A 55181-nucleotide genomic window follows, 5' to 3' on the forward strand; every position below is an offset into this window, starting at 1 on the left:
AAAATATTAGAGTACCCGCCAATAGAATACACATCCCCAATAATGAATACTTTTTTAATCTCATGTCAACCTCCAACTATATGTTTAATTTCTCCATAAAATATTGATATATAAATATATCAATACTAAATACTATAATCTATAGTATTTATCCTTACAAATGAGAACTATTTATAGAATCATAGCTAACTTGAATCGTTAAGTTTTCAAGATACTTATTAAATAAAGTATTAAAGGTACAAAAAGGGCTATTACATAATATATAGCTTTACTGCTCTTTATGTAATAGCCCCAATAGTAGCATAAGTACTAGTTAATTAAATTCTATTATTTACGTTTCAAATCTTTTGTAATGATGTAGTATTCAGATGGTGTCATCTTAATGCCATCAATATGGTTATTACCTACAATATTGATTTTAGGGTAACCTAAGAATAGAGCTACAGCGTTGTCCAACATAAGTTGTTGTGCATTGATAACCGCATTACGACGCACCACTGGATCGCCACTGCTTTCACCTAAAGCCAACAATTCATCGAAACGAGGATTGGAGAAGCCAGAGCCATTAATTTCAACGCCTGTACCCCAATATTGTTTCAAGAACCATACTGGTTGACCTGTATTAGCAGTTACAACACTGGAGATAATCATATCGTAATCACCAGATTGAGATAATGTGTCGATAACCGCATAATCTACGATTTTAATTTGTAAATCCACACCGATTTTTTTGTAATCTGCTTGCAATGCTTCCGCATATAATGGCAATTCAGGACGAGTTGTATAGGCGTAAAAGTCAAGCACGAGGTTTTCACCGTCTTTATCTACAATGCCATCGCCATTTGTATCTTCATAACCTTCACGTTTCAGTAATTCTTTAGCACGTTCCACATTATATTTATTAGGATCACGCAATTGGTTAAAGCCATAGTCTATGGATGGTGGCAATGGAGCTTTACCGGCTACGAAGGTATCTTTCATGAGGTTCTTCACATAAGACTCACGGTCTGCTGCTGCAATGAGGGCTGCACGAAGATTAGGATTCTGTAGTTTCCCTTTTTGCCCCATACGAACAAATACATCTCGCAAGGAAGCCACTTCATAGATAGTGAAATTTTTATCATTTTGGAAGATACTATATTCACCAGGTCCAATGCTAACGGCCATATCTACATCGCCCGCTTGTAACGCCATAGCACGAGTATTCGCATCATTAATAGATGGGATTTCAACCTTAGCAAAACCTGCCTTGCCATCCCAGTAATTATCATTGCGCTTTAGTTCAGCACGCTCTTTTGTGAAAGAGGATACTATATATGGACCAGTCCCAATAGGCCCTTCCTTCGCAATATCGCGGCCATTCGCTTCCGCCGTTACATCCATAATCAAGAATAATGGATCGCCTAGCAAGTTTGGCAAGTTGTAGTATTCCTTATCGGTCTTAATAGTCAACTCTTGACCTTTAGCGGTGATTTCCGTATAGTTAAAGAACGTTTTTGCTCGTTTACTTTTCGCAAATGTTCTTTCTAAAGATGCTTTCACCGCCTCAGCTGTCAAACTATTACCATTTGAGAACTTTACTTTATCGTTGATGGTGAAAGTCCATGTCAATTTGTCGTCACCTTGTTTCCAAGATGTTGCAAGCCAAGGCGTTGCTTTCATTTGATCATCAAACTTGATAAGCGTTTCACCTACGCCAAACCGCACAACGGCCCAGCTAAAATAATTTTCTGTTGGTTCTAATGTACCAGCAAAGCTAATGGCCCCTACCTTTAATACATCAGTAGAAGGAGCGGCCTCTTGGTTAATGCAACCGACAGTACCGAGAACTGTCATACCAAGAGTCATACCAATGAGTAAAGCCTTACGCAATCCTTTCATTTACACACCTAACCTTTCTACACTCATTAACTATTATTTTATGCCCAGATACTCACTAAGTTTTACATTAACATAATCTAGTAAACCTAATCCACTTTTTACAATAGTTACTATATAGAGAGAATCCATGTACATCACTTCATATGAGCATACTTTGTTATACCCATAGGGGTATATTTCATATAGTCAACTATACTATATATTACGTGTTAACACAATGTATATTTACTAAATATTTCGATATATCTATTAAAAAAATTTCATATATGTATTGCACATACAAAAATAGCAGTTAGTATGCAAACTAACTGCTATTTTGATTTACCTATAAGATTTAAAACTCAACATTTTAAATCTATATGCTCGAAGTCTAACATTCAAAATCTATATATTTGAATGAGTTTCTTACATTATGCTTCTAATGCAGCCTCATCTAAGGTAAGTGGCTTATGATCTTGGCCAATTTCAAAGATGGAGCTCAATAGAACTTTTGTGTAAGGATGTTTCGCATCTGCTAAGTGGAACGCATCTAATTCTTCAACGATAGCCCCTTTATACATTACGACCACCTTATGGCACATCGTACGAATGAAGGCAATATCATGAGCAATAAATAGGTATGTTAAATTTTTCTTTTTTTGTAAACGCGCCAATAGGTACGCAATGGAGTCTTGTACAGATACGTCTAAAGCACTAGTAGCCTCGTCTAGAACGAGAATTTCTGGCTCTAATACGATAGCACGAGCAATGGCAACACGTTGACGTTGCCCCCCGGACATTTCATGAGGATAGCGATGCATAAACTCACGAGGTAAGTCTACCATCTCAAGGTAATCACCTGCAATTTGTTCTTCTGTTCCCTTTTCAAGAAGATCAAAATTGTATAGTGGCTCAAGAATGATATCCTTTACCTTCATTCGCGGATTAAAGGCTGCAGATGGATCTTGGAATACCATTTGAATTTTTTTACGGTATTCTTTCGTTTGTTCGGAGTTCATATGTTGAATCTCTACACCATCCACATAAATCTCACCTTCCGTAATAGGAAGCATCTTCATAATCATACGAACCAATGTTGTTTTCCCAGAGCCAGATTCCCCTACAATCCCAAGGGACTGACCTTTTTCGAGAGTTATATTAATATCCTTACATGCTTCGAGTTCACCACCAGTGGGAAGTGGGAATCGCTTATATACATTTTTTAATTCTACAGCGTAGTTAGTCAATGTAACGACCTCCTCCCAATGTTGGTACAGCCTCTTTTAATTGTTTCGTATATTCATTAGATGGATTTTCCAAAATGTCTTTAGGAGTACCTGCATCTACGACACGGCCCTTTTTCATAACGATAATGTAGTCCGACATATACGCCGCTACACCAAGATTATGGGTTACCATTACGATTGCGGAGTTATGCTCTTTAGCTAGGTCAAGCATTTGCATAACCACTTGAGATTGTGTCGTTACGTCTAGCGCAGATGTCGGTTCATCTCCGATGAGTAATTTAGGGTCTAAAGCTAACGCCATGGCAATACCCACACGTTGACGTTGCCCACCAGATAACTCATGAGGATAACGACGTAATATATCTGCCCCATTAGGTAGTGATACAGCTTCTAAAAGCTCAATAGCACGACGATCACATTCGTCATTATCGATTTCAATATGAGACTTAAATAGTTCTCTAAATTGTTTACCGATACGAACGATTGGATCTAATGCACTACCACTATCTTGGAAAATCATGGCCATATCTTTACCGCGCAAAAATCTCCATTCTGCTTTAGACAGATTACGAAGATCATGACCATTAAAGATCATAGACCCATCCGTAACTTCACCACCTACAGGCAATAAGCCCATGAGGGCACGAATCACGGTAGTTTTACCGGATCCAGACTCACCTACGATGGTTAATACCTTGCCGCGTTCCAAGGTAAAATTCACATCCATAACAGCAGGCACACCTTGGTACGCGATGTTAAGGTTTTCTACAGTTAGTATGTTTTCTGCCATTATAGCTCCTTACTATTTTGTAATTTTGTTAGTAATCCAGTAGTAGTCACTTGGGTACATTACAGCACCTTTCAAGTAAGAACCAAATACGATGTTAGTTTTAGGGTACCCTAAGAACAATGCTGCGCCATCATTCATCAACATTTGTTGAATTTGAATTGCATATGCACGACGTTTCACAGGATCAAATTCAGTTGCTGCTGCATCAAGCAATTCGTCTACAGAAGGATTGGAGTAGCCAGAGCCATTTTGTGCCCAGTCACCACCATTATTAGTATGCCAATAGTTAGCCAAGAAGTAGATAGGATCGCCTGTATTAGCTGTTACGATATTGGAAATAAGCATATCGTAATCACCATCTATACCCATTTTGTCAATTAAGTTATAGTCAACTGTTTTAATTTTCATGTCGATACCCACTTTTTTGAGATCAGCTTGTACAGCTTCCGCATAAAGTGGCAATTCAGCACGAGAGTTATAAACAACAAAATTAAATGTCAATGGTTTACCATCTTTATCAAGGATGCCGTCACCATCAGTATCTTTCCAGCCAGCTTCAGATAATAATTGTTTAGATCTTTCAGGATTATACGCATTAGGATCTTTCAAATCATTGAAGCCATAATCCATGGATGGTGGAATTGGAGCGGAGCCAGGGATGAATGTACCTTTTAACAATACATCAGCATAGCTCTTACGGTCTGTTGCAGAGATGACAGCAGCGCGAACCTTGTCGTCACCAAGAACGCCTTTTTGGTTGATACGTGCTAATACAACACGAAGAGATGCAATTTCATCTACTTTAAACTTATCGTTACCTTGGAACAATCCAATTTCGCCAGGGCCAATGTTTACAGCCATGTCGACATCCCCTGATTGCAAGCTCAACGCACGCGTATTAGGGTCATCGATGGAAGGAATTTCAACAGTTTTGAATGGTACTGCACCATCCCAATATTTTTCATTCGCTACCATTTCAGCACGTTCTTTTGTAAAAGATTTCACTACATATGGGCCTGTGCCGATAGGACCTTCTTTAGCAAAGTTACGACCATCTTTTTCAGATTGTACGTCAACGATTAGGAACAATGGATCCGCCAAAAGACCTGGCATATTAGGATATTCTTTTTTCGTATGAATGACTAACTGTTGTCCATTAGCTTCAATGGATTCATATTCAAAGAATGTTTTAGCCCGATTTTGCTTAGCAAAAGAGCGCTCGATAGACTCTTTAACTGCTTGAGCATCAACTTTTTTGCCATTGGAGAATGTTACTTTATCGTTGATGGTGAAAGTCCAAGTTTTCTTGTCTTCAGATACTTCCCATTTGGATGCAATCCAAGGTTGTGGTTTCATTTGCTCGTCAAATTTAGCCAATGTTTCACCTACACCATAACGCATTACAACCCATGCGAAGAAGTTTTCCGTAGGTTCTAAGGTAGATGCGAAATTAGTTACGCCTACTTTCAATACATCTTTATTTGCAGAACCATTGTTATCGGAGCCACAACCAGCAATGAAAGAACCCATCATTACAATGCTAAGACCTGCTAAAAGGGCCTTTTTCCAAGATTTTTTCATGTAAAATCTCCTTGTACAATTACATACAAAACATAAAAAATTTAAACATCAAGACTATGATAATCCAAAATAGTCAGTGATGGAAAAACCATTATTTATACCTATTCACATAGAAGCTTTCACAAGAGAAAATACCACCAAAAGCTTTCAAAATATGAATAGATATATATTACCCTTGGTTTTTAGGATCCACTACATCACGTAAGGAATCGGACCAAAGATTAAAAATAGCAACCACGATAAGGATGGACATACCAGGGAATGCCATGAGCCATGGGCTCGTTTGCAAGTACTGGCGACCCTCGTTAAGCATGAGGCCCCATTCTGGAGTCGGTGGCTGAGCACCAAAGCCAAGAAAGGATAAACCTGCTACCTCAATCATGATAGCCCCGATATCTAATGCACCTGTTGTAATAACGAGAGGCATAATATTAGGAATGATATGACGTCTGATGATGGTCGTCGTAGATGCCCCCATCATAACAGCAGCTGTTACATATTCCTCACCGCGTACCTTGAGCGTCATAGAACGTACAATACGAGCATATTTTGCCCAACCTACAACAGATAAGGCTAAAATCGTATTTACAATGCTACCACCTAAAATACCAGCAATAGCAATAGCCAATACGATACCAGGGAATGATAACATGATGTCTGCTAAACGCATAAGAACCATTTCAACTTTACCGCCAAAATAGCCTGCTGCAGCACCGATAATCGTACCAATACTAACCATGATTACAACAATAGTTACGCCCATGAACAAAGATAATTGAGTACCATAAATAACACGAGATAATACATCACGACCCAATTTATCAGTACCAAACCAATGTTGACTGCTTGGCGCTTGCAATGCTTGAGTCATATTAGATGTGAAAGCATCACCTGGTGCAAGCCAAGGCGCAAAGATAGCAACGATAACTACAAGAATCATCAAACTACTATAGAAAGAGAACAATTTATGTTTTTGGATAAATTCTGCCATTATGCTCTCTCCCGTTTCAATCTAGGGTCTAGTAGGATATATGACGCATCAACTAATGCATTAATGCACATATATGCTAAGGACACCCACAATACAAAGCCTTCGATCAATGGATAGTCGCGCATGGTAATAGCATAAATCGCCATATTCCCAAGGCCTGGCCAAGAGAATACCATTTCTACGACTGCTACCCCGCCTAATAACCAGCCCATAAGAACACCAAGAATAGTAATGAGCGGTAATACAGCGTTTGGTAAAATATGACCAAATAAAATTTTCATTTCACTCACACCACGAGCGCGAGCACCGATAACGTAATCCTTTTTCATTTCTTCAAGAATAACGAGACGAACTTGGCGCATGTACTTAGAGCCAACTACAACCGCTAGTGTAATAGCCGGTAAGATAACACCAATTGGAGTTACACGAGATGTGGCAATCGGTACAAGACCTAATTTAAGTCCAAAGATATAAATAAGTACAAGGCCTAACCAGAATGTAGGCATAGAAACACCTACAAAAGATGCAGCTCTTAACAGATAATCAACCCATTTATTACGATTTAAGGCGCTTATTATCCCTGCTGGCAACGCATAAAGTAGAGTAAATACTAAAGCAGTACCAGCTAACATCAAGGTTCCTGGTAAAGCCTCCAACATACGATCTACTACTGGCTTTTTAGCAGAATAACTCATCCCTAAATCACCTTGTGCCGCATTCACAACCCAGTTTGCATACTGCACTAAAAACGGTTTATCTAAACCGAGCTGAGCTCTAGTTTCATCGATAAGCTCCTGAGATACGATAGTATCCGCCGTTTCTAGTAGCATCGTTACTGGATCGCCTGGTGCTAAATAGGTGAGACAAAATGTCAAAAATGTAATGCCAAACAAGGTGACAATAAATTGCCCCAATTGTTTGACAAAGCGTTTGCCCATAGGCGCCTCCTAAACTCTCTAAACACTAACAACAAAATAAATGACAAACTAATGATACGAGTCCCTACCTACATAGCTGTGAGACTAAATGATAAGGAAACGAAAAAAGGCTAGTCGCCCGACTAACCTAAATTAAGCACGGTAATGCATACCATGCATTTTAGAGCAGGCTTTCTGACTCTGATTCATCGCAACATCTCGGCCTTCCCAGTTTCCCAGTGACCCCATAATGAAACCTTGCTCCTCATTACAGCTATTTGCATAGTATGGGGTTTTCACCCATTTTCCTCTTTTACGCTCGGTAAACACCGACACTCACTAGTTCATACATTTTTATCGATTATAAATATACTATATTAATACTCTATTTACAATACATATACCCCTTAAGGGTATATGTATATCGTGTATTTTCAATATAATTTTTATACTAATAAAAAATATCAATTAATGATTAAGTTCACAATCGTGTATAAAGTTTCACAAATTATTTTATATATATGATATTTTTCTGTATTAACTGCATACAACTGTATATATATTTAATTTTATGATAATAAAAATATTATCATAAAATCTTTTTATACATAGCCAAAAATATATCAATAAACAAAATACTCTTTAAGATATTCCCCATTATACCCTCATCAATTATAAGTTTAGTTTATTATTAGTATAAAAAAAGGCTGTTACAAGGTAACAGCCTCTAAAAGACGAGAGATATTCAGTTAATCGATACTTTGTTGTAAACGGTGCGCTCTGCGTGTATCCCACGCTTTACGCAAAACATAGATCACCAAGCCAATGCTTACTGCTACTGCACTACCTAACATAGCATCAAAGCCACATGCGTAGATAGCATATAGACAGTAGAGAACGCCAATACTGAACAAGTAGTTAGAGCGTTTAATACGGCTTTCAGCTACGCCAGCCATACGCATCATTGTAGGTACTGCCAAAATGCACAATACATACGGTACTACGTTAGTTACAACCGCTAAGTTTACTAAGATTTCAAATTGCTCACGCAAGGAATCGCTAGCAGTGAATAAAGTAAGCAATGTTTCAACAGCTAGTAAAATCAATACGCCACGAACAGGAGCGTCTTTGCTATTTACACGAGCGAATATTTTAGGGAAGTAACCATGTTCCGCTGCGCTTTTGAATACGCGGGACAATGTGAATTGCCAGCAGAGCAAAGCGCCAAAGCAAGAAATAACCATAGCAGCCATAACGATGTTTGCAATAGTATCATTGAACATGTATACGAATGTCAAACCGAATGGTGCGTTAGAATTTAATAAGTCAACGTTAGGCACAATACCTGCCATAACGTTTGTGGACAAGATATAAACCACTGCCACTGCTAATGTACCTGCCACAGTTGCGATAGGTACGTTTTTCTTTGGATTCTCAACAGCATCAGCATTAGCCGCTGCGGACTCAAATCCTAGGAAGCCCCATAAAGTTAGGGAAATAGATTGTTTTACCGCATCATAAAGCGGAAGATCATTTGGGTTCCATGCCGCCCAATAAATAGACGGATCAAACCAATACCAGCCGATTGTACCGATTAATAAAACCGGAACAATAGAACCCCAAATAGTCATGTTGCTGAGTCGACCTGTGAAGCGATTACCTCTGAAGTTCAGAATCGCTGCAAACCACAAGAGCACAATTGTTACTTGGCTTGTTTGTGTAGCATTAAGGTCAGCACCAAAGAAAGCTGCGCCATAACCTACGGCAGATACCGCGATGGCGATATTAGCAATGATGAGAGATATGCTGTAAGCATAGCTCGCCATAAAATGTCCAGTTTTACCGAAGCGATGTTCTGCATAACCGCCCATGCCCCCTTGTTTTTGGGAGAACATACCCGCTTGAGCAAAAATATACGCCAATAAAAGCGCACCCACAGCTGTCACGAGCCAAGATAAAACTGAAATAGTACCAACTTGAGCCAAATTAGTTGGTAACATAATGATCCCAGCTCCTAGCATATTGGCTGCTACCATTGTGGTTAGCTGGAATACAGACATTTTTTTAGCGGTCGTTTTCATGTATCAATCCCCTTTCACTAAGGTGAATTTTTTCTCGTCCATAATTCACTTAATAATATATATACCGCTAAGTAAATCCAGTTCGTGCTGTGATGGGCTTGAATGTGGATTTACCGTTTTTATTCTTATTACGAATTAAATAATAACACCTATGAAACTAAAATAAAAGTACTTTATTGGCGGACAAGGCATATTACACGAATTGAATAAATTATAGGCAATTTATCAACTAAAACGAATAGAACTTATTTTAAGAACGAAAAGGTATAATTTTACCCTAATTTATTCTTTGTATATATGTAATTTTTCCTATCTATCACGGTTATAGTGTCGTAGTACAAGACTATTATTTTTTCACAGTCCACTCTATACGCACACGCCAATCCATTATTTTAATAATGGATTATCAATTAGAATCCTCAAGTTTATAGATATCATCTAACTTTCAAATAAAAAATCGATATACATATAAGTATAATGGGCAATACTAGTCCATTAATGAAGTCCTTATATGTATATCGATCTTATTTTTTTCAGATTTTATTGATAACTATTCTTTAATTTTATCCAATGATTATTCCACACTAGAATCTATTCTTGTACAGATTCAACGATTGCTTTCCATTCAGCAATTTGCTTTTCCTCAGCAGCGATAATAATTTTACCATTATTACGTTGTCGTTCCACACATTCTGGAGCTGTACCAGAGTAGTTATTACGACCTGCAACACAAGCTTCGATGGAGATGGCGTCAAGAATATCTGCATCAAAATAGTTGGAAATAGCTTTGAAGTCCTCTACGGATAGATCAAGGAGTACACAACCTTTTTCTATACAATGATGCACCGCATTACCTACGATTTCATGGGCTTCACGGAATGGGACACCTTTTTTTGCAAGGTAATCTGCCATATCCGTGGCATTAGAGAAGTCGTCATCAAGGACTGCTTTCATATGCGCCCCATTGACCTTCATACCGCGAATCATAGCCGTATTAATGGACAATGCGAAATGTACCGTATCAATAGCATCGAAGATACCTTCTTTATCCTCTTGCATATCCTTGTTGTATGTAAGAGGCAATCCTTTTAACGTAGTTAAAAGGCCTAACAAGTGACCATAGGTACGTCCTGTTTTGCCACGAACCAGTTCGCATACGTCAGGATTTTTCTTTTGCGGCATGATGCTAGAACCTGTGCAGTGAGCATCATCAAGTTCAATAAAGTTGAACTCATTGGTAGACCACAAAATCAACTCTTCGCTAAGACGACTCAAGTGCATCATCACTAAAGATGCAAAGGACAAGAATTCAACTACGTAATCGCGGTCAGATACGGCATCCATGCTATTTTCGTAAATTCGAGAGAATCCCAATAGTTTTTGTGTGTACGTTTGATCAATGCCATACGTAGAACCAGCTAAAGCGCCTGCCCCAAGTGGCATGATGTCAGCATGTTTGAAGACCATCAACAAACGATCAAAGTCACGTTCCAACATAGAGAAATAGGCCATCATATGATGCCCAAACAATACAGGTTGAGCCCGTTGTAAGTGCGTATAGCCAGGCATGATAACATCACTATATTTTTCAGCTGTTTCGAGGAGGGCCTTTTGCATATCTACGATGAGTTCACCCATTTCTACAACAGCTTTACGCACATACATGTGCAAGTCTACTGCGCATTGGTCATTACGGCTGCGGCCGGTATGCAAACGACCACCGGCTTCACCGATATCATCTGTTAAACGCTTTTCAATATTCATGTGAATATCTTCAAGAGCTACGGAAAATGGAAACTCCCCTTTATCAATTTGGCCTTTAATCTTAGTTAAGCCCTCTAAGATGGCATCTCGATCTGCTTCGGAAATAATATTTTGTTTTGCCAGCATTGTCGCATGTGCCTTGCTGCCTGCAATATCTTCGGCGTACATCCGCGCATCAAAAGCGATAGAGGATGTAAAATCCTCTACCGCTTTATCAGTGCCTTTTGTGAAACGCCCGCCCCACAATTTAGCCATTATTTACCTGCTTTCTCTTTCATCAATGCATTAATTTTGAGAGGTAAACCGAACAAGTTGATGAAACCTTCTGCATCAGATTGATCGTATACATCATCTTCTTCAAATGTTACGAAATCTTCGCTGTACAAGGAATATGGGGAAGTGCTGCCCGCAGAAATGATATTTCCTTTGTACAATTTAAGTTTTACTTCACCGGTTACAGTTTTTTGAGTTTCATCAACAAACGCTTGTAATGCGTTCATCAATGGCGCAAACCACATGCCATCATATACGAGTTCGGCGTATTTGTTAGCAATGAGTTCTTTGTAGTGATATGTAGCTCTATCTAAGCAAAGGTATTCAAGTTCTCTATGAGCATACATGATGATGGAGCCACCTGGGTTTTCATAAACACCACGGGATTTCATACCTACCAATCTATTTTCAACGATATCTACAACGCCCACACCATAATGTGCGCCGATTTCATTGAGTTTTTCTAATATTTGTAATGGGGTGCCTTCTTGACCGTCTACGGCTACAGGTACACCTTCTTTAAAGGATACAGTTACATAACCAGCTTCATCTGGAGCTTGTTCAGGTGTATGTGTTACCAAGTACACATCATCTTTAGGCGCATTTGCTGGATTTTCAAGATCGCCGCCTTCATGGGACAAATGCCATACGTTTTGGTCCATAGAATATGGATGAGATTTTGTAGCTACAACTGGAATATCGTGTTTAGCAGCATATTCCATACAGTCTGTTCTAGATTTCAAATCCCATTCTCTCCAAGGAGCGATGATTTTCATATTAGGAGCTAATGCTTTGATAGTCAACTCAAAACGAACTTGGTCATTACCTTTACCAGTCGCACCATGAGCGATTGCATCAGCACCTTCTTTTTTTGCAATATCTACAAGGATTTTACCGATTAAAGGTCTCGCAAAGGATGTACCTAATAAATATTTACCTTCGTAGATTGCACCAGCTTTTACAGTAGGCCATACATAATCTTTTACAAATTCTTCCTTAGCGTCAACGATGTACGCTTTAGATGCGCCAGATTTAATTGCTTTTTTCTCAACTGCATCATAATCCTCAGGTTGGCCCAAATCTACACACACAGCAATAACTTCAGCGCCATAATTTTCTTTCAACCAAGGAATGATAACAGAAGTATCTAAGCCACCAGAATATGCGAGTACTACTTTATTTGCTTTACCCATGATAACACCTCATAAACCACTATCTATTTAGACTCATATAATCAATACAATATCAGATAATTGTGAAAGCACCGTGGTATCTTCTATCACCAACAGGCATTTTCTCCTTCTGACAAAAAATAGTATACACCTGTATAATTATAAATGCAAGCATTATTTTTATTCATTTTAATGATATTTTTCGTTTACGAACTAATAAACAAGCTATATCTAGTAATCGAACACCAGATATAGCTTATTAAATATATTAAGTTATTCTTCCACAAGCTCCAAGTCCTGTTGGTACGCATAGTCTGCCTCGGCTTGTGTAATCATGCCTTGGTCTACCATTTGTTCGAGCACCAGCTTTTGTCGAGCCTTAGCTCCTTCATAGTTCGTATAGGGATCTAAATAGGACGGTGCATTGGGTAATGCAGCGAGCAAAGCACTTTGCCCCAATGTTAATCGGCTTGGGCTTGTCCCAAAGTATCCGTGAGCTGCTTCATAGATACCGTAATAATTATGACCATAATATACGGTATTCAAGTACATGATAAGGATTTCTTCCTTAGAGTAGTAATGTTCCATTTCACTAGCGAGGATGGCCTCTTCCACCTTACGACTCATGATACGCTTCGAGGAAAGGAACAGATTTTTTACAAGTTGTTGTGTAATAGTACTACCGCCTTCCAAGGTTTCACCTGCTATAGTGTTTGTGTACAAGGCGCGAATAATACCGAGTACATCAATAGCTCCATGTTTATAATACCGCTTATCTTCAATAGCGATTAGTGCATTTTTTGTATACTCAGGAATAACATCCCCTTTCACCCAATGTTCTTTTGAAACACGTTGATTAAGAGCTATCTGTACTTTATCTCTAAATGTAAACAGTCGTATAATTCGATCCGTACGACTGAGCGTGTCTTCACTTTGTTCTATTTGTTTTTCAACAATTGTATGAGCTTTACTTTCACGATTTGTCCCTTGAAAGCTATGGTATCCGTCATATATAAACATAGCCAAAATCATAACCACTACGAACACAACTAGATTTCGAAGGTAGCGAAATACTTTCATTTCTTTCACCTATTTCTTAAAGGTCTGTAATATAAACACATGTAACTATAGGTTTATAGTCTAGCCATATATACAATACCTTATATACATATACAAATATAAGGTATATTAAATGTATTGTATCACATCAATCAATAAGAAGATATGTAAAACACTAGTTTTACGTCCACTCATACTACAAATATATTTAATATAGCTTATAATAGCATGATATCATATATCTATATATACCGATTAATGCATATTAGTTATACTTATTAAGTTGTATTAAAAACTTTAAATAGAGTATAATGTATGAGATGATAAAAACATGCCTATGGAGGAGTAAAATGAAACAGTGTATGGATTCAGAAAATCTGCATCGTCGATTGCGTAAAATCTTAGGTCAAGTGCAAGCTATTGATCGAATGATTGAAGAAGACATTCCCTGCGAAGATGTGTTGAGCCAAATTAATGCAGCTAAGTCTGCACTACATAAAGTAGGACAAGTAGTTCTTGAAGGACATATCAACCACTGCGTACGAGATGGTATCGAACATGGTGACGTGGAAAAAACCATTAGCGACTTTACAAAAGCTGTAGAGCGCTTTGCAAATATGGGTAAATAAAAAAGGACTCTACAAATGAATTGCACCCAAAAAATTAGACATAATTTTGGGAGGTGCAGTTCAAAATGTAGGGTCCTTTTTATTACCCTCATATTAATCGTGGTTAGTTGTTAAGAATTCGCTCAATGCAGCGAGTGCCTCGTCTTCGTCAGCACCGTCAGCAGTCAAGGTAACGGATGTGCCTTTTGTAGCACCCAAGGTCAATACAGTTAAAATAGATTTAGCATCTGCTGTTTTGCCATTAGCAGCGATAGTCACTTTGGAAGCGAACTTAGCAGCCAATTGTGTGAAAGCTGTAGCAGGACGAGCATGTAAACCGGATTCGTTAGTAATTTCTACTGTTAATTCTTTCATGATAACCTCTTTCTATCTCGATAGGCGGTGCCTATCCATACGTTCTAATAGATATATTGTATCAATATCAAGCATTTCAATTCAAGTATATTACATCGTATTTGCTATGTAATGATCCTATTTAACCAAAATAGAATTATAATAAACCTTTTTCAGCTAATACAGATTTAGCGTATTCTGTAATTTCTTCTGCTGTGTCCATAGTAAGTGCTTTATTTGCCACCTCTTCACATTCTGTTTTGGAAACAGAACGCAAAATATTTTTAATAAGAGGAATCGAAGACGCCGTCATGGAGAATTCGTCGAGACCAAGGCCCAACAGAATCATGGTCGCCACAGGGTCGCTAGCAAGCTCGCCACACATACCGGTAAATTTACCTTGTTCATGACTGGCATCAATGACGTGTTTAATAAGACGTAACACCCCTGGATGCAATGGTTGATACAAGCTACCAATTGCTTCGTTCATACGGTCTACTGCCAATGTGTATTGGCAAAGATCATTCGTACCGATACTGAAGAAGTCAACATATTTAGCAAGGATTGGAGATATAACAGCTGCCGCTGGTACTTCGATCATGATGCCAACCTTGATATCCTTGTTAAAATCTTTACTCTCAGCCGCCAGCTCCTCTTTACATTCATCAAGCATAGCATTCGCTTGTTTCACTTCCTCAACGGAAGCAATCATAGGATACATGATGTGAATATCACCAAACGCACTAGCACGTAACAAAGCCCGCAATTGTACCTTAAAGATATCTGGACGATTTAAGGATATTCGAATAGCACGGTATCCTAGGAATGGGTTCATTTCACTTGGTAAATCAAGGCATTTCAATTCCTTGTCTCCACCGATGTCCATGGTACGGATGATAACAGGCTGTCCCTTCATATCTTGGGCTACCTTTTTATACTCTTCGAATTGTATTTCTTCTGCAGGCAATTCGTCATTTTCCATGTAAAGGAATTCTGTACGGTACAAACCAATACCTTGCGCCCCCATAGTGAGCGCATGTTTAGCATCCTTCGCCTTACCAATGTTGCCGAATAGCTCTACATGATGACCATCAGTAGTAGTAGCTTCAAGATTAGCGGATTCGCGCAACCGTTTTAACTCCTCTTGAAACGCCAACGCTTGATTTGTATACTCCGTCCAATCCGCATCAGATGGATTGATTTCCACGATACCATCCGTACCAAGAACGACTGCCTTATCGCCATCTGCAAAGCTTTCAATATCACCAACGCCCATAACTGCAGGAATCTCTAAGGTGCGAGCCATGATAGCCGCATGAGATGTAGGGCCACCTGCTGCCGTAACGATACCTTTTACTACCGCTTTATCAAGGGATGCCGTATCAGATGGTGCCAAATCATGAGCCACCAAGATAACCTCGCCAGAAATATGTGATAAACCGCGAGGGTTCATGCCTAACATATTACGCATCAAACGATCGCCGATATCCTTAATATCTGCACCTCGTTCACGCATGTAAGCGTCTTCCATACCAAGGAAGATATTTGCAAAGGTTTCAATTGTTTGAGCCGTAGCCGCTACCACATTCATATGGCTAGACTCAACAAGGGATTTAATTCCGTCAGATAAGGATGGGTCTTGAGCAATTTGCATATGCGCTTCAAAAATAGCCGCCTCTTCTGGCCCCATTTCATCCAACGCTTTTTTGCGAATAGTATCCAATTGTTTTAAGGTAGATGCCATAGCAGTTGCAAACTTGCCTATTTCTTCTTCTACCTTGTCTTCCGTTACATTGTAATCAGGAATGACAATTTCCTCTTGAATATATCTATATACATTGCCTACTGCAATGCCACGAGATCCAGAAATCCCTTGAATTCGCATATGTGTTCCTCTTTCTATTACGATTAACTACATTACTCTTTATTTTATCATTTCTCTGTTAAACAATAAAGTAATCCAAATACCTATATTCCCTTAAATAATCGTCCCATATGGGGCATTTTTTGTTTCACTATAACTCTTAATAAACGCTGTAAGCTTTCCTTATTTTCCCTTTATTTTGCTATAAATTTATACGATTCCATACAATGCTTAAGGCCTATTTATGATATAATATTATAATATAGAATATATAATAATAAACATATGAGACTTTCACGGGCTTCATGGTGAAAGTCTTACTTATTGATAGGAGACTTTATGAAATTAACGAAAATGCATGGTCTCGGCAATGACTTCATCCTCTTTGCCGACCCACAAGGGACGTCTAAAGACTACACAGACCTCGCCATCCGCCTTTGCGATCGTCGCACGGGTATTGGTGCCGATGGTCTTGCCGTCCTAGTTCCTTCCGAAACCTGTGATGTGCGCATGCGCATCATCAACTCCGATGGTAGTGAAGCAGAAATGTGCGGTAATGCCATCCGTTGCTTTGCCAAATACGCTTATGAACACGGTGAAACAACGAAGGAGACTTTCACCATCGAAACCTTAGCTGGCGTAATGAAGCCTACCTTGACTATCGAAAACGGAATCGTCACACAAGTTACTGTAAATATGGGCAAACCATTCTTCAAAGCCCAAGACATTCCTATGGATGTAAACATGGAAAAGGTTATCGACGTAGACCTCGATGTAAACGGTGAGACTGTAACGGTAAACTCCGTATTGCTCGGCGTACCTCATACAGAGGTATTCATCGACGACATTACAAAGGCCCCTGTTACAACACAGGGCCCAATCCTTGAAAAGCACGATATTTTCCCTGCTAACACAAATGTAAACTACATTGAAGTAGTAAATGACAAACACATCAAGGTGCGCACATGGGAGCGTGGCGCAGGCGCTACCTTAGCTTGTGGAACAGGATCTTGTGCCTCTGCCGTTATGTCCTTTGAAAAGGGCTTAACAGGCCGCGAAGTAGATGTAGAACTCTATTTAGGAACATTGCATATTTCATACTTGGAGGATGGCACGGTACTCATGACAGGCCCTGCTGAGGAAGTCTTCGAAACAGAACTTCCTATCGATTAAAATGAAGTGGTTACAACTTATATTAAATGCATTCTTAAAGCATCAACAAGGGCGCACACTCATGCCACGTAATATAGAGCCCCTCTTGGGACTACTTGCATCCATTCTCGTCATTCTCATCGCCGTAGCCAATAGCATCGCTATTGGTTATGCCTTGATTGTCGTATGGTGCATCATGGCCTACGTGTTTTATCGCAAAGGGTATGCACCGAAAGAATTATTAAACCTATCGTGGACTGGTGCAAAAACATCCATCGTAGTGATGCAAATCTTCCTTCTCATCGGTTGGCTCATCGCCATGTGGCAAGCAGCAGGCGTTATTCCTATGATTATTGCCACAGGTATCGATTTAATTGATCCATCCCTCTTTATCGTCTGTGCCTTTTTATTAACAGCTATAGTGAGCATGTTATTGGGTACTGCACTAGGCACTGTAGGAACGATAGGCATCGTACTTATCACAATGGCAAGAGCTGGTAATATCCCAGAAAACATTGTAGCTGGTGCTATTATTGCAGGCGCTTACTTTGGTGATCGAAACGGGCCACTATCCTCTAGTGCATCTCTCGTAGCGGCCTTGACCCATACAAAGGTATCGACGAATATTCCCATCATGTTTAAAGATGGTATTCCAGCACTCATTATCTCTACAGTGCTGTATCTATTACTATCTCAGTGGTACCCACTCAATTACGAAAATAGTTTACTATCCGATACAATTCACTTTATTTTCAACATCGATTGGACATTATGGATTCCAGTCATCATCGTCATTGGTCTATTGCCTTTAAAAGTATCTATCCGTTGGCCTATCGGACTCAGTGCATTAGCAGCAGCTATTCTAGCCTATACCAATCAGGATGCGAGCCTCTCAGAGTTGGGATGGTATACCTTAACGGGCTTCGAATTACCGCACTATAATCCACTAGCTAATATCATTCATGGCGGCGGTCTACAAACGATGTTTATCCCTACCCTTTCAATTTTTATGGCTACTGCCATTTCAGGCATGCTCGAAGGGGTTGGCTTCTGGAACGATATACGACAACTGTTAGAGCGAGCTAAAACACGGAGCGATGTATTTGCTGCCAATGTAGGTCTTGCCTTCTTAACAGGTGCGGTTGGATGCAGCCAAGCTATTGCGGTAGTTATGACGCACTCTATTATGCGCATTACCTACGCACAGCGAGGTATTCAAGACGAAGATGTAATGCTAGACTTTGAAAATAGTGGCATTCTCATCGCTCCATTACAACCATGGAATATCGCTGCCTACGTGCCCATTGTCATGATGGGTACAAGTTCAACAGGTTATGTACCATTTGCCTTCTTCCTATATCTAGTACCACTCATCTATTGGTTACGATTACGGAAGCAAGATCAACCAATCATACGCTAATTAGTATTATCTCAAAAGGGGAAATTGTATGATTTATACCATTACCTTTAATCCAGCTCTCGATTATATCGTGCGCCTTGATCACCTCAAGACGGGTACTATTAATCGCACCATCCAAGAATACGTTCTCGGTGGCGGCAAAGGTATCAACGTATCTATCGTGCTCAACAATCTTGGCATGGATACGACAGCACTCGGCTTCATCGCAGGGTTTACAGGCGAAGAAATCGTAACACAACTCAAGAAATTCGGCGTGAAAGAAGATTTCATCCGGCTTCGCGAAGGATTAACCCGCATCAATGTTAAGGTAAAGGCCTGTGATGAGGAAACAGAGATTAATGGCCGCGGCCCAATCATTGCTACCGACGAATTAGAAGCTCTATACAAACAGCTTGATGCGTTGACTGAAAAGGACACCTTAATCCTTGCTGGCAGCATTCCTTCTAGCCTACCAAGCGATATGTACGAACTCATTATGGATCGCTTACAACATAAAAATATTCGCATCGTAGTCGATGCTACAAAGGATCTACTCACAAAAGTCTTGCCTTATAAACCATTTTTAATTAAGCCAAATAATCACGAGCTCAGTGAAATTTTTGGTCGTACCTTATCTACAAAAGATCAGCTTGTAGAAGCAGCAAAAGCATTGCAAGAGAAAGGCGCACAACACGTGCTCATCTCCATGGCTGGTGATGGTGCTATTTTGGTGTCCGCTGACGGTACGGTATATACCAGTCCTGCTCCTAAAGGAACACTTGTGAATTCCGTAGGTGCTGGCGACTCAATGGTAGCCGGCTTTATTACGGGCTATGAAAAGACAGGTGCCTTACAAGAAGCACTCTACTGGGGTATCTCTAGTGGCTCTGCCTCCGCTTACTCTGAAAACCTCGCTACCCTTGAAGAAGTAGAAGCACTGCTTTCACAAGTACGAGTTAAATAGTTTTATATTTTATGTGCATCAAGGAGTACACATATGAAAATCACTGATCTATTAAAACCTCAATCTATCCTGCTGAATGCAGATCCTGTCACAAAAGCTGACGCCATTTACACCTTAGGTGAATTGATGGACAAAGGCGGCCACTTGACAGACAAGGCAGAATATTTAAAAGCAGTGTTCGCTCGTGAAGAGTCTGGTTCTACAGGCCTTGGCGACGGTATTGCCACACCACACGCTAAATCTGTAGGCGTAAAAGAAGCAGGCCTAGCTGCTATGGTCGTGCCTAACGGTGTAGATTTTGAAGCGCTTGATGGTCAACCTTCCCGCCTATTCTTCATGATTGCAGCTCCAGAAGGTGCGGCTGACACTCACGTAGAGGTATTGAGCCAATTAGCAACGATGGTGATTGACCCAGACTTCAAAGAAGCCCTAATTCAAGCGGCTACTGTTGATCGATTCTTAGAGCTCATTACAGCTAAAGAAGAAGGAAACTTTGACCCATCTGTAGACGGATATATCAAACCAGCAGAGGGTCAAAAAGCAACCAGCATTACCGATGCTATCGAAGCAAAGGCTACAGAAGCGATTGAAAAGGTAGCACCTAAGATTTCTGTAGATAACCCGCATTATGATGTACTTGCTGTTACTGGTTGCCCTACAGGCATTGCACATACCTATATGGCTGCTGAATCTTTAGAGCGCAAAGCTAAAGAAATGGGCATTGCTTTAAAGGTTGAGAAAAATGGTGCATCTGGAGTTAAAGACGCTCTTACAGCAGAAGAAATCGATCACGCTAAATGCATTATCGTAGCTTCTGACCGTCAAGTAGAGATGGCACGCTTTGATGGCAAACCTATGATTCAAACTAAGGTTGCGAACGGCATCAATAAAGCGGAAGAGTTATTGCGTGAAGCTATGGCTGGTACAGCACCTGTATACCATGCTTCCCCATCTGACAAAAATGGTGCAGTGGCTGCATTCGATGCGGCAGATAACTTTGGCCGTCAAATCTACAAACATTTGATGAATGGTGTCTCTCACATGTTGCCATTCGTTATCGGTGGCGGTATCTTAATTGCCCTTGCCTTTTTATTCGATGTATTCGACCCAGCAAATCCTAAAAACTTTGGTTCCGGTACGCCTCTTGCGGCCTTCCTAATGCAAATCGGTGGCGCTTCCTTTGGTTTCATGTTACCCGTATTAGCGGGTTACATCGCTATGAGTATTGCGGACCGTCCAGGTCTTGTAGCTGGTTTTGTTGGAGGCTTATTAGCTAATCAAGGTGGCTCTGGTTTCCTAGGTGCATTGATTGCCGGTTTCGCAGCAGGTTATTTGGTATTATTAGTTAAGAAATTAGTATCTGGTTTACCTCAAGCCTTAGAAGGTACAAAACCGGTTCTCTTCTACCCTGTGCTTGGCGTATTATTCATTGGTATCGCCATTACCTTTATCATCAACCCTCCTGTATCCGCACTTAACCACTGGTTGATGGACTCCTTGCAATCCATGGGCACAACGAGCCGCGTATTGTTAGGACTTATCTTTGGTGCTATGATGTCCGTTGACATGGGCGGCCCTGTAAACAAAGCGGCTTATGTTATCGGTACTGGTGCTCTTGCAACTGGCGAATACGGTATTATGGCGGCTGTCATGGCAGGCGGTATGGTTCCTCCATTGGCAATTGCTCTTTGTACTACATTCTTCCCTAGCCGCTTCACAGAGGCTGAACGTAAATCTGGTATCACAAACTACATCATGGGGCTTTCCTTCATCACAGAAGGTGCCATCCCATTTGCAGCAGCCGATCCAGTTCGCGTATTACCAGCTTGTATTATCGGTGCTGGTACAGCCGGTGCGTTATCTATGTTCTTCGAATGCACACTACGCGCTCCACACGGCGGCATCTTTGTAGTACCAACAATTGGTAATCCACTTCTATACCTTGCATCCATCGCAATCGGTTCCGTTGTGGCTTGCTTCATCTTAGCACTTGTAAAGCCAAGCTTAAAAAATAGTATCACTAAATAAATCATTAAAATTAATCTTCAATTATAACTTATATATGATTGATAGCTGATGATTGATTAATGACTCTTATCGATGGTGAAAGCTGGTGTCACACCAGTAGATATAGTAAAAGGACTAGAATATACGTATTCTGAACTGACCTAAAATTGGACACAATTTTGGAACAACAATTCAGAAGTATACGTGATCTAGTCCTTTTCTTATATTCAAAAATAATTAATATTATTTTATATTTTATAATCTAGACTACTTTCAAAAGTAGAAGCAAGTCCTCAAAATTGTACAATTACATCGATTTATGTTAAACTATATAAATATTAATAAACTTTAAAATTATAAACTATTATTAGAAATCTAGTTCGGAGAGCTAATTCATGAAATCATCCAAAAATTGTAAGGTCACTGCTGCATTTCTTGCCGCAGCTGCATTGGGTAGTGTTGCCCATGCAGAGCCTACACTTAACATGAATGATTTAGTAGGTACGAGTACCAGTGCTGAATCAACGACACAGAGTCCTACAAGTGTAGTAACTCCAGTCGTGAAACCAATGGCAACTCAGCCAATCTTACCAACTACACCACAACCGGCCACCGTTGTACAACAACAAACACCACCGATGGCACAACCTCAACCATCCTACGTGATGCAACCAGCAACGGTTAGCCCTGTACAAACTCAACAAGTTACACCATTGCAATCAGTACCGCAACAAGTAGTACCAATGCAATCTCAACAACAGGTTCAAACTCAACCTCAGTATGTTGTCAATAAAGATACAAAAACTGTCATGGAACCTACATTAGCAATGCACAGTTTGATAAATGTACAACGAAAAACTGAACCTGTTACTGTAGAGAAACCAGTGGATGGTAAGCAACAAGTACAAACTACACAAGTACAGCGTACGCCTGTTGTTATTCAACAAGAATCCATAGCTCCATTAACTGTATCAAATACTACAGTAACCAAAGCCGTAGTAGCAAAACAGAGGCTTACGATTCGAGATATTCAACGAGCTGAGCGTGAGCGTCTAGCTCAACTAGCCGCTGAAGAAGCATCCCAACAAGAAAATTTATCACAAGCTGATCAACAACAACTTGCTCAAAAACAAGCTGAAGCACAACGCCAAGCGGCTATTAGAGCGGAACAAGAACGTATTGCCGCTCAGCAAGCTGAGGCTCAACGGCAAGCCGCTATTAAAGCTGAACAAGAACGTATCGCCGCTCAGCAAGCCGAAGCGCAACGCCAAGCAGCTATTAAAGCAGAACAAGAACGTATAGCAGCCCAACAAGCGGAAGCTCAACGTCAAGCTGCTTTAAAAGCTGAACGTGAACGTATCCTTGCTCAACAAGCTGAAGAAGAACGCTTAGCAGCTGAAGAAGCAGCTCGCCAACGTGCCGAAGCTGCCGCTAAAGCCGAAGTCGAACGACAAGCAGCTATTAGAGCAGAACAAGAACGTATGGCAGCTCAACAGGCTGAAGCTCAACGTCAAGCTACTTTAAAAGCTGAACAAGAACGTGTAGCGGCTGAAAAAGCTAGAACTGAACGCGAAGCTGCTATTAAGGCTGAACAAGAACGTATTGAGGCTATACAAGCCGAAGCTCAACGCCAAGCAGCTTTAAAAGCTGAACAAGAGCGTATCACGGCCGAGAAAGCTAAAGCTGAACGCGAAGCTGCTATAAAAGCGGAACAAGAACGTATTGCTGCTAAGCAAGCGGAACTTGCAAGACAAGCTGCGATCCAAGAAGAACAAGAACGTTTAGCTGCTGAACAACTAGCAAAAGAAGAAGCGGCAGCTGTAGCTAAAGCTCAGGCTGAAGCAGAGGCAAAAGCTAAAGCAGAAGCAGACGCTGCTGCTAAAGCTCAGGCTGAAGCCGAGGCTAAGGCTAAAGCTCAATCTGAAGCCGAAGCAAAAGCTAAATCTGAGGCAGAGACTAAACAGGTTCAAGAAAGTAAATTACCACAATCTTATGTAAATGCTCGTAATGAAGCTTCCACAAAAGGCTCTCCTGTTACAGAAGAGAAAAATATTCTCTCCCAACCAATTGAACCCCCATTGCAAGCTGATGCGTCTGCAAAGATTAGTCTTGCTTTCGACGCGAAAAATTATGAATCCATGTCTACCACAGTAGATAATAAGGAAATTAAATATCGCGCCTTCGAGTATATCCCTTACGTGGCTAATCCAATCGACATAGATCAGCAATACATGAACATTTATGTACCAGAGGAATATTTCAACAACGGCACAATCAACGGTTACAACACCCAAACAGCCCCTATCTTCATGCCAAATGCAGTAGGTGGTTACATGCCGAGCCAGGCTATGAAGCCTAAGATGGAAAATGGAAAACCTAACAGTGTTCTTTATGCATTATCCCGTGGTTATGTAGTAGCTTCCCCATCTACTCGTGGTCGTACCAATAAAGCTTCCGATGGCAACTTTATCGGTAAGGCCCCTGCAGTAATCGTTGACTTACAAGCGGCTACAGCTTACTTACACGCTAACGATTCCGCTATGCCAGGTAATGCAAACCGCATTATCACAAATGGTACAAGTGCAGGCGGTGGTGTATCCTTATTACAAGGTGCAACTGGTAACAGCTCCGACTTCCAACCATATTTACAAGCATTAGGTGCAGCTACAGCGGCAACTAATGTATACGCAGCATCCGCATATGCCCCTATCACTAACCTTGATGCGGCAGATATGGCTTACGAATGGAGCTATAACGGTATCACATCTTTTAACAAAGTAACTATGGGCCAAGGCGAATTACCACAAGCTAATGTAGGTGGTAACTCTGCTCCACCACAACGTACGATGCAACGTGTAAACTTGAATACAGACGATTTATCATACTCTAAAATGCTCAGCGAACACTTCCCTGATTACGTAAATAACTTACAATTACGTGACTCTCTAGGTCGTATACTAAAACTCGACAAGAATGGTAACGGGACTTTCAAAAACTATGTAAAAGAGTTTATCGTTGCTGCCGCTAATAAAGCAGCAGCTCAAGGTACTGATTTATCCAAGCATACATACTTTGTACGAGATAATAAAACAGGGGCCATCAAAGACATTAACTGGGAAGCATATAACCACTTTGTAAGTCGCTCAAAAGCGCCTGGTGCCTTTGACTCTCGTGCTAATGATACAGGTGAAAACAATCTATTTGGTACAAGTACTACAGATAATAATCACTTTACCATTACTGCTGCATTACACGATTCAACAGCTAACCAAGATGTATACGTAGAAAATGCTAAGATCGTTACTATGATGAACCCAATGAACTATCTCGGTTCTCCTGCTGCGACAAATGCACGATTCTATCGTATTCGTTATGGCACAGCCGATAGTAATACATCTGTTGCAATTCCTTTAATCGTAGGTACACGTGCTCAAAACCTTGGGTACAGAGTAGATATGGCAACACCATTTGATGTAGATCACTCTGGTGACTACGATTTAGAAGAATTATTTAACTGGATGGATAATATCGTTAAAAATAGTAGATAATTACAATTAAAAACATACAAAAATACTAAAGGAGCTACCTAGTAGCTCCTTTTTCATATACAATTATAAATTTTCTTACGTGTTCAATTATAAATGTTATTGTGAAAGTCCCGCTCCGACTATGAATAATCTGCACCATTATTTAATCAGTACATCACCCTATTATATTATAAAAGAATTCAAACAAAAAAGGATGCCCCCTGTAAAATAAAGGGGGCATCTATATGTTTGAGCCAGTTAAAAGCAATTATTATGCTTTCACCATGATAGGCGATTAAACTTCAGGGAACAATGCTGTAGATAAGTAGCGTTCGCCTGTATCAGGGAGAATTACTACAATATTTTTGCCTTTATTTTCAGGGCGTTTTGCCAATTCTTGAGCCGCCCAAAGCGCAGCACCAGAGGAAATACCTACCAATACACCTTCTGTGTGACCGAAAGCTTGAGATGTAGCAAAAGCATCCTCGTTAGAAACTTGGATTACTTCATCGTAAATGTTAGTATCCAATGTATCTGGAATGAAGCCAGCACCTAAGCCTTGGATTTTATGAGGGCCTGGTTTACCATTAGACAATACAGGAGAATCTGCTGGTTCTACGGCAACCACATGTACATCAGGGTTTTGTTCTTTCAAGTAGCGACCTGCACCTGTCAACGTACCGCCTGTACCAACACCAGACACGTAGATATCTACGGTACCATCAGTATCTTGCCAGATTTCAGGACCAGTTGTTCTGTAGTGAATTGCAGGATTAGCTTGATTTACAAACTGACCTGCTTCAATAGCGCCGGCTGTAGCCGTTACGATTTCCTTAGCTTTTGCAATAGCGCCTTTCATGCCAAGAGAACCGTCAGTCAATACGAGCTGCGCACCATAACCAAGCATTAATTTACGGCGTTCAATGGACATTGTTTCAGGCATTACGATTACAACTTTATAGCCAAGCGCAGCACCTACAGCAGACAAGCCAATACCAGTATTACCAGATGTAGCTTCTACAATTGTGCCGCCTGGTTGTAATTCACCAGATTCAACTGCAGCTTGAATGATTGCTGCTGCGATACGGTCTTTTACGGAACCGCCTGGGTTGAAGTATTCCAATTTTGCGAAAATATTAGCGTTTGCACCATATTTTTTACCAAAACGTGTAGCAGCTAATAATGGTGTTTTACCGATTAATTCAACAAAAGATTTTGCAATTTTAGACATAGTGGTCACTCCTTATTAAATAGAACCATCCCAATTATCATATTTTGTATCAAGTTTAGCATAGGTCCCATCGATTACATCTTGAAGGGTTACGTTTTCTAAATAATCATGAATATAGTTTTGTAATCCTGCCCAGAAACCAACGGTCCGTTCGTTGATCACTGTATCAGTACTCACCCCTTCATCAAGGGTAGAGATGATAGCCATAGATTCCTCTGTAGCAAGTAGAATTTCAATAATTGTATATTCTTTAGGGCTTTTAGATAAGCGATAGCCGCCATACTTACCGCGGATACTATCCACTAGTTTTGCAGCGCCTAAACGAGCTACGATACCTTCTAGGTATTTTTCAGATATGCCTTGTCGTTCTGCTACAGATCGCAAGGAGACAGGTTTATCTTGACCTTGCTCTGCCAAATCGATGAGGACCATCAATGCATACCGACCTTTTGTGGAAATCCTCATATATTTTGCCTTTCTTTGTAAACGTTAGTGTTAAACACACCCCATATTATAAAGTACTTATATTATATTTATAAAACTATTTATAAAACCTTTCATATTAATAGGAATTAATTTCATTATAGACCACTCACTATAAAAATGCAAGAACTTATTTCCTACTTTTATAAAGGGATATCTGCCCGCCCTTATATTTATTGAGTTTATCCTATATTTTAACTTAATAACTTGCCTTGTAGAAAGCTCAAGTTATTATACTTTTGTTAACTCGTAACACAACGAAGTAAGAATAATCTTATAACACAAAAGGACCAGCCCGAAGGCCAGTCCTTTTGCGTATAGTTTGTAGTTTGTTATATGAGGTTTACCATGATGAATTGGAGAGGGTTCATCTGGTATTGGGACTTACCGTATCGTCAGGAAAACGATGCGCGCCCGTGTTTATGTCATTTGAGGAGTTGTCTAGATTACTCTAGCATTTAAGTATAAGTTTCTTAATTAGATTTTACCTACAAGGTCAAGACCTGGTTTCAAAGTATCTTTACCTGGTTTCCAACGTGCAGGGCACACTTGATCACCATGTTTAGCTACGAATTGAGCAGCTTGTACTTTGCGAACTAATTCTTCAGCGGAACGGCCGATACCCATATCATGAATTTCTGCTGTACGCACGAAGCCTTCTGGATCTACTACGAATGTACCACGGTAAGCCATAGCAGATTCTTCTTGGAATACATCGAAGAAATCAGCCAATTCATGTTTTTTGTCAGCTAACATGTAGTACTCGATTTTATTAATGCTTGGAGAAGCATCAGACCATGCTTTGTGAACGAATTCGGAGTCACAAGATACGGAATAAACTTCGCAACCCAATTCTTTCAACTCTGCATAGGAGTTTTGTACGTCTTCCAACTCAGTAGGGCATACGAATGTGAAGTCTGCTGGATAGAATACGAATACAGACCATTTACCCAACACGTCTGCAGTGCTAACTTTTACCAATTCAGGTTTTTTGAAAGCATCAAGTGTAAATTCAGGAAGTTGTTTACCAATAATAGACATGTTATGTCCTCCTTATTTGAGTTCCATATGTAACGAATATATTTATATTGGTGTACTTAACACCGCATCTATATCTATCTTTGTCTATATAATAACAAATATCATTCAATATTGCAAGCGTTATTTTTAAATTTATCGATATATTTTTCCAACATTTTCGATGTAGGCAAAAAAAAGAAGAAAAATGCTCATTTCTGAGCATCTTTCTTCTTTTTACGTACTACAACAGACTTACTGTTCACAGTAGCGTGATCAAAAGCTATTAAACCCGCTATATTAGCAAGCCCTCTCCGTGCTATGTGACCAGTTGTAGATTGTTCTTTTCCCGATTTACCATATACAAACTGCTCTAGTTTGAGTGCAGCTAATATAAATAAACCTATAATAGATAAAATAGATTCCATCGCTTTAATCTATTTTTTTAGTTCTAAGATTGCATCTACGAAACCACGGAATAATGGATGTGCATTATTTGGGCGAGATTTAAGTTCTGGATGTGCTTGTGTGCCAATGAAGAATGGATGATTCTTCACTTCAATACTTTCAACGAGACGGCCATCTGGAGATGTACCAGAAATTACGAGGCCTGCATCAGTCAATTGTTGACGATATTCATTGTTGAACTCATAGCGATGGCGATGACGTTCATAAATCAAATCTTCTCCATAAGCCTCGTGAGTTTTCGTACCGGCTTCCACTTTGCATGGATAGATACCTAAACGCATTGTACCGCCTTTTTTATCTACATCAACTTGATCACTCATCAAGTCAATTACTTTGTACTTAGCATTTTCGTCGAATTCGCTAGAGGTTGCTCCTTCCATGCCACATACGTTACGAGCAAATTCCATAACTGCAGATTGCATGCCAAGGCATAGGCCGAGATATGGAATATTGTTTTCACGAGCATATTGGATTGTACGAATTTTACCTTCTACACCACGGGAACCAAATCCACCAGGTACGATGATACCTTCAACACCTTCAAATACCTCTTTAGGATCTACAGATGTATCATCAAGTTCTTCAGAGTCAATCCAACGAATATTCACTTTAGTACCCGTAGCAATACCAGCATGATCTAGAGCTTCAACTACGGATAAATACGCATCATGCAACGCTACATATTTACCAACGATAGCAACTGTAATATCTTTATTAGGATTCAAGATCTTATGAACCATTTCTTTCCATGCAGTCATATCGCAAGGACGATCTTCAAGGCCTAATTTTTTGATAACAATATCGTCAAGGCCTTGATCTTGCATCATCAATGGCACTTCATAGATGGAACTACAAGTTTGGTTTTCAATAACTGCTTCTGGTTCTACGTCGCAGAACAACGCAAGTTTTTCTTTCATTTCATCAGAAATGTGTTTTTCGCTACGGCATACCAAAATATCTGGTTGAATACCAATGCTGCGCAATTCTTTTACACTATGTTGTGTAGGTTTTGTTTTCAACTCGCCTGCGGCATTGATGTAAGGCACTAATGTAACGTGAATGTAAAGTACGTCGTTACGACCTACTTCTTTTTTCACTTGGCGAATGGCTTCCATAAATGGCAAGCTTTCAATATCACCTACGGTACCACCAATTTCTGTAATAACTACATCAGCATTATCCTCTTTACCTACACGGTAAACATTTTGTTTAATTTCATTTGTAATATGTGGAATTACTTGTACAGTGCTACCTAGGTAATCACCTTTGCGCTCTTTATTAATTACAGACCAATATACTTTACCAGCTGTAATATTGGAACGTTTACTAAGGTTAATATCGATAAAGCGTTCATAATGGCCCAAATCAAGATCAGTTTCAGCGCCATCATCTGTTACAAATACTTCACCATGTTGGTAAGGGCTCATCGTACCCGGATCGATATTAATGTATGGGTCAAATTTTTGAATCGTTACATTGAAACCACGGTTTTTTAGTAAACGACCCAAAGATGCTGCTGTAATTCCCTTCCCAAGAGAAGAAACAACGCCGCCAGTTACGAAAATATACTTAGTTGCCATGATGCCTCCCACCTATTACATTTTTTCCGGAGCGGAAATACCTAAAATACCCAAGCCTTGACGAAGAACGAGGACAATCGCTGTAATTAATCCAAGACGAGCTTGTTGTAATGCTGGATCTACGCCAATGATACGACCTTGACGGTAGAACGAATGGAACATGCTTGCCAAATCGTATAAGTACCGAGCAATACGATGAGGTGCACGATATTCAGCAGCTTGAACGACCTCTTCCGGATATTCAGCTAATTTCTTAATTAATTCTAATTCCATTTCACTTGTAAGCGTTGTGAAATCAGTTTCACTATAATTGCCAAATGCAATGCTAGCTTCACGCACTTGGTTGTAAATGCTGTGAATACGAGCATGAGCATATTGGATATAATACACTGGGTTGTCATTACTGCGAGATTTTGCCAAGTTAATATCGAAATCAAGTTGGCTATCCAAGGAACGCATCAAGAAGAAATAGCGAGACGCATCTACGCCAACCTCTTCAATCAATTCATCTAATGTAACACTATCGCCACTACGTTTAGACAATTTAACAAGTTGTCCGTCACGGAACAATGCTACCATTTGTAATAACAATACTGTTAATTTATCAGGGTCATAACCAAACGCCGCCATAGCCGCTTTTACACGACATACATAGCCATGATGGTCAGCGCCCCAGATATCAATCATTTCTTTGAAACCACGATCATATTTATTGCGATGATATGCAATATCTGCCGCTAAATACGTAGGAACCCCATTATCACGAATAACTACACGGTCTTTATCATCACCGTAGTCAGTGGATTTTAACCACAATGCACCGTCTTTTTCATAGACTTTACCAAGAGTCTTCAGAGCCTCTACAGAATGATGAATTTCATCCGATTCATGAACTGTACGTTCAGAGAACCAATTATCAAAAGTAACGCGGAAGTTTCTTAATGTTTCCTCTAAGCGAGCTAATTTTTCTTTTAAGCCCTCTTCCTTAAACAAGGCTATACGATCTGCTTCGTTCATGGCATTTAATTTATCAAAGCCTTCACGTTCAGCAATCGCTTTTGCTGTTTCAATAATATCTGGGCCACGATAGCCATTTTCAGGGAACACTAACGCCCCTTCTGGAATATCGAACTCAGGCATAGAGCCATCTTCATTGCGTTTAGGTGGGAATACTAATGTAGCACCTTGCAATTCTTGAAAGCGGTACTCAATGGAAATAGCCATGTTGTCGATTTGATTACCTGCATCATTGATATAGTATTCAGATTGTACATTGTAACCCGCTGCACGCAATAAGTTAACAAGAGCACTGCCATACGCAGCACCACGGCCATGACCAACATGCAATGGACCTGTTGGGTTTGCACTTACGTACTCTACTTGAATCGTATCGCGCGCACGCAATGGTTGAACACCATACTCAGTACCAGCATTCAAAATGGCTTTTAACGTATCATACACCATATCAGACTTCAAAAAGAAATTAATAAAACCTGCGCCAGCAACCTCAGCACGTTCAAGCCAATCAAAATTCATATGACTAATCAAAGCTTCAGCAATAGCTCGAGGATTTTGACGAGCCACACGAGCGGATTGCATAGCGATGTTTGTAGAAAAATCACCGAATTCCTTTTGAGGTGGCACTTCGAGAACGATTTCTGGATATTCCCCAGCCGGCAAATCACCGCTGTTAATCGTATCTTGTAATGCCTGTTCAATCCCCGATTTCAGGATTTCCTTCATGTCCATGCTCTATATCCTCCCGCACGTCTATATCTAACTGATTATAAAATTGCCATTCACCTTCGACGGAAATATCATATCCTAAATGAACATGACCTACGCCATCGTGAAAGTCTACTGTTAATTCATGAGTATTTACGGCCATATGTAAATCACCATATGGTGTTTCATATACGGCTTCGCGTTCTTCACCACGGACGTATTGATGACGCATATTGACCGCCCCTGTTCGGAGCAATACGATAGAATCATCATGGATTTTAATGGTCGTCTTAACCCCATCCAATCCAGTCACACTAGATTCTTCATAACGCACATATTGAGCATTACCTTTTTCATGTGACGTACCTGGAGAAATCAGTTCCACTACGGTATCCTTGCCATCCATATCTCGTTGTACACTCTTTACGGACACTAGAACCCGCTTCATTTTCAACCTCCGTGGTAGTAATTAATCATCATATTATACCATAATCAAGGACTATTTTGCACCCTTAATGAGTCTCAATTTCTTAGTCTTCGTCATCCGTTTAATAGCATATTCCCTGCGTTGTGCTTCTTGTTTTTGGTGAAAGCTTTCAGCATATACCAAGGTCACAGGGCGACGTCCTCGCGTATACTTTGCACCGCCTAAGATATGTCCATTGTGAGCATCTATTCGACGTTTAAGATCTGTAGTCCATCCACAATACAAAGAGTCATCAGAACAACGCACTAAATAAATATAGTGCATTTCTTTTGATTCATCACCTTGAACACTAGCGTCATTCAAGATTGTATCACAATCTACAATTATACCGTGTACATCTTGTGTAGATGCACATTCACCAGAAAGAGACTCTTGAGAAGTACTTTTCTTATTTCCCATTTTTCGCATCATCAGTGATTGGTTCCAATGTAATGGTATTAATAATTACTGGTTCTACTGGCTTATCATTGCGGCCGGTTTTAACTTTGCCGATTTTTTCAACTACATCCATACCTTGTACTACAGTACCAAAGATGGTGTGTTTATTATCTAACCAATCCGTAGGTCCCAAGGTAATGAAAAATTGAGAACCTCCTGTATTAGGGCCACGGTTAGCCATGGCTAGAACGCCCATTTTATTGAAGTGTAAATCATTGGAGAATTCATCAGGAATTGTATAGCCTGGGCCACCAGCACCTGTGCCATCAGGATCTCCACCTTGAATCATAAAGCCTTCGATAACACGGTGAAATGTCACACCATTATAGAAGCCTTTTTTCACGAGATAATCAAAATTTTTGACCGTAATCGGTGCTTTAGACCCTAACAAACGAACCTTAAATTGACCATAGTTTGTATCAAAGATAGCATATTCATCAGCAATTGGTGCGTTTGTAAAATTGGGCATAGCTACAGTTTCTGCTTTCACGGTATTACCTTGTGGTTGTTCACCACTGTTTGTACCGCATGCAGTTGTACCAAGCACTGTAATCCCCAACATTGCGCATAAAGCCAAGCGTTTCCAGTTCATATGTCCCCCAAAATACTAATATTATATTTAACTAAAATGTAGATTTAAAATTTACATAGAAAAACCGCTCAACCCATGAGCGGCTCTTTTTTAGTATATCATATTATGACACTATTGAGATTAAAAATATAAGAAAATAATATAACAATATATAACAACAAAAAACAGAGCTTCAAAGGAGCTCTGTTTTTGTAATCCTCAAATAATCACGTAGTTAATTCGATTATTTAGAGTCAAATTGATCTGGAGTTGTATTGTTATAAGACTCAATATAATTATTGAAATTCTCAATCATGTCGTTAAGGTTGTTTTCATTTGCATCGTTAAGTACTTGACGAACAGAACCAACTACAGAGTTATAAGAGTTAACAAGCACTTCTCCACGATCATTATTTATGCTCTTAAGCAATGTTTGAATTTCATTAAGTTCTTTTTCTACAGCTTGTTTGTCTGCATTTTTAGGAGCTTTTTCTACATTTTCTACAAGATTAGTCAAGCGAAGCGTAGATTCCATTGCTGCTGCATAACCTTTTTTACCGTCTTTTTTCAATTTTTCGATTTGTTTCTTAGTTTGTTCAGTGTTAGCTTTGTTAAGAGCATCATTGAACTTCGCATAAGCAGCATCAAATTTTTCTACTTGTGCTACGTATTTAGCTGCTAGTTCTTTACCTTTAGCACCACCATCGTTCATGTAAGCTTTAGAATCATCATAAGCTTTCAAATCTTTGAATGTTGGTACTAATTCATTAAGAATATTTAATACATTATCGCATTCTGTATCAACTTCTTTGAACGTAGAGCCTTCTTTTTTAGATTTTTCCAAAGCATCTTTTAAAGTATCATAATGAGGTTGACGACCAATAGCACCTTCTTGGAAACCACCTTTTAATTTAGCCAAACTATCCGCATAGTTTTGACCCCAAGTTGCATTGTCACCATTGAAGTTGTTTGTTGCATCAATAAGTGTATTAAGCTTAGCAGCTGCTTTCTCATCGCTACCGCCATCAACTACGGAGGATACTACGGAGCCAATGCCACCCGCTTTATCACTGCCGCAACCAGAAACAAATAAACCTGCTGTCAATGCTGCTACACAAAGTAAAGTTGAAAATAATCTGCGTTTATTGTTCATATATTCTCTTCTCCTTTTAACACATGAATATTGAACTAAGCGCATTATACTAACTATACTACACCAACTCTGTAGCCACAGCTACAAAAATAAATCTTCATATAAACTTCACCTAACTTAGAGGAATTATCAATAATTAATCGATCCATTTAAAATGCTTACACGCATTATAAATACCATCTTTATCACAGTCTGTAGTAATATAATCAGCCTTTGCCTTTAATTCAGGGCGCGCATTACCCATAGCAATATTTAGCCACTCAGGCCTAAACATAGACAAATCATTATACCCATCACCAAATACAACAGCTTGATTTGGCTTCATTCCAAAGTGTTCAAGCATATTACGAATACCCAACGCCTTTTCCATAGGCTCATATAGAACACAGCCATCACCATAACGAATGAGCTTATGTGTCATATGCTCGATATCCTTCTCCTCTTCCTCTCCTTCCTTGAAAAACACATAAATCTTATAAAATTCTTCAACACTATGAAAATCAAAATTAGGGTCTACAGTTGTTTTAAACACATCCCAATTGGGATGCCACTCTAAAATTTCCTTATACGGCGTAATACGACCGAGTTTATTGCGGTCAGTTACGGCCCAAGGAATATTATGTGATTCTAAATACTCTAAATATTTAATACATGCATCACGATCCATACCTATCATAGATACCAATTCATTATTAACAGTGATACTGTGACCACCATCTGCTACAAAATCAGTAAGGCCCGCTTGCTCTGCAAAACGCTTAGCATCCACTTGAATACGACCAGTTGCTAAGGCTACACGGTGACCACGACGCTTTAACTCATCTAAACTGTATTGAGCACTTTCAGGGATTTTACCTTCAGGCCATACAGCTAAAGTATTATCAATATCGAAAAAGAAAAACTTCTGCTCCACGGCCCCTCCTAATCACGTCCACTCATTAACTTAAACCGTTCTTTTTGCGCTACATCTGGATATTTTTCACGATCTACATCGCTTACAAACATCTCTAAGGGACGTATATACATATCGCGCTCATCATACAGTTTTTGATATACTACAAACTTTTCACCCGTCTCAGAGTGAGTCGCTACATCTAGCACGTAATAATACATTCCTTTAAAATGACGATACAAGCCACCTTTTACAATATTACTCATCTATAACCTCATATAACATTTAATTGATTAACAAACATTTTCTTATCTCTTATTATATTACTATTATAAGATAAACTCACTCTAATCTAGCAAATTAATATTCTATAGTTTCCATATAACGAATCGCATCTGCTAATATTTCTGCTGTAATCTCATATGGCGATACAACAACATCACGAACAGATACGGCCTTTTCTACGATTTGTGGTATATGGGATTCATCGAGTCCCATTTGTGAAAGTTTCGTAGGCCATCCAATTTCACGATATACAGGCAACCAACGTTTCAACTCATCTAACTGTTTATCTACAACAAAGAGAATTAACAATCCATATGCCACCATTTCACCATGTAAATGGTTCTTCTCTGTCTGTTCATTCGTAGCACAGCCATAGCAAATGGCATGGGCAATGATACTATTGTAATCGCCAGGCATACAACCTGATACAATACCAGTCGTAAAGATGACGGTCATAACCATCAAATCAAATGCTTCACTCCGCTGCTTCGCCTCATTATCATTATAAGCGTCTAAACCATGTTCAAAAATAGGCTCACTACACATCGAGGACAACACAAGACCTAATTGAGTATTGTACACTTGTTCACGGTTGCGAGCAGACATTAATGTTTCGTAGTGCTTGGCTATCGTATCGCCCATACCCGCCCATAAATAACGACTAGGAGCCTCTACAAGAATATCTGCATCAATAAAGCAGTGTACCGGCGGATGATTTACAAAGGCAATACCATCAAAGTTATGATCTGCTGTATATACAGCGGCCGCTTCTGATGTAGCTGCGCAAGTAGATGCGATAGTAGGAATCGTAAAGAACGGCTTATCATCGAGCTCTACAGCCACTACTTTTACCGTATCAATAGCCTTACCACCACCTACGGCAAAAAGAAAATCCGCCCTTTTCACAGATTCCATACGAGCAATTTCCTTACCTCGATCAAAGGTACATTCACCACCAAAATGAATGATATCTAACACCTTAATGCCAGCCCTATCGAGAACGGGTTGGATATATGGCAGAGCTTTAGATAATGCGGTTTCACCACCTATGATGGCCACAGATTTCCCATATAATTTCGTAAATTGTGGAATGGCGTCAAATACATCGTGACCGCCAAAGCTATAACTTGGTAAACAATGAGTGCTACGCATAAAAATCTCCTTTAAATACTATATATGTATTATAAAAACTCCCACCCATAAAAGCAATTTGAATTCATAAAAAGGCTCTATACTTTCACCAAGAATGAAAGCATAGAGCCTTTATTTTTACTACTTATTATCGGAAGCAAGACCTTTATAGATAAGGCCCACAACAAAGCCTAATACCGCAAAGCTTACCCAACCCATACCAGCACTTTGGAATGGAATATATTGAGCAAAGAGCTGTTCCAAAGCTGCAGGTGCGATACCTGCAGTCTCAAGGCCAGTCATGAGGGCAGAGATCATTGTGAATGCCACAGTCCATGCATATACGCAGCGACGGCCACCGAACACATTATGGAGAAGCGCCAACAAAATGATTACGATAGTCAACGGATACAAGAGCATCAACACAGGAATTGCTGCACTGATGATTGTTTTCAAACCAAACATACTAAGGCCAAATGCCGCTACAGAGAAAATTACTACATACAATTTGTAGCTAATCTTTGGAGTCAGCTTGTGGAAATAAGTACCGCAAGAAGTGATAAGACCAATACTTGTAGACAAGCAAGCCAAGAGAACGATGATAGCCAAAATGATTTGACCGAACTCACCGAACAAATAGTTAGCACTTACAGACAATACAGGAGCCCCTGTCTCGAACAAACCAAAGCGTTCAACACTTGTAGCACCAATATTAGCGATAAATACATAAACAATACCAAGAAGGCCTACCGCAATTGCACCTACCTCCATTACCGTTTTTGTAATCACAGCACGAGAGGTAGCCCCACTAAGGCGTACAAAATCGATCACAAGAATAGCAAATACTACGGAAGCTAAGGCATCCATTGTATTGTAGCCATCTAGGAAACCTTGTAATACAGCCGTTGGCGCATCACCATATGCCGGTTGTGGCACCGCATAACCACCAAGTGGAGTAATAAAGGATTTAACAATTAACAACAGAATTACAAGTAGTAAAGCTGGTGTCAAAATATTGCCGATACGGTTAACAAGTTTTTGCGGACTAATAGATAACCACAAAGAAATACCAAAGAATAATGCCAAGAAAATTGGTTCCATATTCATGCTTAAACCTTCAGTGAAAGGTTTAATTGCGATTTCATAAGCTACAGTACCAGTACGTGGCGTAGCAAACATAGGTCCAATGCTCAAGTAAAGAGAAATCGTATACAACAAGCCATAAATTGGATGAACTCGGCTTGCTAGTTCTTCAACATCTTTACAGGAAGAATAGCCCATTGCTACAACACCTAAGAGTGGAAGTCCTACACCAGTTAACACAAAGCCAAGCAAAGCCCAGCCTACATTATCACCAGCATGTTGCCCTAAAGCCGCTGGAAAAATCAAATTCCCTGCTCCAAAGAATAGAGCAAATAACATCATACCTATAGCCAGATAGGCACGGGTCGACAGATTGTCGTTACCATTCATAAATGTAACCCCCTTTAGGTCATATAAAATAATATTACTATTATAATCTAAAGGAACTCGGGTATACAAGAAAAATATCCTCACTATTCTATATCCGTATAGAGTTATTCCCATAAGTAACAGACTTTAACTTTTACCTATAGGAATAAGTAGATAGTTCCCTATTTTACAGTAATCATTACAGACTATTAATTGCTCATTCACTACGAAAGACTTCTTATATGAACTTGTACATCATAAAAGGTGCTACCCCATCCCTGATCTGTAGGACGAGCTGCGGTAAGCGCATTGATTGCCACGTGAGGATCACTAGATTGAGATTGCCACCATACACCTAGTGTTACCAATGTACCTCGCTGTACCTCATCGTCGTAGTATGCTTTAATTTTTACGCTGCCACGATCGTTATAGATTTCTACTTCATCCCCATCGTTTATGTTATACATTTTGGCATCTTCTGGATGGATACGAAGTTTCATCAACTCAGGATCATTAAATTCTAGTTCGCAGAAACTAGAGTCCAATATTCGAATATCATTGCCGATTATGAGCCAAAATGGTGCATTGTCACCATATGGAGGTATATATCGTATTAGTGGTTCTGCATCCTGTGAGTTATATAGCTCAATTTTCCCAGACGGGGTTTTGAAATCCATCTTATAATTTTCAGGCACCGTCATCTCTACAGACTCACCTTTAAGAATTAAATCTTGATCTGCCTTAGATATACGGCTCGAAGTCCGCACAATTTGGTTAATAAGCTCTCTTTCACTAAGGTCAAAGAATGTATCCTCCAGCCCCATGCGCTTTGCTAACTCTGCGATAACTTGCCAATTGGAACGAGACTCCCCAACAGGGTCGATCAATTTATACCCTGTTCCAATTGTGTAATGGCCATAAGAATTATAAATATCATCATGCTCTACAGATGTTGTAGCCGGCAAAATAATATCCGCATATTTACAGGTATCCGTAAAGAAACGCTCATGAACAATTGTGAATAAGTCATCACGCATCAAACCTTTACGGACTACATTTTGATTAGGCGCTGTAATAGCGGGATTTGAGGAAAACACGTATAAGCTATGAACGCCAACTCCTTCGGGATTTGTAAGCATCTCCCCAAGTTTAATCATAGGCATCAATCGTTTGGCTGGCGCATGAACATGAGCCTGTTGCATCACATTTTTACCAACGAATTTACTACCACTAGCGCTCGACAACAATCCACCCCCAGGATATTGCCATGCCCCAACTATGGCAGGTAAAGCATTGATAATCCGACAAGTCATAGCCCCATTACCATAGCGAGATAAACCACTGCCGAGACGAATAAAGGGCGCTCTTGATGTAGCGTATGCATGAGCAAACTCAGTCATACGCTCCACGGAAACACCACAAATATCAGAAGCTTTTTCCGGCGTAAAATCAGACAATACATCTTTTACCAGCTCATCGTAGCCTTGCATATGTTGCTTGATAAAATCTATATCCGCCAATCCATCACGATGAATGATATGTAACATGCCTAATGCTAGTGCGCCATCACTACCGGGTTTTACGTAAATATGCTCATGAGCTTGGCTGAAAGTATACGTTTTATGAGTATCAATAATCCAAACACGAGCACCCTTCTTTTTTGCTATATTCACATCATGTAAGATATGAACATCTGTGGCTGTCGCATTCATGCCCCACAAGACGATAAGATCACTATGTTGCGCCTCTTGTGGTTTAATACCTAAGGTTTCACCATAAACAGAGCGGAACCCCGCCTGTTTGGCAGGAGAACAAATACCTCGGTCTTGGTCTGTAGCACCAATGCGACGGAAGAAATAATCTGCTGCAGGGCTCTGAATAATCCCCATTGTTCCCGCATAAGAGTAGCGCAAAATACTTTCACTGCCATAAGTATCAATATTTTTTTTAAAATTATCGACAATTGCATCAAGGGCTTCATCCCAACTAATACGAGTGTACTGATCTTCACCAATTCCCTTTTTACCAACACGCTTCATAGGGTACTGCAAGCGCAACGGAGAATGTATTACTTTTTCATAATGTGCCATCTTAGGACAGAGTGTACCTCTTGTGAAAGCATGATCTCTATCCCCTCGAACAGATATTACTTTATTATCATCAACTGATACGATGAGTCCACATGCATCGGGACAATCATATGGGCATACAGATTTATATTCTTTCATGATAAGCACCTCGCTTATAAATTGTATAAACTATAGGATGTATATTTATATTATATTATAGTATGACTCGTATAAGTATAACCTTTTGCACATCTTCTGAATTAAAAAGGTTTTAGAAATGATTATTTTATGTATATCAATGCATTCGATTATCACATTACATTTATGACCTCATCATTTATTTTGATATATATAGTTAGACATTTCAAGTTTTATCGATATCTATCCATTATCATTCTTGTCCATGTCCTAAACAGATATACTAATAAGTTCTATAAAAATACCAAAATTCTTCAAAAAAATCATGCAATCATTACCAAAAGTCATAACCATATAGCTTTAGGTATAATCAGACATTTTAATAGTGTTGTATAGATTATGTGACAAAAATCACCGGTACGTATGCGTATTTAGTAATGTCGTTCAGACTGTAAGACTATTCAATCTCACTTGTTTCTGTGCTATACTGACAGTGTCATTTGAGAGGATATAGAACTCACAAGAAATCATTTTGAATTCATGGTTATCTAATGTGAAGTAGCTATATCAGGTACATATTTTCTGAAAAGAGGTTTTAACGATGGCAGACGCAAAAAACACTGTGTTATTCCCTTATGAAACACTAAAAAAATTGAGCATGGACGCTTTCCAAAAATTTGGTTTCTCCGAAAAAGAAGCTGACATCATCCAAGACGTACTTTTGACTTCTGACTTGTTCGGTATTCAAAGCCATGGTATGCAACGTATGGTTCGTTACCATAAAGGTATCACTAATGGCTTGATCAAAATCGACGCTAAACCTGAAATCGTAAAAGAAACTCCAATCTCCGCAGTTATCGACGGTCATGACGGCATGGGTCAATTGTTGGGCCACATGGCTATGGAAATGGCTATCGAAAAAGCTAAAAAATCCGGTGTTGGTATCGTATCTGTACGTAACTCCAACCACTATGGTATCGCTGGTTACTATGCTAAAATGGCTTCCGACCAAGGCTTAATCGGTTTCTCTTGTACAAACTCCGAAGCAATCATGGTTCCTGTATATGCTCGTAAAGCTATGCTTGGTTCCAACCCTATCGCTTGGACTGTACCTGCTGATCCTGTTGACTTCTTCTTCGATTGCTCCACTACAGTAGTAACTCGTGGTAAACTTGAAATGTACAACAAAATGGGCAAAGCTACTCCAGATGGCTGGGCTGTTAATAAAGACGGCGTTCCTTCCACTGACGCAGCTGAAGTATTGGGCAACATCTCCCGTCATGAAGGCGGCGGTATCCTTCCTTTAGGTGGTGCTACAGAAGTTCTTGGCGGCCACAAAGGTTATGGTAACGGCATGATTGCTGAATTATTCTCCTCCATCTTGTCTCAAGGCGGTACTTCCAACAAATGTATGGTTGGCGGTAAATCCAACATCTGTCACGGCTTCATGGCTATCAACCCTGAATTCTTCGGTGACCCAGCTGAAATCAAAAAACACTTCTCCCAATTCTTACAAGAATTACGTGAAGCTCCTAAAGCTCAAGGTCAAGACCGTATCTACACTCATGGTGAAAAAGAACATGAATCTGTTGCTAAAGTTAAAGCTGAAGGCATCCCTGTACTTAACGGTACAATGCTTGAAGTTCAAGACCTTTGCAATGAATTAGGTTTAGACTTCAAATCCTACTTCGGCGATTATGTACCAGAAGCTCCTGCTACAATGTTCAAAGGTAACTACTAATACCTAAACTTAGTAATGGCCCTAACAAGGACTTGTAGTTAGTACAGAAGGGGACATAAACACTGTTTATGTCCCCTCTCTTATGTTTTTAACCTCATAGGCTATGAGGTTAAAAAATTTTATGTACTATATCAATTTTTATGATAAGTATATCTGTTATTTTATTGTAAGCTTTTATTTTAACTGAACTTTTACAAATTAACATCATAGCGATTTATTCATCAATTAAATTGATTAAACTACGTCGTCCTGTTGAGCATATATTTTTGTTTTACTTGAAAGGATGATCTTAGAAATGAGTGCTATCACCGTTCTATTAGCGCTATCTCCAATCATTTGGTTGATTGTAGCGTTATCCATCTTGAAATTACCTGCATGGCAAGCAACAAGTGTTGCTGCGATTGGTTCTTTCATTATCGCTATTACAGCATTCCAAGCTGACCCATTTATTATGGTCACTGGTGCCCTTGAAGGTGCCGCATTGGCAATCTGGCCAATCCTATTAGTTATTACAGCTGCTATCTTCGTTTATAACTTGGTAGTACATACGAAAGCAATGGAAACAATTAAAACCATGCTTTCTTCTGTAACATCTGATACTCGTGTACTTGCATTACTACTTGCATGGGGCTTTGGTGCCTTCATGGAAGGTATGGCTGGCTTTGGTACTGCCGTTGCAATTCCAGCCGCTATGATGGTTGCCGTAGGTTTTGACCCACTTAAATCTATCATCGCATGTCTCGTTGCAAACTCCGTACCAACAACATTTGGTTCTATCGGGATTCCAACAACTACATTGGCATCCTTAACAAACCTTGATCCAAGCCATTTAGGTACATTCATTTCCGTACAATTATTCTTGCTTAACCTTATCGCTCCATTCTTTGTTGTTATGATTATTGGTGGCGGTATTAAAGCGTTAAAAGGCGTATTCCTCGTAACATTACTTTCTGGTTTAGCATTGGCAGTTCCTGAAACTGTAATCAACGCTGTAATGGGTCCAGAATTATCCGTAATTTCTGCATCCATCGTTATCATGGCAGTTATCATTGGTTGTGCAAAAATCATGCCTCCTAATGATCCTAAATACGCAGTTAAACAAACTGGCGAAGTCCCTAAAGTTTCTGGTGGCGAAGGCCTTGTAGCTGCAATGCCATTCATCTTAATCTTCGTATTATTGTTATTAACTTCTAAATTGTTCCCTGCAATTAATGGTCCTCTTGCGTCCATTAAGACATCTGTACCTATTTATCAAGGTGCTGGCGCAAAACCTTACACATTCGTATGGATTGCAACACCTGGTATTATGATTTTCATCGCTGGTATTGTTGGTGGTTTCATCCAAAAAGCAAAAGCTGGCGAAATCTTCGGTACATTGGGTAGCACAGTTAAAAACTTGAAATTCACATACCTTACAATCATCACAGTTGTTATGACAGCTAAATTGATGACTTACTCTGGTATGACTGCAGACATTGCAAAAGCAATGGTTGCTGGTACAGGTACTTTATACCCTCTATTCGCTCCTATCGTAGGTGCGTTGGGTGCATTCTTGACTGGATCTGGTACAAACTCCAACGTATTGTTTGGCCCACTCCAAATTGCCGCAGCTCAAGGCTTAGATCCTACAAACTTCGAAGACCTTGGCTTCTGGTTGGCAGCAGTTAACTCCGGTGCAGCTGGTATCGGCAAAATGTTGTCCCCTCAATCCATCGCGATTTCTATTGGTGCCGTAGGCCCTGCTTTGAAAGCATACCTAGAAAATCACAAAGAAATCAGCTCTGAAGAAGCTCATAAACTAGAACATGAAATCGAAGCAAGTGTTATCATGAACAGTGCATTCAAATACTTTATTATATTTATCGTAATGCATGGTTGTATATCCTTCTTCGGTCAACATTTCATTCATGAAATTCATCATTTCTTCTTCTAAGAATTAGTGAAACAAAAAGAACAGCTCATTACGAGCTGTTCTTTTTTGTTTGTATTAAGATACTACATTTTTATTCTTACTAATTATAATTAGAAATACTTGCGCTCAACTTCCCATTTTGTGAAGTTGCCACTTGCTGCATCGATTTCAAAATCATATTCGTAACCATTGTATCGAATTTCACCTTCGTATTCTAATCGACCATGATCATAGTCATGCCCAAATTCGGTTACATTAGCTTGTGTTGCTCCTGGCACGCGTGCCAATGCACGATTTAATGCCTCTTGCTCACCGATACCTTGCGCAGATGCAAATGTTGTTAATCCAACAGCAGTCACAGCAGCCAATACCAAGGCTTTCATAAATTTTTTCATAATAACCTCCTATATACGATAAATTATATTGATTTTTTTAGATTTACTCTGTATATGTATTTTAATCTATAAATCGAAATACATCAAACTCAAACTTTTGATATACAACCATCTCTCAAACGTTATGCACTACATTGTTATTTATATACTCACAAAAATATTTTATATACAAACACCAAAAGTTTAACCTAAATAAAATAGTATATAAAGGCTAGAGGTATATGCAGACCAAAATAGAAAAAGCTTTTACATATAAATCTATAGAATAATCCATACAATTATGTTACAATACATCTTATTATAAGATAAAATTTAATGCAGTCTGCGAAGTGCGATTCGCAGACTTTTATTTTTCTCACTTTAATATAGGAGGGTTTTATGACTCAAGAAAGCTCTGCTAAGGTCTCTTTCATCTTGGTAGTATTCCTCGGTCTGTTGACGGCGATTACACCCTTAGCAACAGATCTTTATTTACCGGCATTACCAATTATGCCTGGGTAGCTGAATACAACAGCTTCTAATATTCAAATGACCATAGGTGTTATGACCTTCGGTGTCGCATTAGGACAACTATTTGGTGGCCCCATTAGTGATACAATGGGGCGTAAACTACCTCTTATCGTTGGTAATTTACTGTGTGTCATCTCTGGTATCATCTGCGCCTACGCACCTAGTATTGAAATACTGTTACTAGGTCGTTTCTTACAAGGATTAACTGGATCTATAGGCGTTGTAATCACCAAAGCTATCGCTCGTGACTTTGCATCCGGCCAAGAATTGACTAAGCTATTTGCATTACTTATGATGGTTAATGGCCTTGCGCCAGTACTTGCACCATTAGTAGGTGGCCAATTACTACTCTTTACTACATGGCGCGTTATTTTTATTATCCTCGCTGTATTCTCAGCCATTCTATTAGTAGGTTCTCTTCTCTTCCGTGAAAGTTTACCCAAAGAAAAACGTATTACAGGTGGTATCACTACATCTGTAAAAAATTATCTTACGCTGATGAAAGATAAACCATTCCTTGGGCAAACCTTAATCCAATTCTTTGCTTTTGGTGCATTCTTTGCGTATATCTCAGGCTCATCCTTTGTATATCAAAATATTTTCCAATTATCTGCTCAAGAATTTAGTTACCTCTTCGGTATCAATAGCTGTGGTATTATTTTAGCCAGTGCCATTAGCGGCCGCCTAAGTAATGTTGTAACATCTTATCAATTCCTCACATTCAGTCTTTGGCAACTGACAATCGGCTCTTTACTATTCCTAGTAGCCATGCTATTAGAATGGCCTCTCATTCCTGTTACAATCATACTATTCTTCACCGTATGTACCGTATCCCTATTCGGCTCTGCCTCCTTCTCTATGGCAATGACCAAATATGGGAAAATGGCCGGTAGTGCCTCTGCAGTGCTTGGCTTTGCCAGCATGTTCTCTGCAGGGATCGTGTCTCCACTCGTTGGTATTGGTGGGGAATATACGGGTATTCCCATGGGGATTACAATGCTAGTATGTGCAGCGCTTTCCTTATTGTGCCTATATAGTTTGGTAGAGAAAGAATAATCTCTTTTAAGCATTTGTGTGAGCCCTACAATGGGGCCCCTTTACAACAGCATATTTTAGTATATAAATAAGATACCCCTTTCCTTGCTCAGTACGGCGCTACGCTTTGTAAAATCGCTTTGGAAAGGGGTATCTTATTTATATTAACACTACCCGTAGAGACGTCCCATTGTAGGGCTAACAAACTATATCTAAAATATATTAATTCTTTCTTCCTACAACATTCTAAGCACAATAAAGGAACTCTCCTGTCCAACGGATTATGAGAAAAAGAGATATGCCATAGGCACATCTCCTCTCCCTATCCACTGTACTAGTTATATATTTTCAATGGGACATCTTCATAACGGTTGTATATAGAAAAAAACACAGCCCTCTCCCCCATCTCCGTTAGGTGTATTACTAATTTTTTGTAACTAATAAGATAACAAACTCGATGGAGCTATTAAAGATATAGTAGATTGGATTACTTACATTTTATAATGGGACGTCTTCATATCCAGGTGTATATAGAAAAGAATACAGCCCTCTCTGCAGCGATTTTACGGAACATAGTGACGTACTGAGCCAAGAGAGGGCTGTATTTTTTCTATACTAATGATATGCAGTTATATCCGGGCCTCATTATAAAATGAAAGCGCCTTATCGCTTATTTACAATAGCTCCATCGAGTTACACAACTATTATTTGGGCTAAAATTAGCAATACACTAACTACTTACTCGAACATTGTCGATAGTAGTAATTTCAATCGGTTTGCTTGGTTTACCGCACTGGAGCCTGGATCGTAGTCGATAGCTGCAATTCGCACGTCTGGGTATGCAGCGGATAGTGTTTTCACCATGCCTTTACCTGTTACGTGGTTTGGTAAACAGCCGAATGGTTGTAAGCATACGATTTGTTTAGCTCCTTTTTCGATAAGGTCAATCATATCTCCTGTGAGGAACCAGCCTTCACCACATTGGTTACCAAGTCCGATGAATTGAGCTGCTTCTTTTGCTACTTCTGTCATACGTTGTAGCGGGTCAAAGTGTTTTGACGCTGCTACGGCTTTTGCATATGGTAAGCGGTAGAGCTCAAGGGCTTCACGAGCCAATGTACCGAAGAAGCCAGATAGCCATGTACCATCAAGGTTCTTAGCACGGTATGTGCTATCCATTGCACAATACAAGAAGAAATCTAGCAAGCCAGATGTAACGACTTCGCCGCCTTCCTTTTCAATAAGCTCATTAATATGATTGTTAGCACTTGGATGGAATTTAACGTAAATTTCCCCTACGACACCAACACGAGGTTTTTGTACATCTTTATTAATTGGCAAGTTATCAAAATCATGGATGATTTCTTTGATGTACTTATTATATTGTCGAAGACTGGCAGATGTAATATTATCACGTAATTTTTTAATCCAATAATCACATAGTGCATCGGTAGAACCAGGATTTGTCTCGTATGGACGTGTGGCAAGAACACATTGCATGAGCGCATCACCGTATACAACGGCTTGAATCATACGATGCAAGAAGCCTTTTGTCAACTTAAAGCCTGGTTGACGTTCCATATCACTCGCATTGAGAGATAGGATTGGTACTTGTTTCATACCCGCATCAATTAATGCTTTACGTAAGTAACCGATGTAGTTTGTAGCACGACACCCACCACCAGTTTGAGAGATGATAACAGCCGTCTTATCTACATCATATTTGCCGGATAACAGTGCGGACATGAGCTGCCCTACAACGATAATCGCTGGGTAACATGCATCATTATTGATATATTTCAAGCCCACTTCAATATCGTCACGTGTTGGAGCTGGCAACATTTCAAAATTGTAACCTTCATGTTGAAGGACAGGCTCTAAAAGGCTGAAATGCAATGGTGACATTTGTGGTACCAAGATTTTATATGTCTTACGCATTTCTTCTGTGAAGACAACTCGATTGTAATCGTAAGTTGGTAATTTCTCTACCACTACTTCTTCCGGCGCCTCAGGATTATGATGACGACGCAAGCTACGTTCCATTACGGATTGCAAGGAACGCAAACGAATTGTCACGGCGCCAAGGTTTGTACCTTCATCGATTTTGAGCAAGGTATGGATTTTATGGTTTGCTGAAAGTATATCTTTTACCTGATCTGCTACGATGGAATCGAGACCACAACCAAAGGAGTTAAGCTCAACGATTTGGAAGCCTTCTGTTCTACTTACGAATTCAGCGGCACGATATAGACGGCTATGGTAGGACCATTGGTCTACAACGCGTAAATGCTTGATTTCATTCCCTAATGGTGCAACGCCATCTTCTGTAAGAACAGCCATGCCAAGAGATGTGATAAGTTCAGGAATACCGTGGTTAATACCGGAGTCCAAATGATATGGACGGCCAGCCAATACGATTGTAGGAATTTGTTCTGCCACGAGGCGAGACACAGTTTTCTTTGTCGTTTCACGGTAAGACGCTTTACAGTTTTCCTGCTCTTCCCAAGCGAGGTCTACAGCCTTAGCAATATCCTTCTTCTTTAAGCCTAAGAAATCCAATGCTTTCACAAGGGCCGGAACAAGGGATTTTTTATCAGCTAGCGGCAAGAATGGTGCGTGGAACGGAGTAGCGCCCAATACCTCTTGCATATTATTTTTGATAAGTTCTGGATAAGAAATAACCATTGGACAATGGTAATTATTGTCGCGGCTAAATTCCTTAGGGCCATGTTGAATACAAGGGTACCAAATAAAGTCTACCTGTGCATTCGCTAAGTCGCGAATGTGACCATGAACAGCCTTTGCTGGATAGCAAGCCGTATCGGATGGAATCGTATCGATAGCCTTATTGTATTGATCCTTAGTCGTATAATCTGAAAGGATTACTTCATAACCCAAGCTATTGAAGAATGTAAACCAGAATGGGAAGTCCTCATACATGTTGAGAACGCGAGGAATCCCTACACGCATTTTACCTTCAAACTCTGGAATGTTTTTCTTCAAGTAGTAATCAAAGTAACGACGTAATTTTACATCTACCAAGTTAGGAACTGGTTTACGTTTCTCTTGGATCATATCGCCAGCACCGCGATCACAACGGTTGCCCGTTACGTACGTACGACCATCGGAGAAGGCGTTAATAGTAAGCATGCAGTTATTTGGGCAAAGGCCACAATTGCGCATTGTCGTAGATACTTGTAAAGAATTAAGGCCTTCACTATCTAGCAATGTACTTTCACCTTTTTGCAACTCTTCCGCCGTTTCCGCGGCAAGAAGAGCCATACCGTATGCCCCCATCAAACCAGATACATCAGGGCGAATCACCTCTACGCCCATCAATTTCTCAAAGGCACGCAAAACAGATTCGTTATAGAACGTACCACCTTGTACAACGATATGATCACCTAATTCTTTAGGGTCTTTCACCTTGAGAACCTTATAAAGGGCATTTTTAATTACAGAATAAGCAAGACCTGCCGCGATATCTTGTACCGTAGCACCTTCTTTTTGAGCCTGCTTAACCTTAGAGTTCATAAATACGGTACAACGAGAGCCTAAGTCGATTGGCATAGGTGCCAATAACCCTTCTTTTGCGAATTGATCGATTGGAATTCGTAGACCAGATGCAAATGTATCAATGAAAGAGCCGCAACCAGATGAGCAAGCTTCGTTCAACACGATATCTTCGATATACCCATCACGAACCTTACAGCATTTCATATCTTGACCGCCAATATCCAAAATAAAGGATACATCAGGACAGAAGAATCGAGCCGCACGATAATGAGCCATCGTTTCTACTTCGCCTATATCAATGCCAAGGGCGCGTTTAAGAAAGGCCTCACCGTAGCCGGTTACGCCAGAGTGTGCAATATAAGCACCTTTAGGCAATAATGTATAAATCTGCTCAATAATTTCACGAGATTTTTCTAATGGTTTACCATGATTAGGACCATAGTGGGAGAAGATAATTTCCTTATTACTATTAATGAGTACTACCTTTAGCGTAGTAGAACCAGCATCAATCCCAAGATAGCAAGGACCTTGAGCATCCTCAATATTCGCTTTTGGCGTTACCGCCTTAGCGTGACGAGCACGAAATTCTTCTAATTCTTGTTCATTCTTAAATAGCGGATCGACACGGTCTGTAGCTTCCATAGGAATACCGATAAGTGCACCGATTTCCTTTGTCAATTGACCAACAGTGATCTCACGGCACTCATCTTTCATCAATGCCGCCCCTAAAGCAATGAACAACTCACCATTCTCAGGGATAATGCGATGCGCTTCATCCAACTCTAAAGTATCGCAGAAGCATTGGCGCAACTCGGATAAGAATGTCAATGGACCGCCAAGGAATGCTACATTACCTTCGATTTTATGTCCGCATGCAAGGCCAGCAATCGTTTGGTTTACAATTGCTTGGAATACGGATTTTGCAATATTTTCATGAGATGCGCCTTGATTTAACAAAGCTTGTACGTCCGTTTTAGCAAATACGCCACAACGTGCCGCAATTGGATAAATCGTATCAGCATTCATGGCTAATTGATCAAGACCAGATGCATCTGTCTGCAATAAGGTTGCCATTTGGTCGATAAAAGCACCTGTACCACCAGCACAGGAACCATTCATACGGTGTTCCGCAGTTTGACCTAAATACGTAACCTTCGCATCTTCACCACCAAGTTCGATGATAACGTCTGTCTCTGGATAGAGGGCTTTTACAGCTCGCGTTTCAGCAATCACCTCTTGTACGAATGGGATGCGCACCTTTTCGGCCATAGCCATCCCACCAGAACCAGTAATACATACATGAACAAGAGCGTCTTCATGACCAACTTGAGCCTCTTGTAGCAAGGTATATACTGTGTCCAATATGTTTGCATAATGGCGTATGTACTTTTTATACAAATAATTATCGTGTTCGTCCAATAATACAACTTTAACCGTTGTAGACCCCACGTCAATCCCCATGCGTAGCATGTGCTGCATAAATACCTCTCTTTTTAACGACCGTATGACCACCTAAGTGACCATACTTATTTTTGTGAAAGTCTCACATGTAATATGTACAACATATATACTGTACTAAGCATCTAAAATAAAAATTAAATTAGATAAGGATATAATACTTTCACCAAAATATCTAAATTTTTAAATATCCTATCTTTATTATACAACAACAGCAGTTAAAATCTAAGTTATTTCTATATCTAAAATGTTATAGAAAATATGTTAAGATTTAAATTACAAAGTCATATATATAATAGGATGTAAAAAATATTATACCATTTTACAATGAAAAATAACGTAACTTTTGCAACATAACAGGACAAATCAAATATATTAACTGCATTAGACAATATGCAATAGATAAAAACTAACCCCCAAAATGGATTCCAATTTGGGGGTTAGTTCATAAGACAGTATATCTTATTCGTATCTATAAAGTTATGTCATGAGAGAGTATTGTATTAAATACATATATGTTATTAACGATCATTGATTAAAACGCTGGAATAATAGCCCCTTTGTAATGCTCTTCGATGAACTTCTTAACCTCTGGAGATTGTAATGCTTTAGCTAATTTTTGAATAGCTGGTTTATTTTCATCACCAGGGTTTACGGAAAGAAGATTTGCATATGGAGAATCCGCTTTTTCTACGAATAAACCATCTTTTGTAGGATTAAGACCTGCTGGCAATGCATAGTTAGCATTGATTACAGCTGCGTCTAAGTCTTGAATGGAACGAGGAATTTGAGCTGCCTCTAACTCTGTAATTTGGATGTTTTTAGGGTTGCTAGTCACATCAAATGGTGTGTTAGTCAAACCAGTTGGGTCTTTCAAAGTTACAAGACCTGCACTTTGTAACAAGAGAAGTGCACGAGCACTGTTTGTTGGGTCAGATGGAATCGCTACTTTTGCTCCATTAGGCAAGTCTTTCAAATCTTTGATTTTTTGAGAGTAAATAGCCAATGGTTCGATGTGAACTGGAGCAAAGCTTACGAAGTTTGTGCCATGATCTTTATTAAAGTTATTTTGGTAAGGCACGTTAGCAAAGAAGTTTGCATCTACTTCTTTACTGGACAACGCCATGTTTGGTTGGATGTAGTCCGTAAATTCAATAATTTGAAGATCTACACCTTCCTTAGCCAAAAGAGGCTTAATTTGATTTAAGATTTCAGCATGAGGTACAGGGTTCGCTGCTACTTTTAACACCTCTGCTTTAGAACTACCAGCACTGCTGGAACTTGCGTCATTTGTGGAAGAGCCACAGCCACTAATCAATAAGGACGCGCCTAATACGGCCGTCGCTGCTAATGCTAACCATTTTTTCATGTAATCCTCCTATCTACGATGAACACCTACATCTATTGACGAGGACTCACGCGTATACAACACACGTAGATATTGTAATAAATTTATATTTTCTTATTCATGTATCTACATTTAATTATTTAATAATTTCGATGTTGTAAGTATAGCAATTTAAATCCTACTCGTATAATAGATTTTATATATTAATCTTTATAACTAAAATCTATAGCAAGGATAAAATAATAACGTTTAACTATACCAAGCAAATAAAAACGGTACTAAGATGATTTCCCGTACTACTAGGTAATATACCTAATAGCTAAAATCAAACTTAGTACCGCTATAAATGTCGCTCTATATAATAAACAATCTAATCAAAAAGATCAAATTATAAAGTTGACGTTGTTTGCTCAATAGAAATAGTTACAGGTGCTGATAACTTAGCCTCCAACCAAGCTTTTATTCGTTTCGAGTCTACATCAGATACACTAGACGTGGTACGGATAATCACTATATAATGACTCGCTTTAGGCTGTTCAAGATTATCTATCAAAGGCATGCCTTCCACTTTGCTTACAAACGGGAATAACGCCTTTGCTTCAGCTTCTGTCGTTTTCATAGTGTTTATAGTTTCACTTACTAGTTGATAAGTCGGCTGGTACAGATTACTCAAGTTTTTATATTTTTCAAGATCTTCCGAAGATTTATTCAAGTTCGTCTTATCCATAGTAGATTTATTCTCATCTACGCTATTAACAAATCGCAATGTATAAGGCTGCAAATACTCATCTTTCTGTAACTTATCATCCAACTGGGATTGCTCCTCCGAAGTCACAGGAGCGCCTATAGCTACTATATCTACTAGCTTATTCACCCGATCCAAGGAATAATCAATCACTTGTCGACGTCCATCTTGATTAATATCAATCTTAATAAACTGCTCTATATGATTTGACTCAGAATACTTGATGGTCATATCATAGCCTGCATAAATACTTGGTGTAGCCATAATAAGACCGATCACAAGAAATATTAGCTGATTACGACGATTAATCGCTTCTGTTTGCTTACAGGACGGCAAACTATATACACCCTTTAAAACAATAAATGATGCAAAGAAGATGAAAAATGCATTTATAAAGAATAGATAGCCAGCCCCAAAGAAATAGTTCCAATTTCCATTGGCAAGTCCATATCCTGCCGTACATAGTGGTGGCATAAGTGCAGTCGCAATCGCAACCCCTGGTATAACATTATCTAAGGTCTTACGCGTTTGCCCAATAATCCCAGCCAACCCACCAAATATAGCAATAAATACATCAAAAATACTCGGTTCTGTACGCGCTAATAATTCAGATGTAGCCGTATGAACGGGGGAAATATAAAAATATAAAGTAGATGCCAAAACAGCAATCGTAATCTGTAAAGACAATCTTAAAATAGCACTTTTCACAACTGTAAAATTAAGCGTAGCGAAGCCAAAACCAGTTGCTAGAATAGGTCCCATCAACGGCGATATAAGCATAGCACCAATAATAACTGCCGTACTATTCATATTCAACCCAATAGAGGCAATAAACATGGAGAGAATCAAAATAACCAAAGCAGGTCCCTTAATCTTAGCTCCACCAATCAACCTTTTAGCAATGGTTGCATCATCGGCTCGCTCAAAATGTATATCAAAGTATTTATTTATTTCCATTCGTCCTCCTTATAACTTCATCAAATCTGCAAAGGTGCCGACATTTACAAACATATGCTGTGTTGTTTTTAGCATCTGCACCATCAAAATGGCTCCCGTACCTTCCCCCATCGACATTTGTGCTTGAATAGGAACCATGTCTTGAGTGATCCCCACCTCAGCTAAAGCGAGTTCCATACCTTTTTCTTTAGACTGATGCGATGGCAATGCATAGTCCTTAACACGAGCGTTTATGTGCATTGCACAAGCAGCTGCGACAGCTGTAATAAAGCCATCGATGATAAAAGGCTTTTCATAATCTACACAAGCTAGCATCGCCCCAAGAATAGCCGCAATATCAAAGCCTCCTACATGAGCTACGATTTTACGAACTCGGTCAGGCTCATGTTCAGAAACTATATTGTTCTTATGATGCTCTAAAACAGACCTAACAAAATCAATTTTACGCTTCATCAGCTCTGGTTTGTCTGGCCAAGAACCAGGTCCTACGGTTTCCGTCGGATCAGCTCCAATTAATGCAGACAACACACACGCAGAGGTTGTTGTATTCCCTAAACCCATTTCACCAAAGGAGAACAGATTGATTCCTTGTTCTACATAATGTTGAACCCGTTTATATCCAGCTTGAAAGGCGCTATTAAATTCATCCTCAGCCATGGCAGGATGATTCAAAATATTCTTTGTACCCTTCGCTACTTTGCGATCCACACCAATACCATCATCTGAGGCAATACCTACATCGACAACCTCATAAGGAATATTATTAAAGTTGCAAAACTGTGTTGCTGCTGAACGACCAAGTAACATATTGCGAGACTGCTTTTGGGTCACCTC

General features: G+C 39.6%; 40 protein-coding genes, 1 pseudogene and 1 riboswitch. Of the genes and pseudogenes, 9 read left to right on the forward strand and 32 right to left on the reverse strand.

The annotated features are described in order from the left end of the window. Positions 1 to 327: 327 nt before the first annotated feature. From HMPREF1865_RS02275 to HMPREF1865_RS02320, 10 genes are all read right to left on the reverse strand, one after another. The gene (locus HMPREF1865_RS02275) at positions 328 to 1881 is read right to left on the reverse strand and encodes an ABC transporter substrate-binding protein (RefSeq protein WP_060919034.1); all 1554 of its coding nucleotides are present in this window, start codon (positions 1879 to 1881) and stop codon (positions 328 to 330) included. Positions 1882 to 2291: 410 nt separating this feature from the next. Continuing rightward, positions 2292 to 3107, reverse strand: a complete 816-nt coding sequence (locus HMPREF1865_RS02280) for an ABC transporter ATP-binding protein (protein ID WP_060919035.1) — start codon at positions 3105 to 3107, stop codon at positions 2292 to 2294. Beyond that, on the reverse strand, positions 3100 to 3897 hold the full coding sequence (locus HMPREF1865_RS02285; RefSeq protein WP_060919036.1) for an ABC transporter ATP-binding protein: 798 nt from the start codon (positions 3895 to 3897) through the stop codon (positions 3100 to 3102). Before HMPREF1865_RS02285 ends, HMPREF1865_RS02280 begins: the two co-directional genes overlap by 8 nt. Positions 3898 to 3909: 12 nt before the next feature. Then, positions 3910 to 5478 (reverse strand): ABC transporter substrate-binding protein, encoded by a 1569-nt coding sequence (locus tag HMPREF1865_RS02290; protein WP_060919037.1) that lies wholly within the window; start codon positions 5476 to 5478, stop codon positions 3910 to 3912. A gap of 169 nt (positions 5479 to 5647) precedes the next feature. Then, positions 5648 to 6469, reverse strand: a complete 822-nt coding sequence (nikC, locus tag HMPREF1865_RS02295) for a nickel transporter permease (protein WP_060919038.1) — start codon at positions 6467 to 6469, stop codon at positions 5648 to 5650. Next, positions 6469 to 7407 carry a nickel ABC transporter permease gene (nikB, locus tag HMPREF1865_RS02300; protein WP_060919039.1) on the reverse strand — a complete coding sequence of 313 codons (939 nt, stop codon included), beginning with the start codon at positions 7405 to 7407 and terminating at the stop codon, positions 6469 to 6471. The genes nikC and nikB overlap by 1 nt, the downstream gene beginning before the upstream one ends. Positions 7408 to 7554: 147 nt before the next feature. Then, positions 7555 to 7741, reverse strand: a riboswitch (cobalamin riboswitch). A 394-nt stretch (positions 7742 to 8135) separates the two neighbouring features. Next, complete coding sequence (potE, locus tag HMPREF1865_RS02305; RefSeq protein ID WP_060919040.1) at positions 8136 to 9467, reverse strand: putrescine-ornithine antiporter; 1332 nt, start codon at positions 9465 to 9467, stop codon at positions 8136 to 8138. Between the two features lie 591 nt (positions 9468 to 10058). Then, positions 10059 to 11486 carry an argininosuccinate lyase gene (argH, locus tag HMPREF1865_RS02310; protein WP_060919041.1) on the reverse strand — a complete coding sequence of 476 codons (1428 nt, stop codon included), beginning with the start codon at positions 11484 to 11486 and terminating at the stop codon, positions 10059 to 10061. Then, the gene (locus HMPREF1865_RS02315; protein WP_004697508.1) at positions 11486 to 12697 is read right to left on the reverse strand and encodes an argininosuccinate synthase; all 1212 of its coding nucleotides are present in this window, start codon (positions 12695 to 12697) and stop codon (positions 11486 to 11488) included. The genes argH and HMPREF1865_RS02315 overlap by 1 nt, the downstream gene beginning before the upstream one ends. 252 nt (positions 12698 to 12949) lie before the next feature. Then, a complete protein-coding gene (locus HMPREF1865_RS02320) occupies positions 12950 to 13756 on the reverse strand; it encodes a transglycosylase domain-containing protein (protein ID WP_060919042.1) in 807 nt (268 codons plus the stop codon). Positions 13757 to 14085: 329 nt separating this feature from the next. Between HMPREF1865_RS02320 and HMPREF1865_RS02325 the strand changes: the two genes are divergently transcribed. Then, on the forward strand, positions 14086 to 14364 hold the full coding sequence (locus HMPREF1865_RS02325; RefSeq protein WP_004695033.1) for a metal-sensing transcriptional repressor: 279 nt from the start codon (positions 14086 to 14088) through the stop codon (positions 14362 to 14364). A 93-nt stretch (positions 14365 to 14457) separates the two neighbouring features. On the opposite strand, the gene HMPREF1865_RS02330 is transcribed toward HMPREF1865_RS02325, so the two are convergent. Next, complete coding sequence (locus HMPREF1865_RS02330; RefSeq protein WP_004695032.1) at positions 14458 to 14718, reverse strand: HPr family phosphocarrier protein; 261 nt, start codon at positions 14716 to 14718, stop codon at positions 14458 to 14460. 136 nt (positions 14719 to 14854) lie between these two features. Beyond that, positions 14855 to 16582, reverse strand: coding sequence for a phosphoenolpyruvate--protein phosphotransferase (gene ptsP, locus HMPREF1865_RS02335; protein ID WP_060919043.1), 1728 nt, complete (start codon positions 16580 to 16582; stop codon positions 14855 to 14857). 318 nt (positions 16583 to 16900) lie between these two features. On the opposite strand from ptsP, the gene dapF reads away from it, so the two are divergent. The 5 genes from dapF to HMPREF1865_RS09545 all read left to right on the forward strand — a co-directional run bounded on the left by dapF (position 16901) and on the right by HMPREF1865_RS09545 (position 25631). Further along, entirely contained in the window at positions 16901 to 17734 is an 834-nt protein-coding gene (gene dapF / locus HMPREF1865_RS02340; RefSeq protein WP_060919044.1) for a diaminopimelate epimerase, read from the forward strand. Between the two features lie 61 nt (positions 17735 to 17795). Continuing rightward, positions 17796 to 19133 carry a Na+/H+ antiporter NhaC family protein gene (locus tag HMPREF1865_RS02345; protein WP_230949593.1) on the forward strand — a complete coding sequence of 446 codons (1338 nt, stop codon included), beginning with the start codon at positions 17796 to 17798 and terminating at the stop codon, positions 19131 to 19133. 28 nt (positions 19134 to 19161) lie between these two features. Continuing rightward, entirely contained in the window at positions 19162 to 20076 is a 915-nt protein-coding gene (gene pfkB, locus HMPREF1865_RS02350) for a 1-phosphofructokinase (RefSeq protein ID WP_060919046.1), read from the forward strand. A gap of 33 nt (positions 20077 to 20109) precedes the next feature. Continuing rightward, positions 20110 to 22104, forward strand: a complete 1995-nt coding sequence (locus tag HMPREF1865_RS02355; protein WP_060919047.1) for a PTS fructose transporter subunit IIABC — start codon at positions 20110 to 20112, stop codon at positions 22102 to 22104. A 374-nt stretch (positions 22105 to 22478) separates the two neighbouring features. Continuing rightward, positions 22479 to 25631, forward strand: coding sequence for a subtype B tannase (locus HMPREF1865_RS09545; RefSeq protein WP_196484494.1), 3153 nt, complete (start codon positions 22479 to 22481; stop codon positions 25629 to 25631). 274 nt (positions 25632 to 25905) lie between these two features. On the opposite strand, the gene cysK is transcribed toward HMPREF1865_RS09545, so the two are convergent. The 15 genes from cysK to HMPREF1865_RS02435 all read right to left on the reverse strand — a co-directional run bounded on the left by cysK (position 25906) and on the right by HMPREF1865_RS02435 (position 40751). Next, entirely contained in the window at positions 25906 to 26841 is a 936-nt protein-coding gene (gene cysK, locus HMPREF1865_RS02365; protein WP_012864824.1) for a cysteine synthase A, read from the reverse strand. A 15-nt stretch (positions 26842 to 26856) separates the two neighbouring features. Continuing rightward, positions 26857 to 27306, reverse strand: coding sequence for an RrF2 family transcriptional regulator (locus tag HMPREF1865_RS02370; protein WP_004695020.1), 450 nt, complete (start codon positions 27304 to 27306; stop codon positions 26857 to 26859). Positions 27307 to 27801: 495 nt separating this feature from the next. Continuing rightward, positions 27802 to 28365: an alkyl hydroperoxide reductase subunit C gene (ahpC, locus tag HMPREF1865_RS02375; protein ID WP_004695016.1), complete on the reverse strand. Its 564-nt coding sequence runs from the start codon at positions 28363 to 28365 to the stop codon at positions 27802 to 27804. 188 nt (positions 28366 to 28553) lie between these two features. After that, positions 28554 to 28769 (reverse strand): hypothetical protein, encoded by a 216-nt coding sequence (locus HMPREF1865_RS02380; RefSeq protein WP_060919048.1) that lies wholly within the window; start codon positions 28767 to 28769, stop codon positions 28554 to 28556. Between the two features lie 9 nt (positions 28770 to 28778). Further along, positions 28779 to 30389 (reverse strand): CTP synthase, encoded by a 1611-nt coding sequence (locus tag HMPREF1865_RS02385; protein WP_038125685.1) that lies wholly within the window; start codon positions 30387 to 30389, stop codon positions 28779 to 28781. Positions 30390 to 30404: 15 nt separating this feature from the next. After that, complete coding sequence (gene argS / locus HMPREF1865_RS02390) at positions 30405 to 32138, reverse strand: arginine--tRNA ligase (protein ID WP_060919049.1); 1734 nt, start codon at positions 32136 to 32138, stop codon at positions 30405 to 30407. Next, positions 32104 to 32562, reverse strand: coding sequence for a YwiB family protein (locus HMPREF1865_RS02395; RefSeq protein ID WP_004695011.1), 459 nt, complete (start codon positions 32560 to 32562; stop codon positions 32104 to 32106). The genes argS and HMPREF1865_RS02395 overlap by 35 nt, the downstream gene beginning before the upstream one ends. 51 nt (positions 32563 to 32613) lie before the next feature. Next, positions 32614 to 32865, reverse strand: coding sequence for a GIY-YIG nuclease family protein (locus HMPREF1865_RS02400; protein ID WP_060919148.1), 252 nt, complete (start codon positions 32863 to 32865; stop codon positions 32614 to 32616). Positions 32866 to 32989: 124 nt separating this feature from the next. Beyond that, positions 32990 to 33631, reverse strand: a complete 642-nt coding sequence (locus tag HMPREF1865_RS02405; protein WP_004695007.1) for a peptidylprolyl isomerase — start codon at positions 33629 to 33631, stop codon at positions 32990 to 32992. Between the two features lie 223 nt (positions 33632 to 33854). Then, entirely contained in the window at positions 33855 to 34763 is a 909-nt protein-coding gene (locus HMPREF1865_RS02410) for a DUF3829 domain-containing protein (protein WP_060919050.1), read from the reverse strand. 136 nt (positions 34764 to 34899) lie between these two features. Then, positions 34900 to 35676: an HAD family hydrolase gene (locus tag HMPREF1865_RS02415; RefSeq protein WP_004695003.1), complete on the reverse strand. Its 777-nt coding sequence runs from the start codon at positions 35674 to 35676 to the stop codon at positions 34900 to 34902. 8 nt (positions 35677 to 35684) lie between these two features. Further along, on the reverse strand, positions 35685 to 35921 hold the full coding sequence (locus tag HMPREF1865_RS02420) for a DUF1653 domain-containing protein (protein ID WP_060919051.1): 237 nt from the start codon (positions 35919 to 35921) through the stop codon (positions 35685 to 35687). A gap of 94 nt (positions 35922 to 36015) precedes the next feature. Further along, entirely contained in the window at positions 36016 to 37092 is a 1077-nt protein-coding gene (locus HMPREF1865_RS02425) for an iron-containing alcohol dehydrogenase family protein (protein ID WP_060919052.1), read from the reverse strand. Positions 37093 to 37212: 120 nt separating this feature from the next. Beyond that, complete coding sequence (gene brnQ / locus HMPREF1865_RS02430; protein ID WP_060919053.1) at positions 37213 to 38544, reverse strand: branched-chain amino acid transport system II carrier protein; 1332 nt, start codon at positions 38542 to 38544, stop codon at positions 37213 to 37215. A 203-nt stretch (positions 38545 to 38747) separates the two neighbouring features. Further along, positions 38748 to 40751: a molybdopterin-containing oxidoreductase family protein gene (locus tag HMPREF1865_RS02435; RefSeq protein WP_060919054.1), complete on the reverse strand. Its 2004-nt coding sequence runs from the start codon at positions 40749 to 40751 to the stop codon at positions 38748 to 38750. 580 nt (positions 40752 to 41331) lie between these two features. On the opposite strand from HMPREF1865_RS02435, the gene HMPREF1865_RS02440 reads away from it, so the two are divergent. Both HMPREF1865_RS02440 and HMPREF1865_RS02445 read left to right on the forward strand, forming a co-directional pair. Then, positions 41332 to 42471, forward strand: coding sequence for an Ldh family oxidoreductase (locus HMPREF1865_RS02440; protein ID WP_005385319.1), 1140 nt, complete (start codon positions 41332 to 41334; stop codon positions 42469 to 42471). Positions 42472 to 42766: 295 nt separating this feature from the next. Then, positions 42767 to 44404 (forward strand): L-lactate permease, encoded by a 1638-nt coding sequence (locus HMPREF1865_RS02445; RefSeq protein WP_060919055.1) that lies wholly within the window; start codon positions 42767 to 42769, stop codon positions 44402 to 44404. A gap of 89 nt (positions 44405 to 44493) precedes the next feature. On the opposite strand, the gene HMPREF1865_RS02450 is transcribed toward HMPREF1865_RS02445, so the two are convergent. After that, positions 44494 to 44778, reverse strand: a complete 285-nt coding sequence (locus HMPREF1865_RS02450; RefSeq protein ID WP_060919056.1) for a PepSY domain-containing protein — start codon at positions 44776 to 44778, stop codon at positions 44494 to 44496. A gap of 378 nt (positions 44779 to 45156) precedes the next feature. Here HMPREF1865_RS02450 and HMPREF1865_RS02455 point away from each other — a divergent pair. After that, positions 45157 to 46344: pseudogene (locus HMPREF1865_RS02455) on the forward strand (multidrug effflux MFS transporter). Positions 46345 to 47061: 717 nt separating this feature from the next. Here HMPREF1865_RS02455 and HMPREF1865_RS02460 read toward each other — a convergent pair. The 4 genes from HMPREF1865_RS02460 to HMPREF1865_RS02475 all read right to left on the reverse strand — a co-directional run. Further along, positions 47062 to 51318: an acyl-CoA dehydratase activase-related protein gene (locus tag HMPREF1865_RS02460; protein WP_060919057.1), complete on the reverse strand. Its 4257-nt coding sequence runs from the start codon at positions 51316 to 51318 to the stop codon at positions 47062 to 47064. A gap of 514 nt (positions 51319 to 51832) precedes the next feature. Further along, the gene (locus HMPREF1865_RS02465; protein WP_060919058.1) at positions 51833 to 52666 is read right to left on the reverse strand and encodes a MetQ/NlpA family ABC transporter substrate-binding protein; all 834 of its coding nucleotides are present in this window, start codon (positions 52664 to 52666) and stop codon (positions 51833 to 51835) included. A gap of 367 nt (positions 52667 to 53033) precedes the next feature. Next, the gene (locus HMPREF1865_RS02470) at positions 53034 to 54347 is read right to left on the reverse strand and encodes a DUF389 domain-containing protein (RefSeq protein WP_060919059.1); all 1314 of its coding nucleotides are present in this window, start codon (positions 54345 to 54347) and stop codon (positions 53034 to 53036) included. 9 nt (positions 54348 to 54356) lie between these two features. Beyond that, positions 54357 to 55181, reverse strand: an 825-nt coding sequence (locus HMPREF1865_RS02475; protein ID WP_060919060.1) for a nicotinate-nucleotide--dimethylbenzimidazole phosphoribosyltransferase, incomplete at its 5' end; no start/stop codon positions are given.

Source organism: Veillonella parvula, from assembly GCF_001553335.1.
Taxonomy (GTDB): domain Bacteria; phylum Bacillota; class Negativicutes; order Veillonellales; family Veillonellaceae; genus Veillonella; species Veillonella parvula_S.

What these genes read in the sequence shown, in the direction of transcription:
- HMPREF1865_RS02445 (WP_060919055.1), top strand. Translation starts at nt 42,767, where the DNA reads ATGAGTGCTATCACCGTTCTATTAGCGCTATCTCCAATCATTTGGTTG.
- nikB (WP_060919039.1), bottom strand. Translation starts at nt 7,407, where the DNA reads ATGGGCAAACGCTTTGTCAAACAATTGGGGCAATTTATTGTCACCTTG.
- HMPREF1865_RS02290 (WP_060919037.1), bottom strand. Translation starts at nt 5,478, where the DNA reads ATGAAAAAATCTTGGAAAAAGGCCCTTTTAGCAGGTCTTAGCATTGTA.
- HMPREF1865_RS02395 (WP_004695011.1), bottom strand. Translation starts at nt 32,562, where the DNA reads ATGAAGCGGGTTCTAGTGTCCGTAAAGAGTGTACAACGAGATATGGAT.
- HMPREF1865_RS02275 (WP_060919034.1), bottom strand. Translation starts at nt 1,881, where the DNA reads ATGAAAGGATTGCGTAAGGCTTTACTCATTGGTATGACTCTTGGTATG.
- HMPREF1865_RS09545 (WP_196484494.1), top strand. Translation starts at nt 22,479, where the DNA reads ATGAAATCATCCAAAAATTGTAAGGTCACTGCTGCATTTCTTGCCGCA.
- nikC (WP_060919038.1), bottom strand. Translation starts at nt 6,469, where the DNA reads ATGGCAGAATTTATCCAAAAACATAAATTGTTCTCTTTCTATAGTAGT.
- argH (WP_060919041.1), bottom strand. Translation starts at nt 11,486, where the DNA reads ATGGCTAAATTGTGGGGCGGGCGTTTCACAAAAGGCACTGATAAAGCG.
- HMPREF1865_RS02405 (WP_004695007.1), bottom strand. Translation starts at nt 33,631, where the DNA reads ATGAACTGGAAACGCTTGGCTTTATGCGCAATGTTGGGGATTACAGTG.
- HMPREF1865_RS02355 (WP_060919047.1), top strand. Translation starts at nt 20,110, where the DNA reads ATGAAAATCACTGATCTATTAAAACCTCAATCTATCCTGCTGAATGCA.
- cysK (WP_012864824.1), bottom strand. Translation starts at nt 26,841, where the DNA reads ATGTCTAAAATTGCAAAATCTTTTGTTGAATTAATCGGTAAAACACCA.
- HMPREF1865_RS02450 (WP_060919056.1), bottom strand. Translation starts at nt 44,778, where the DNA reads ATGAAAAAATTTATGAAAGCCTTGGTATTGGCTGCTGTGACTGCTGTT.
- HMPREF1865_RS02425 (WP_060919052.1), bottom strand. Translation starts at nt 37,092, where the DNA reads ATGCGTAGCACTCATTGTTTACCAAGTTATAGCTTTGGCGGTCACGAT.
- argS (WP_060919049.1), bottom strand. Translation starts at nt 32,138, where the DNA reads ATGGACATGAAGGAAATCCTGAAATCGGGGATTGAACAGGCATTACAA.
- HMPREF1865_RS02420 (WP_060919051.1), bottom strand. Translation starts at nt 35,921, where the DNA reads ATGAGTAATATTGTAAAAGGTGGCTTGTATCGTCATTTTAAAGGAATG.
- HMPREF1865_RS02370 (WP_004695020.1), bottom strand. Translation starts at nt 27,306, where the DNA reads ATGAGGATTTCCACAAAAGGTCGGTATGCATTGATGGTCCTCATCGAT.
- ptsP (WP_060919043.1), bottom strand. Translation starts at nt 16,582, where the DNA reads ATGCGAATTCAAGGGATTTCTGGATCTCGTGGCATTGCAGTAGGCAAT.
- pfkB (WP_060919046.1), top strand. Translation starts at nt 19,162, where the DNA reads ATGATTTATACCATTACCTTTAATCCAGCTCTCGATTATATCGTGCGC.
- HMPREF1865_RS02460 (WP_060919057.1), bottom strand. Translation starts at nt 51,318, where the DNA reads ATGCAGCACATGCTACGCATGGGGATTGACGTGGGGTCTACAACGGTT.
- dapF (WP_060919044.1), top strand. Translation starts at nt 16,901, where the DNA reads ATGAAATTAACGAAAATGCATGGTCTCGGCAATGACTTCATCCTCTTT.
- HMPREF1865_RS02285 (WP_060919036.1), bottom strand. Translation starts at nt 3,897, where the DNA reads ATGGCAGAAAACATACTAACTGTAGAAAACCTTAACATCGCGTACCAA.
- HMPREF1865_RS02400 (WP_060919148.1), bottom strand. Translation starts at nt 32,865, where the DNA reads ATGCACTATATTTATTTAGTGCGTTGTTCTGATGACTCTTTGTATTGT.
- potE (WP_060919040.1), bottom strand. Translation starts at nt 9,467, where the DNA reads ATGAAAACGACCGCTAAAAAAATGTCTGTATTCCAGCTAACCACAATG.
- HMPREF1865_RS02315 (WP_004697508.1), bottom strand. Translation starts at nt 12,697, where the DNA reads ATGGGTAAAGCAAATAAAGTAGTACTCGCATATTCTGGTGGCTTAGAT.
- HMPREF1865_RS02320 (WP_060919042.1), bottom strand. Translation starts at nt 13,756, where the DNA reads ATGAAAGTATTTCGCTACCTTCGAAATCTAGTTGTGTTCGTAGTGGTT.
- HMPREF1865_RS02330 (WP_004695032.1), bottom strand. Translation starts at nt 14,718, where the DNA reads ATGAAAGAATTAACAGTAGAAATTACTAACGAATCCGGTTTACATGCT.
- HMPREF1865_RS02470 (WP_060919059.1), bottom strand. Translation starts at nt 54,347, where the DNA reads ATGGAAATAAATAAATACTTTGATATACATTTTGAGCGAGCCGATGAT.
- HMPREF1865_RS02385 (WP_038125685.1), bottom strand. Translation starts at nt 30,389, where the DNA reads ATGGCAACTAAGTATATTTTCGTAACTGGCGGCGTTGTTTCTTCTCTT.
- ahpC (WP_004695016.1), bottom strand. Translation starts at nt 28,365, where the DNA reads ATGTCTATTATTGGTAAACAACTTCCTGAATTTACACTTGATGCTTTC.
- HMPREF1865_RS02440 (WP_005385319.1), top strand. Translation starts at nt 41,332, where the DNA reads ATGGCAGACGCAAAAAACACTGTGTTATTCCCTTATGAAACACTAAAA.
- HMPREF1865_RS02325 (WP_004695033.1), top strand. Translation starts at nt 14,086, where the DNA reads ATGAAACAGTGTATGGATTCAGAAAATCTGCATCGTCGATTGCGTAAA.
- brnQ (WP_060919053.1), bottom strand. Translation starts at nt 38,544, where the DNA reads ATGAATGGTAACGACAATCTGTCGACCCGTGCCTATCTGGCTATAGGT.
- HMPREF1865_RS02465 (WP_060919058.1), bottom strand. Translation starts at nt 52,666, where the DNA reads ATGAAAAAATGGTTAGCATTAGCAGCGACGGCCGTATTAGGCGCGTCC.
- HMPREF1865_RS02345 (WP_230949593.1), top strand. Translation starts at nt 17,796, where the DNA reads ATGCCACGTAATATAGAGCCCCTCTTGGGACTACTTGCATCCATTCTC.
- HMPREF1865_RS02435 (WP_060919054.1), bottom strand. Translation starts at nt 40,751, where the DNA reads ATGAAAGAATATAAATCTGTATGCCCATATGATTGTCCCGATGCATGT.
- HMPREF1865_RS02380 (WP_060919048.1), bottom strand. Translation starts at nt 28,769, where the DNA reads ATGGAATCTATTTTATCTATTATAGGTTTATTTATATTAGCTGCACTC.
- HMPREF1865_RS02410 (WP_060919050.1), bottom strand. Translation starts at nt 34,763, where the DNA reads ATGAACAATAAACGCAGATTATTTTCAACTTTACTTTGTGTAGCAGCA.